We start from the raw sequence: 57,671 nt of genomic DNA on the forward strand, positions 1-57,671 counted from the left end.
AATAATAAAGTATGAATTAATTTAAAACGGTTAGCGTACGCAACTTTATGATCATCGCGGACTAAATCTGCGTAAGTACGCACTAGCGCGTACAGCACCGCACCAGGTGCACCTAAAATAACAAACCAAAATATAACAGCACAATAAAAACGAAAATTAACCCACGCTAACGTTTGGCCAAATGTTTCACCACCTTTTTCGTCTTCGGTTTTCTTTTGTCCCATTTGCAATGCGTACAAGCTTGCTGCCTGTTGATCATCACGGGTTAATGCATTCAAATACGACTTATATAAAGCACGCTGTTTTGCACAACCAAAACACACTAGCAGTACTACAATATTTATAGCTAACTGCCACAGTACAAAATCAGACAAAGTGAAAATAACGGCAATAATCAATACTGGCAAAAACAACCAAATCATAAACCCAACTGGCGAATTAAATAAACCTTGCTCGCTAAGCTGTTTATTTGAACGTGTTAAATAACCTTGAGCGTAATAGCTTATTTGCCAATAGTCTGAGCGGGCACCTAAACGCTCTAAAATAAGAGCAATAATGATAGAAATTAAGATCATACTTTTTTCATTCCAAATTGGCGCTGGTTAAAGGTAGAGCAGCAAAATAATAGTTCCAATCAAAACTGTCCCCTGGGTCAGTTTTTCGCCCTGGTGCAATATGACAATGCCCTACAATACGCGAGCGCGTGATCGCGGGGTATTTATTTATCAAAGCCTTAGTTAAGGATTGTAATGCATTATATTGATTTTGGGTATACGCCGTTGTGTCCGTGCCTTCAAGCTCAATACCAATACTAAAGTCATTACACTGGCTACGCCCTAAGAACTCAGAGCGTCCTGCATGCCAAGCTCGTTTACTAAATGGCACATATTGAACAATTTCACCCGTGCGCTTAATAAAGCAATGCGCGGATACTCGCAGCCCTTGCAAATCAGTAAAACTTGGGTGCGCTTGGCAATCTATGCAACCCATAAATAAATCATCAACAAACGGTGTGGCAAACTGCCCCGCAGGCAAAGAAATATTATGAATGACTAATAAAGAGATGTCTTCATCATTCGGGCGTTCATCAAAATGTGTACATGGCCGTTGAACCGCGGTATCAACGATTCCAAAAGAATTTATTTTCATAATGAGTCTGTAAACAAATGCATAATCAGATGCTAATAGATTTCCAAGCAGAATAACAGTAAAGCAATTAATGCACTTTTATTGTTCTGCGCCGGTAGCAGCGAGTTTACCTCGCGACTGTTCCTACATTTACATAGACAAACCAATTTCACCACCGAGAAGAGAAAGCCACGGGCTACGGGTAACGAGCTGCGGGCTGTAAGTTCACCTAGCAGCTAGTCACTTCCCTAGAACCTAGTTCCTATTTTCCTCTAAAGCGCAGCGCCTCTTATCCTCTTTGTGAATAAATTTTAATTGCGCGGGGTAAACCCGCGCCTACGCATTAGTAGCAGCGAGTTTACCTCGCGACAATGAAGTTATTTTCGCGGTGGCAAGCCACCCACCTACAAGTAAAATCTGCTGTGTTTCTGTAGGTCGTCATTTATAGCGACTAACCAATTTCACCACCGAGATCAGGAGGCGCTTCGCGCTACACAGAGAAGACAAAAGGTGAATCAATCACAGTTGCACAATAAGAAGAACAAACACCACCGGCTTAGTGCTGGGGCTTCGAAAACACCCCAACACCTAATCACTGCCTAAAACCAAGAACCTCTCGCCCTAGAACCTAATCAAACTTATACTTCCAGCCTTCTCTTTCACTTTCAAACCATGTAAAATTTTGCCAATTTCCTAATTATAATGAGCTTTATAATGTCTATCCCACACAGCCTTTTAAGCCAACTGGTAAAACTTGCCCTTGATGAAGACCTTAATTACCAAAGCGCTGAACAAGGCGACATCACAGCACAATTAATTCCAGCAGACCAACAAGCCAAGGCTAAAGTGATCACCCGTGAAGACTGCATATTTTGTGGTAAAGACATTATTTTAGAAGTGTTTAAACAAGTTGACCCGAGCGTTACTGTTAACGTACTGGTTAATGATGGTGATACAGTAAAAGCCAACGATACCCTATTCACAGCAACAGGTTCAGCACGCGCGATTTTAACTGCCGAGCGTACCGCGCTTAATTTTGTGCAAACCTTATCAGGCACAGCCACCACCACCGCACATTATGTAAAAGAACTCAGTGGCACCACAACGCAATTACTCGACACCCGTAAAACGATTCCAGGTTTACGCGCATTGCAAAAATACGCGGTAAAAAGTGGTGGCGGCGCAAACCACCGGATTGGTTTATTTGATGCATTTTTAATAAAAGAAAACCACATCGCAGCGTGTGGCGGCATTGATAAAGCGGTAGCACAAGCAAAACTTAACCACCCAAATAAAGCTGTAGAAGTCGAAGTTGAATCACTTAATGAGCTAGATCAAGCCATCACCGCAGGTGCTGATATTATAATGCTTGATAACTTTAGCGTTGAACAAATTCAACAAGCGGTAGTACTTACTGATAAACGCGCTAAGCTTGAAGTGTCTGGCAATATGACGATAGAAACGCTTAAAGCGTATTCACAAGCTGGGGTTGACTTTATTTCCAGCGGGGCACTTACAAAAAATTTACAATCAATCGATTTATCTATGCGTTTTGAGTAATTATTCTCACACCTTAGAATTTTATATTTACCTAATCCGTTGACAATTTAAACAAAAAAGCATTAAATACGCCGAAAGGCTTATTGTGTAACAAATTGTTAAATTTAGTACCTAATGGACTAATAAACAGTGTTAACATAAGCCTCTAGGATGAATTAAACACCTCTTTAACCAATCCTAAAGAACTATTTTTTAGTGTTACTTTACTAAGTATCGCTTTTTTAGCTAGCGCCTTTAGTAAAATTAACAGCAACAAACATAACTATCGAGTGCAGAAAACGCTTTAATTTCGATAAAATGCAGCTAAAGCCCCTTTCAATAAGTAGTTTTAGTGCTAAAGTAGTTCTAACAGAGTAATTTTAATTGATACTAAAACCTAGCAGCTGTTTTAGTTAGGCGCTAATCTAAATATTAGCTTAGGTATTAGTAATTTAATGATTTTAAAAAAACCGTAAGATAAAGTGATTACAGTAGCAATCGTGACAACCCACATTACTAACATAATTTCTTTAACTTACAAAAAAACACTATCCTTTAGGAGAGGAACATGGAAAAAATGACACAACAAAGTCAAAAGGGTTTTACCCTAATTGAATTAATGATTGTAGTAGCAATCATCGGTATTTTGGCAGCAATTGCGTTGCCACAATATCAAGATTATACAGCAAAATCACAAGCTGGCTCAGCCTTCGCTGAAGTATCAGCACTCAAAACCCAATTTGAAGTTGCTGTTAACGAAGGAAAAACACCATCTCTTACAAATACAGAGGCTGGTTTTATTGGTCAAACAGCTAATGGTGGAACATACTGTGATATCGCACTAACTGGGACAACCGCTATTGCGTGTACAATGAAAAACGGCAACGCTGGAAAAATAAATGGTAAAACACTGACTCTAAACCGCAGCGCAGATGGAGTTTGGTCTTGCGCAACTGGTAATGGCTTAGAAGCCAAGTTCAAGCCAGGTAATTGCAGCTAATTTGCGTTCATTCACTTACTTAAAAGGCAACTGTAAAATGTTGCCTTTATCAACCCAAGCCTTTTTAGCATCAGTATTCTTTATTTATGCCCTATTTCCATTAATCCCCAGTTTGTCATATAACTTTCACAACGGCCAACGTATTACACAAATATTTTTATTGACCTTGCTTTCTATTTACTTACTAAGAAAAAATACGTTGTATCTACCTAGAAAAGAGATTACTTACTCTGTCGCTATTTTATTATTTATCAGCTTCATTTCATCATCGATTTCTAACTTCCCATTATCAAGTCTTTTAAATACATTGCATTACGGACTACTTGCATTTATAACTTTGTTGTTCATAAACTCAGACAGAGATATAAAATTATTATTCATTGTTATATTTATAATGCATACATGCTTGATAGTGATTTGCACTCTCAATATTATTTTCATTATTTTTGATAATGGCTTTTTCCATGCTCACAACATCATCATGAAATTTGACAACGTTAGGCATTTCAACCACTTACAAATTCTAATTTTACCTTTAAGTTTCTACATTTTAAAAAGAACCAAGTTAAAAACATTAGTAGGGGCTACTATCGTTTTAAACCTTTTAATTTTAACTATGAGCAGTTCACTTGCCGCCTTAGTCTGCTACTCGTTAATACTTATCATGTATGTAACTTTTAAAATGTATGAATATTTAAAAAGTGCATTGTCACTTACTATTATTTCATTATTTCTTTTTTTAATTCTAATAGCAATTGAACCTGAGTCAGCTAATCCCCCTGCATTCCTAAGTGATTCTGGAAGAATTGAAATGTGGTTAAACTCTATTCCTGATTTTGAAAATATATTGTTTGGAATCGGTTCAGGGAACTATCAAATAAGGCTAAACTCTGTTGTTTTAAGCCACCCACATAACTTTGTTATACAAATATTCGTAGAGCAAGGTTTAATTTCGTTAATAACCTGCTTTTATTTTTTATTTATAATTACATTTGTTTTTCTTAAAAATAGACATAAAAAAACAACAAACCAAGAAAAAGTGGCATTCATAACTTTTGTAACAGCAGTTATATATTCTCTTTTCTCTGGCCTAATAGTAATGCCTATTACACAAATAATTTTTGTTCTTATATTTAGTCAGTTAATTGAATGTAATGAGACAACTAAATTTAATAGAAAGTTGAAAATCATTGTTGCAACTATAACTTCAATATATTTTACTCTTAGCATGATTTCATTCTACAAACTTGAACCAAACACCCCAAAAATGGCAGGTCCAAGCTTTTGGTCTGCTGGGGAAAAAACCTAGAAGGTTTATATAAATGAATAAAAACTCGGACCAAATGAATAAGGATACTTTTTTATGGGTCGGTGTCAGCGCTCGTGGTAAACGTTTAGAAGGTGAGATGTCTGGTGCCAGTATAGCGCTAGTAAAAGCCCAGCTTCGCAAACAAGGTATCACGCCGTCTAAAGTAAAGCGCAAAGCCAAACCGCTGTTTGGTATTCAAAACATGCAAAAAATTACGCCAAAAGATATTGCGCTCGTTACCCGGCAAATCGCCACTATGTTGATGGCGGGCGTGCCGCTGATTCAATCAATCGAAATGATTGGCACGGGAGCTACCAATAAAAGCGTTGGAAAGCTAATGGAGACCATTGGCGATGAAGTAAAAGCCGGTGGTACATTGTCAGAAGCATTACGAAAACACCCTCGCTATTTTGATGACTTATATTGTGACTTAGTCGCCTCTGGTGAGCAATCTGGTGCACTGGATAAAATATTTGACCGCGTTGCTCTTTATAAAGAAAAGTCTGAAGCGCTAAAGTCAAAAATTAAAAAAGCCATGTTCTACCCTATTGCGGTGTTAGTTGTGGCGTTAATTGTTACCTCCATCCTACTTATATTTGTGGTGCCGCAATTCCAAGATATTTTTAATGGTTTTGGTGCTGAACTCCCTGCTTTTACCTTAATGGTGATTGGTATTTCTGAGTTTATGCAGGAATATTGGTGGATGATGTTAATTGCCCTTGTTGGTTTTGGCTGGGCTTACAAAGAAGCATTGCTAAAAAGCAAGAAGCTGCGTGATGCTAACGACCGTGCTATTTTAAAGCTGCCTGTTATAGGTATGATTTTAAACAAAGCCGCAGTGGCGCGTTATGCGCGTACCCTTTCGACCACCTTTGCGGCCGGTGTACCCTTGGTTGATGCGCTGGACTCTGCAGCCGGTGCTTCTGGTAACGCGGTTTATCGCTATGCTATTTTAGATATTAAAGCTGAAGTAAGCTCAGGTAATCAAATGAACTGGGCAATGCGTAACTCAAAAATATTCCCCGATATGGTGATTCAAATGGTGGCCATTGGTGAAGAGTCAGGCTCTTTAGATGGCATGCTGGCCAAGGTCGCTAATATTTATGAACAAGAAGTTGATGATGCGGTAGATGGCTTATCAAGCCTTTTAGAGCCGCTTATTATGGCGGTACTCGGCGTGTTAGTGGGTGGTTTGATCATAGCGATGTACTTACCAATATTCCAACTTGGGTCGGTTATATAAAAGCTGTAAGCTGTAAGCTGTAAGCTGTAAGCTGTAAGCTGTAAGCTGTAAGCTGTAAGCTGTAAGCTGTAAGCAAGAATGTTCCTAATTTATATTAAGTAATGCAAGCCTTTTTATTTGAGTGATTAATTCAGAAAGAGGTTATAGGTGCTAGATGTCTTGCTTTTTGTGGGAACAGGCTTTAGCCGTAATTTTTAAGTTTGAGGTATATGTTAAGCCTCATCGGCGCTAAAGCGCTCTCCTACGATTGTAGAAGTATATAAAGTCGCGAGGTGAACTCGCTGCTACCAATGCGTAGGCACGGGTTTACCCCGCGCAATTAAAATTTATTCACAAGAGGTTAAGAGGCGCTGCGCTTTAGAGAAGTAATAAAGGTTCTAGGGAAGTGATTAAGTCCTAGGTGTATTTATTCCACGGCTCGCAGCCCGTGGTTTTTTCTCATTTACTCTCATTCACTTCTCTTTGTGAAAATGGTTTTTAACTTAATTTTTTAGGTATGTAATGCACGAATTTTTTCTCGATATAGTTACAGTCATGCAAAGCCAGTTATGGTTTTATTTACTCACTGTTGGCTTAGTAAGCTTATGTGTTGGCAGTTTTTTAAACGTTGTTATTTATCGTTTGCCACTGATGATGCAACGCGAGTGGCAAACTGAGTGCCGTGTTTTACTCGCAGACGAACTAAAAAGTAATAAATCAGCAAGTACGCCAAAGCCGTTTAATTTAGTGACACCTAACTCGACCTGTCCAAAATGCAAAACAGCCATTAAAGCATGGCAAAATATCCCAGTGATCAGTTGGTTAATACTAAAAGGCCGCTGCGCCAGCTGTAGTAACCCAATATCAGTGCGCTACCCTATTATTGAAATGCTTACGGCAGTGTTAAGCCTAATAGTGGCTTATACCTTTGGCGCGACTGAACAAGCGCTGCTGTATATTTTGATTACTTGGGTATTAGTGGCACTGACATTTATAGATATTGATCACATGTTGCTGCCCGATCAACTCACATTACCATTAGTTTGGGTGGCACTGATTGCCGCAGTAACGGGTATTACAATTTCACCTACTGATGCAATTATTGGTGCGGCATGTGGTTACCTCAGCTTATGGAGTGTTTTTTGGCTATTTAAGCTAATAACCGGTAAAGAAGGCATGGGTTATGGCGACTTTAAATTGCTTGCTGTTTTCGGCGCACTACTTGGCTGGCAATCACTACTCACCATTATTTTACTATCGAGTGTGGTGGGCGCGATTATTGGTATCGCACTATTAAGTATTCAAGGCAAAGATAAAGCCACGCCTATTCCGTTTGGGCCTTATTTAGCCATAGCTGGTTGGGTAACCTTGTTATGGGGCTCACAAATCCAAGCGTTTTACTTTAATTGGTTAGGCTATTAATATGACTTCCCCATCACGTAAATCAATTGATAACTGGGTGCTCGGTTTAACAGGTGGTATTGGCTGCGGTAAAAGTGCGGTAAGTGCAATGTTTGAAGAGCTTGGTATTGCGGTCGTGGATGCTGATATTATTGCCCGCCAAGTTGTTGCTCCTGATAGTGCCGGATTAACTGCTATTCACGAACATTTTGGTGATGCAGTATTAAACCCCGATGGTAGTTTAAATCGGGCTCAATTGCGTAAAATAATTTTTGCTGATAACGCACAAAAAACTTGGCTTAATAGCCTACTGCACCCACTTATTCGTGAAAAAACGCTTAATGATTTAAGCACCGCTAACAGCCCTTATGTTGTACTTGTTGCCCCGCTATTGTTTGAAAATGGCCTTGAACAATTCTGTGATCGCACGTTGGTAATAGATGTACCTGTAGAAATACAAATTTCACGCACTATCGCCCGCGATAACATTGACCGACAACAAGCTCTGAGTATTATCGCCGCACAAATGTCTCGCGAAGATAAATTAACACGCGCAGATGATGTGGTTGATAATAATCAATCCTTGGCTCAAGTAGCCATTGTGATACAACAATTGCATAAACAGTATTTAGCACTAGCCGAGAATAAGTAAACAGCCGCGAGCTAAACTCACTGGCCAGATATAGCCGCGGTTTTACCCCGCGCCATTAAACTAAATACCTAGATAAATAAAAACTTTTCAGCTTTTTGTTGTCAAATTACCTTAAATCGACAAGACTAATGTTATACCATTCTTTTTTCTGATAAATTGCTGGCTATGAAAGGATCTAACCAAGGTGCGCAATGAATATTAATTCACCATTACTTAGAAAGTTTATTACGCTTGGTCGTATTGACGCAGAAACAGTCAAACTAAAACAACGTGAGTATGCCTCAACAGCAGAGCTAATAGCAAAGTGCAGCGGTATTGATGGCCATGAACTTGCCGAGCAATGCATTGATTTATTCCGAGTACCTTATTTTGATTTACGTGATTTTGATGTAGAGCTGATCCCTAAAGAGTTAATTAAAGAAAAGCTGATCAAAGAACACCATATTCTGCCTTTGGTAAAAAAAGGCCGTAAGCTCTATATTGCAGCCTCTGATCCGACAGATTATGGTGCCTTTGAGAATTTTGAATTCAGTACTGGGCTCTCTTGTGAAGTTGTCGTGGTCGATTATCGTCAACTCGAAGCAAAAATAGAGCTGTTGCTTGATGCCTCAGGCAGCTTGCACTTAAGCGATGAAGAATTTAAAGAGTTTAGTGATCTCGATACTGAAAGCCCACACGAGCCGCAAAACAGCAATGAAGATGAAAAAGACGATGCACCTATTATTGTCTACATTAATAAAATTTTAATGGATGCGATAAAAAAGGGCGCCTCCGATCTACACTTTGAACCCTATGAGCATAAATACCGCGTACGTTTTCGTATTGATGGTATTTTGCATGAAATGGCCAGCCCCCCTAACAGCCTTGCTACCCGCTTGTCAGCACGTATAAAAGTTATGGCGCGTTTAGACATTGCCGAAAAACGTAAGCCGCAAGATGGGCGTATTAAATTAAAAATTACCGAACGTAAAAGCATTGATTTTCGGGTAAGCACCCTGCCTACTTTATGGGGCGAGAAAATCGTAATGCGTATTCTTGACTCATCCAGTGCAATGCTAGGCATTGACGTACTTGGCTATGAACCTGAGCAGAAAAAGCTCTATATGGATGCGCTGCAACAACCACAAGGCATGATCTTAGTTACCGGCCCTACGGGCTCTGGTAAAACGGTTTCACTTTACACGGGATTGAATATTCTTAACCAACCAGAGCGTAATATTAGTACTGCGGAAGATCCTGTTGAAATAAACCTCGAGGGGATCAACCAAGTACAAATTAACCCACGCGCCGAGATGACCTTTGCAAACGCGCTAAAAGCCTTCTTACGTCAAGATCCTGATGTGGTAATGGTCGGTGAGATCCGTGATCTTGAAACTGCTGAAATATCTATTAAAGCGGCACAAACAGGTCACTTAGTGCTATCAACACTGCATACTAACTCAGCACCTGAAACATTAACCCGTTTACTTAACATGGGGGTGCCTGCTTATAACGTGGCCAGTTCGATTAGTTTGATCATCGCGCAGCGTTTAGCACGACGTTTATGCCCTAAATGTAAAACACCTGAAACACTGCCAAGTGAAGAGCTACTGCGCCAAGGCTTCACGCCTGAGCAAATAAGCGAACTGACTTTATTTGCCCCTAAAGGTTGCGATAGCTGTACTGAAGGCTATAAAGGCCGTGTTGGTATTTATGAGGTAATGCAAATTACTCCAGAAATAGCGCAGATCATTATGCGTGGTGGCAACTCGTTAGAAATTGCAGAGGTATCGTTAAAGTCAGGTTTTAATAACTTGCGTTTATCGGGGCTTCGTAAAGCCGCAGATGGTTTAACTTCACTGGCCGAAATAAACCGCGTTACTAGTTTTTAAGAACGTAGATCCCTAAGATTTAGGCTATAGGGATCGCAAACAAATATATGAGAAAATGTTATGCCAACAGTTGTAAACTGCCCAACATGTAAAGCTCAGGTTGAGTGGTCAGAAAAAAGCCCACATCGCCCTTTTTGTTCAAAGCGCTGCCAATTAATTGATTTAGGCGAATGGTCGTTTGAAAACAACAAAATTTCCGCACCAATTACCTCCGCGGAAGATTTAAGCCAAGATATGATTGAAGATATTGAAGCCATGCTTGCTAAAAATGACGACGATTTTTTCAAGTAAGCAATTGAAAAATAGGAACTGGTTTTAGGTGTATTTATAGCCCGCAGCTCGTTACCCGTATCCTGCAGCTTTTTTCGTTTACCCTCATTTACTTCTCTTTGTGAAATAAGTTTTTGTAATTCGGGCTTTCGCCCGAAAAAAGAGTAAAACAGTCGCGAGGTAAACTCGCTGCTACATAACGTAGGCGCGGGTTTACCCCGCGCAATTAAACTAACGTTCTTTAAGTAATTTGTTCACAAAGAGGTTAACAGACGCTGCGCTTTAGAGGTAAATAGGAGCTAGGTTCTGGGGAAGTGACTAGCTGCTAAGGGGGTATTCGAAGCTCGTTACCCGTAGCCCGTGGCTTTCTCTTCTCTGTGTAGCGCATAGCGCCTCCTGCCCTCGGTGGTAAAATACTCTTGTCGCCATAAATGACGACCTACAGGGGTTATATTACTTGTAGGCGAGTGGCCTGCCACCGCGATAATCATTTCAGTGTCGTGAGGTAAACTCGCTGCTACCCGCGCAAATGGCATTTACCCAAGCTGCCAAACTAAAAACACCAACGCAAAGCCAACTAAATAAATTAATCCTAGCCAACTCAAGCTGCGTATAATTTTAGAATGTTGAATACTTGGCTCTGAACGCACTAAGCTAAAATTCAACCATGCAAAAATAGGTGTCGTTATAAACGCTAAAGTCATAGCAAAAGTGAGCATTGGGCCCAGTGCTGATTTAAAAAATAAGATCACCGCCATTCCAGCAAATGCTTGTAAAATAAGCCACGTATTTAAACTGTGTTTACTTTGCTTAAACCCAAGCAATTTATGGGATTCATTCAATGTACGAGCATAACCATCAAGTACAGTAAGCGTGGTGCCAAACATACATAAAAATGCGATTACTGACACTAACGGCCGTGCCCACTCACCTATAGTCAGGGCATACATGTCTATCAGTTGCTTAGCGAACGCAACGCCGCCAAGCTCTATTTGCGTACTTTGACCATATTGCACTAAAACACCAAGCGCAAAAAACACTAAGGCAAGCCCTGCCGTGAGCCAATAACCTAAATTAAAATCAAACAACCCTTGGACTTTAGTCACCGTTTGCTGACTTTGTTTTTCTTTTAGCCATAACGAACTAAGCGCTGATATTTCAATCGGTGCTGGCATCCAGCCCATTAACGCCACCATAAAGCCAAGCATGGCAAGTTCATAAGGCGATGGGCCAACGTAATCAACAGGCGCCATAGGGCCGTTACTAAATGCAATAGCAAGGGCAATCACCGTAGCGAGCGTTAATAGCCCCATAATCGCTTTGGCGACGTTATCCAGCGCTTTAAAATGCCCCAGTAATAAAATAACTAAGCAGAGCGCTAAAATTAGCCAACATAATAAAGTAACCGAAATACTAACTGGTAACGCGTAGTGCAGTAAGCTGGCTGTTAATAATAGAACACCTGCAGTATTAACCACCGCAGCGATAATATTCAAACCAATAAAGCTATAAAAAAACCACGGGCCTTTACTTTGATACCCCTCTACCAAACTTTTTTTAGTCGCTAATGTGTATTCAATACCAAAACGAAAAAAAGGGTATTTAAGTACATTAACCACCACGATGAGCCAAAATAGTTGCCAACCAAAAATGGCGCCAGCTTGGGTTGATGCCACTAAATGTGAACCACCTATTGCCGCCGTGGCCATTAAAATACCGGGACCTAATGCGTTTAATCGGGTTTGCCAAGTTGATACTACTGATTGCATGTGTGTGCTTACTACATTGTTTTTATTAATAAGCAAGTTACAGCGTTTTAGTGTGGATTGAAAGTGAGAAAATTAGTGGAAGAAGAAACGGTTTGCTAGATCCTAGTTACCTAGAACCTAGCGCCTTTTATTTTTTAACGTAAATCCATTTCTTGAATAATTTCATGAGCAATTTCAGGTGTCGTGCTCACTGGTTTTTGGTGTAAATTGGCTTTAATTTGGCCTTTACGATGCTTTAATGCCGCATCGAGTTTTTTAGCCGCGTTTGCAATCGCTGGGTAAAGAACTTCGTTCTCGCCTTTAACTGATAAACGCGCGCCTTCATAAATAGTACTAATTTCTGCTTGGAGCTTGTGATGCTCTTTTGAAAGAATAATATCGAGTGCGATCAGAGATGGAAAATGGCTCGCAATTTTTGAAAATTTTTCGTTGATGTGCTCTCTAATAGAGTCAGTAACGTCAACATGGTGACCAGAAAGATTAATTTTCATAGGGTATCCTTTTTTATGTTACCTCATAACTAGTATTGGGGGCTATTTAGATTAACACAAGGCAGAAAAGCATAAATATGACATTTATTTGTTATTAAAGGTAATTAGATCATTCTTTATGTATTAAATATGCAAAAGCCCGCGCATGGCGGGCTTTCAGCGTGTTACTTAATTTGTATATTAAGTATACGAACAACAATAATCAGCAAAGTCAGCAACTTTAACTTGGAAAGTCACGTTAGCATCAACGTTAAATGACTCACCCGCTGACATGATTTTCCACTCGGTCTCGCCTGGTAGTAATACTTGCCACTGACCGCCGTTGAGTTCCATTAATTCTTTTTTACTAGTGGCGAATTCAAATTCACCCGGCTGCATAAAGCCTAATGTTTTCGTGCTGCCATCGGCAAAAATTACCGTACGGCTTGAAACTTTACCATCAAAGTACACGTTTGCTGTTTTAACAACACTTACATTATCAAACTGAGACATCCTCACTCCTGTTTATATTTATAATTTAACTGCGTCCACATTGCCCTAAGCAGGCATATCATGCAAGTGTAGTGATGTGAAAAATACTCATGGGCTTCGGGCTTCGGGCTTCGGGCTTCGGGCTTCGGGCTTCGGGCTTCGGGCTTACATTGTAGGTCGTGCTTTAGCGCGTCAAGTGTTTAAGAGTTAAATAAACACTACTAACGCTCTAATCAGCCGAGCCGTTGTTTGGCATCGGCTGAATTTGCTTGTTAACCATACTAGTCTCGATTTTTACCTTCACACCCGACATATAATCTTGGCTGAACCAAAGTAACTTACCTATTGGAAAGTCACTAAAAGTTAATTCCATATCTGACGTCCATAGCACTTTTAAATTTTCAGGCTTGCCGTCCAGTCCAAAGAATCCGTTATACTCTTTGCCTGATTTCACATCAACGATGCTTACCCCTGTTTGCCAGTTAGTTGTTGCTCCACAATCAGAATAACCAAGCTTCGCAATTTTTTCACCACTTGGGGAAGCAAACTCTGCTAGGTCGGTATATGAACACAATGATGGGCCTTCAACTCCTAGAATATCCATTCCATACCCTATGACCTTAAATCCAAACCATATAAAAAATAGAAGAGCGCCAAGATCCCAGACAAATTTTTTAACCTTTGCTACAACGTTCATGCAGTTCCTTTTGTTTAGCTAACAGTTTTACAGCGCACTAATCGCGTATATTTGTGCTGATTTAACGCTCATTTTTACTTTATATACTTTTAACAAATTAGCTAAGGTATTACTATCACTAAGCATTTGTTCAGCTTAAAGCGAAAGCGAAATCAAATAAACCTACTTAAACACCATAAAATCAGGAACGAGGCTCCAATAAGATCGGGGCTGAAGCGCCCTCCTACGATTTTACTTGGCACAGCGCCTCAGCACTTTAACTGACAGCTGAAAGCTTATGGCTGACGGCTGACGGCTGACGGCTGACGGCTGAAAGCTGAAAGCTAACATCTCTATACAAAAAAGCCCGCACTGCGTTTAACACAGTGCGGGCTTTTAAATTTTAATCGTTAAAGTTAAAACAATTCGTTTGCTTTGTTTACGATATTCTCTACCGTGAAGCCAAAGTGCTCAAACAGCTCATTAGCTGGCGCTGATTCACCAAAGGTGGTCATGCCCACAACTGCGCCGTTTAGGCCAACGTATTTGTACCAGTAATCAGCAATACCTGCCTCTACTGCTACGCGGCGTGAAACTGCAGCTGGTAGTACGCTTTCTTTGTAGGCAGCGTCTTGTGCATCAAATACATCAGTTGATGGCATAGATACAACACGTACTTTTTTACCTTGCTTACGAAGTTCAGCCGCTGAATCTTGGGCTAACTGCACCTCAGAACCTGTCGCGATAAAGATAAGCTCTGGCTCACCATCACAGCTAAGTACATAACCGCCTTTTTTCACATCGCTTAATTGCTGCGCTGAGCGAGTTTGTTGCTCAAGGCCTTGACGAGTGAAGATAAGTGACGTTGGGCCATCTTTGCGTTCAATTGCTTGTTGCCATGCAATAGCAGATTCAACTTGGTCGCACGGGCGCCAGTTAACTAAGTTAGGCGTTAAACGCATGCTAGCAATTTGCTCTACTGGTTGGTGCGTTGGACCATCTTCACCTAAACCAATTGAATCGTGCGTATAAACAAAAATGCTTGGCACTTTCATCAACGCCGCCATACGTACTGCATTACGTGCGTATTCCATAAACATTAGGAACGTAGCACCGTAAGGTATAAAGCCTTTATGCAGTGCAATACCATTCATAATAGCTGACATACCAAACTCACGTACACCGTAGTAGATGTAGTTACCGCTAGCATCGTTTGCTTCAAGACCTTTAGAACCTTTCCAAATTGTTAAGTTAGAACCTGCTAAATCCGCAGAGCCACCCATAAATTCAGGTAATAAAGGACCAAATGCATTTAATGCATCTTGCGATGCTTTACGTGATGCTGGGTTTGCAGGGTTTGCATCAAGCTGTTCAATATACGCTTGTGATTTTTCAGCCCAATCAGCTGGTAACTCACCACTGGTGCGGCGTTTAAACTCGGCTGCTAATTCAGGATGTGCGGCAGCATAAGCGGCAAACTTTTCATCCCAGTTAGCTTCTAGTTGCTTACCTTTTTCTTTGCCATCCCACTGACTGTAGATATCAGCTGGGATGTCAAATGCTTCACCAGTCCAACCAAGGAACTCGCGCGCAGCTTTGATTTCGTCTTCACCTAGTGGTGCGCCGTGGCAATCATGGCTACCTGATTTGTTAGGAGAGCCATAACCAATCACTGTTTTACAACAAATTAGAGTTGGTTTATCAGTGATGCTACGTGCTTCTTCGATTGCTGCACGAATTGCATCTGAATCATGGCCATCAACGCCGCTTACCACATGCCAGCCGTAGGCTTTAAAGCGCGCTGGGGTATCGTCGCTAAACCAGCCTTCAACTTCACCATCAATTGAAATGCCGTTGTCATCCCAAAATGCCACTAATTTACCAAGGCCTAATGTGCCTGCAAGTGAACACGCTTCGTGAGAAATACCTTCCATAAGGCAACCATCACCTAAGAAAGCATACGTAAAGTGATCAACGATATCGTGACCTTCACGGTTAAACTGTGCTGCCAATGCTTTTTCAGCAATCGCCATACCTACCGCATTTGTGATCCCTTGACCAAGTGGACCCGTAGTGGTCTCAATACCTGGTGCATAACCATACTCTGGGTGACCTGGAGTTTTTGAATGCATTTGGCGGAAGTTTTTAATTTCCTCAATTGGCAAATCATAACCACTTAAGTGCAATAGAGAATAAATCAGCATTGAACCGTGGCCGTTTGAGAGTATAAATCGATCTCTGTCTACCCACTCTGGATTGGTTGGATTGTGATTTAGATAGTCGCGCCATAATACTTCTGCGATATCCGCCATGCCCATAGGGGCTCCAGGGTGGCCTGATTTGGCCTGTTGTACTGCGTCCATTGATAAGACGCGAATAGCATTTGCAAGTTCTTTGCGAGACGGCATGAATTCTCCTACCTTTAACTGTATTTGCGCTGGTTGTTGTGTGTTTTTCAAGAACACCCATTCTTACTTATTGTAGGGGCTGTGTGCAATTAAAAACCCTGATTAAATTAGCTATTATGAAAATTTTTTAAGAACAAAAAGTTATTAGTAATTTTATTTAGACGTCTAGGCGTAAAAACACTATGCAACTATCGTTGTTTTCGATAAAATACGCCCCTTAATTTTTTAGCGCTCTTACCGACGTTTGTGAAGCGCAATATTTGTGAGCAGAAAGACAATGGCAAAACATTTATTTACTTCTGAATCAGTTTCTGAAGGTCATCCGGATAAAATCGCGGATCAAATCTCTGACGCGGTACTTGATGCCATCTTAGAGCAAGATTCTCATGCACGTGTTGCGTGTGAAACTTACGTGAAGACCGGTATGGTTATGGTTGGTGGTGAAATCACTACTAGCGCCTGGGTTGATATTGAAGAAATCACCCGTAAAACGGTACGTGAAATTGGTTACACACATTCAGACATGGGTTTTGATGCTGATTCGTGTGCAATCTTAAATACAATCGGTAAGCAGTCTCCAGACATCAACCAAGGTGTTGACCGTACTAGCCCTGAAGAACAAGGCGCTGGTGACCAAGGTTTAATGTTTGGTTATGCGTGTAACGAAACTGAAGTATTAATGCCTGCACCTATCACTTACTCTCACCGTTTAGTACAACGCCAAGCGCAAGTACGTAAAAGCGGCGAGCTTGAGTGGTTACGCCCAGATGCAAAATCACAGGTTACTTTTGCATATGAAAACGGCAAACCAGTCGGCATTGATGCAGTTGTTCTTTCTACTCAACACTGTGATTCAATCTCACAAAATGATCTAGTAGAAGCAGTGATGGAAACCATCATCAAGCCTGTATTACCTGCAGAGCTAATTTCTAAAGCAACTAAGTTCTTTATTAACCCAACGGGTCGTTTTGTTATCGGTGGCCCTATGGGTGACTGTGGTCTTACTGGTCGTAAAATCATCGTTGATACCTACGGCGGTATGGCTCGTCACGGTGGCGGTGCTTTCTCTGGTAAAGATCCATCAAAAGTTGACCGCTCAGCTGCATACGCTGCGCGTTACGTTGCGAAAAACGTGGTTGCTGCTGGTCTTGCTGATAAATGTGAGCTACAAGTATCTTACGCAATTGGTGTTGCGGAGCCTACGTCAATCAGTGTTGAAACGTTTGGTACAAGTAAATTAGAAGAAGGTCGTTTAATCGAACTTATTCGTGAACACTTTGACTTACGCCCTTACGGCCTAATTCAAATGCTTGATCTTGAGCGCCCAATTTATCAACCAACCGCTGCTTACGGGCACTTTGGTCGTGATGAATTCCCATGGGAACGCACAGACAAAGCAGACGCACTTCGCGCAGCAGCTGGCCTTTAATTCCAGCCTTTGTGTGAATGTAAAAAAAGCGCCAATCGGCGCTTTTTTTTATACCTGCTGATTATACTGTTATAAACTTTAGGTTATTTGTCGCGAGGTAAACTCGCTGCTACATGGCGTAGCCGTGGGTTTATCCTGCATAACGTAGGCGCGAGTTTATCCCCGCAATTAAATTAATGTGCTTTAAGTAATTTATTCACAAAGAAATTATGAGGCGCTGTGATTTAGAGTAAAATAGGGGCTAGGTTTTAGGGAAGTGACTAGCTGCTAAGGGTGTATTCGAAGCTCGTTACCCTTAGCCCGTGGCTTTCTCTTTTCAATGCTGCGCCTCGGTGGTGAAATAGACTTGTCGCCATAAATGGCGACCTACAGAAGCACAGCTGATATTACTTGTATGCGAGTTGCTTGCCACCGCGAAGGTAAAAGTTATTGTCGCGAGGTAAACTCGCTGCTACACGCGTAGCCGTGGGTTTATCCCCACATAACGTAGGCGCGAGTTTATCCCCGCAATTAAACCTAGATGCTAGCGTGTATTCTGAACCCGTCGCCCGAAGCCCGTAGCGCTTTACCTAACGCCTAACTTATCAATGTAAGTATTTTTTCATACCCAGCTACACCCCACACTATCATCAATATCAACAGCGCTAAACTAACCGCTGCTGAAGCAATATCTTTCGCACGTCCTGAAAGCACATGGTATTCAACGCCAACGCGGTCTGTTAATGCTTCAATGGCTGAGTTGAGGAGTTCAACCACTAATAAAAATAAAAAGCTAACAACCAGCATTACCCAATGTTGCAGTGATTGCGCAAGCCAAAATGATAATGGGAGTAACACTAGCCCTAAAGCGAGCTCTGTGCGAAAAGCTGATTCTTCCTGAAAAGCCGCTTTAAACCCCTTAATTGAGCATTGAGTGGCTTTAAAAAGACGACCTAAGCCTATGCCATTTGGTTTATTAACTAGGTTAATGTTTGGTTTGTTCATGTTTAGTATCTTAACAGCTCATCAGAAATTATTTGTGCCTTGAGTTAGCAAATGCCACGCTTGCGCCATGTATTGATTATACGCATGCTCTGTTGCAGCATCGATCACTTTAAACGATTGTGTTTGCGTTGGCATTAGCTGTATTTTATCGAGCGAGTTTACAGCATAGTACTCATATAATGCATTTAAATCACCACGCCATAATTGCTTATTATTACGTACAGTTTGAAAACCAAAAACAGTCCGTTCAGCGGGCGCTGTTAATAGTGACTGTCCGACACTATAAAATTCCGTACTAGCTGGTGCTATTAAATTCAACAAGGTTGGCGCGATATCCATATGACTAGCTATTTGTTGAGAGTTCACCATATTTGAGTTCACTCCGTTGCCATAAATAATTAAAGGCACATGAGTCAATTCGTATAAATTAGGCCGAGGATGTAAATAGCGCCGGCTGTAATGGTCACCCGTAATAATAAATAACGCATCGGGGTAGCGTTGTTGCATATTACGTACAAATGCGCCTAACATTTTATCGCTATACCATAAGTGCCCAAGCACATAAGGATCAAGTACTTGTGTTTCTAATTCTTGAATTTCTGCAGGGTAATCAGCGGCAGTTTTAAACGGGTAATCATACTGATTTAGATCTAAGTTAAAAGGTCCATGATAACTGCCACTCATGATCACATTAAAGCTTTTTGGCTGTGTTTTCGCAGCAACCAAATCAAATAACTGAGCATCATCAATCCCCCAAACCCCGGCACTCCCCTTACCGCCAGCATCTGTAGCAGAGTACACCTTATCGGCACCTTGAGAGAGGACATATTGGCCAACATTCTGCCATGACAATAAACCGCCATAAAAAAATTGACTGGTATAACCTAACTGTTCCAACTGATTGAATAATGACAATTTACTAGCTGGTTGCTGTGGCCCTATAAGGCTCATATTGACCCCTGCATAAGGGATCCCAGATAAAATACTCGATAACGAGTTCATAGTGCTACTGGCTGCTGGTAACACGTTATCTAAATAAATCCCCTTGCTAGCGAGGTTTTTTAGCTCGTTGGTTAAGTTAAGTGAAGCATATTTTTGTTGTAACGGCCATGAATCGTAACTTTCCATCACAATAAAAAATATTTGTGACGGGGCTGCCAACAGCGGCTCACTGCTGTGTTGCTTTAACTCTACTAACCCGTCTGGAGCAATTGTGGTATTACTTTTTAAGTATGGATTTTCACCGTCTAAGCCATGACTTTGTAGCTCATTATAATCCTTAATAGCATACACAAAACTGCGAAATGGATTTATAACTAAATTATTTACAAACGGATCAAGGGTAACGGCAGACCACTTTCGCGAAGCTGGGCGTGACTCGAACGAACCGCGAATAGCACAGACAAATAACACTATGATCAAAACAATTAAAAATGTTCGTTTCCACTTACAATCAGTAAAAATACGCTCTAAAAAACCATAAGGTTGCCGATCAATTAACTGGCATAACTTAAATGCAACCACTAACAATACTAATAAACTCAGGACACTGCCCCATGGCTGATATTGCTTTATTGCAGTTAAAGCAATTGCTTGCTGATCGTCATGTAGCCCTTCAAACATAAAGTAATTGAATTGACTGCCGTATTCAGCAATATATGTGATGCTGGTTATACAAAGTAAAATAGCAACCACAAAGAAAAGCTTGGCGGTCAATACACGCACCGCTCTGACCCAATGCCACAGTCGCAGTGGTTGTAAAATACAATTGAGTAGAAAAGGAATACTAAAGCAGACGCCACTGGCGGCGGAGTCAAATGCAAACCCCGTTTTTAAGGTATTTAAAATTGTATCAACATCTAATGGGGCAGTGATCCGGTTATGAAAATAAACCAAAAAGAACACCCGAAAGCTCATAAATAGCAAAACACCCATAAACCAAAGTGTCGCTATGCGCCAGCTTTCGTTAACAAATGCAAACCATCTGCTTGATTTAAATACCGATGATACCAACACCTTTGCTGTCCTTAAAATAGAATATTCCCAAAAAGGGAATGTTACCTATTTTAGTTACGCAAACAATGCTGACTTTGTAATATTTTGTAAAAAAGTTCAAATAAAACACTTAAATTACATGACGTTAACAAATCAACGCGATTCCTATTTTTACGTGTTGTTGGGTTATTTCTATTACTGCTGATGAGTACAGTCGCCAAGCTGTGTTATTTGCTCATTTGGTTGGAAAGTTTTATCAAGTAAACGTTGCTTTAACGCAAGTAAAGTGTGTAATGCACTTTTGAGCCCAATTTTATTACTGAGCCAATGAGGAAGCGCCCCGCCTGGGTCCGCGTATACAACATGACGAATAGTCAATTGCGTCAGCCCTTGATTACGAACTTCAGTTAATAACCAACTTGCCTTAAGGTCAGTGATGCGGATCACTTCCTCGCGCTTATCAAGGAAATCTGGAAAAGCAGCAATCGTTAACTCAGTTTGTGTGTCACTAACACGTCGGTAGCATGAGTAGCTCACCATATCGCGATCTGTAACCGGCCATGGTGAATCAAATTGGGTATAAACGATGTTTTCTGAGGGACTTAAACGCTTTAATACTTGTACATTAGCTACATTTTCAATCCATAAGGGAGCACTTTCGGTATCGCTTAGCAACGCCATAAAATCACTCGCTGTGACCCCTTCGATAGTAATCTCAGCCTGTACTTCAAAAATACCATTTGCATGTTTTTTATAGTGCACGCTCGCCCCATCATACTGCTTCCAAAGCTGCCACTGGGCAGGCTGTGCCCCAAGCTGGACGCTAAAAAGCAGCGCTAATAATAGCATTTGCTGTCGCATACATACTCCCTTATGCGCTGAACAATCCTTATTGCCAATAAGGCGGTATTTTATATGACGCTAAACGACTTTGCTCCATTGCATTAACCAAGAACTCTGATTTTTTTTCTAGCCAGCTTTGGATTTTTGCAAGCTCTTCATCATCCTGCCCAGCGCATAGCTGTTTTAGGTACTCTAGTGTACTCAGCTCATACATACCGTGTGAAATATCTAACCACGGGATGCGAAACTCACTACGTTCATCTTTTTCAAATAACGCCCCTAAACAGTTACCACTGAGTAAGCTATTTTCAAGACGGGTACGTAAATCCAAATAATCTTTTGATGTTAATGTTTTTTGCTCTGGCAGCAATTGGTGAAGGTCTTGCCAGTCTTTTTCAAAGAGACGATTGGCGATCTCTGCAACCGGTTGCTCGGCAGCTTGAAATTGCACTTGCCCCCAACTTTTACGCCATTGCTTGTCCACCAGCCAAGTAGTTAAAGACAGTAGTAAACGGTTATAACGAGCACTATGGAACAAACTATTAATATCATCAATGCTCGGTTGTAGTTCTTTTAAGTCATTGATAACTTGAGTTAACTCTGGCGCACTATTTATTTTCTTATAGTAAGCATGGCGCTTAGAAGTGTAAGTTTTAAGTTGAATCGCATTTTCAACCCAGGCTAACTCACTGAGTAACCACTTAAGCTCTGTACGTAATGCCTCCGTGGTGCTTTTATCAACAATGTCATCAAACAACCAAAATGTATGGCGAATCAAACTAATGCCATCAGTTACACGTTTGAGGGTTTTTAAACTAGGTTTGTCAAAGTAGCATTGCTCGTGCTTTTGTACAAAACGAATACCAAAGTCAATGGCAGCTATGAGCGCTTGCTCCTGCGTCGCATTTTTAGGCAATGAAACAAAGCCTATTGATTTACTTGGCTTGAGCGGTTTATTGTCTGCTAAGCGATAGCCACGAGCCGCCTTAGAGTATAGACCTAATCGAATATTACTTTGGCTAACCAGTTTATCCGCTAAAGAAAACAATTCATCGCGGCTGCCTTCTATAAGTTCTATTTCTAGTTCACAGATAGGTTCCATCAAACCTGATGCTGAGACTTCACCTTTATCTTGTACAACTTCAATTTTGGCACCATTTTCTGTTTCAATCAGCCAAGTACGACGGATAAAGTTTGTACTAAAAATAGGATAAAGATTCGCAGCAATCGCGCTCACTTGCATACCATGAGGCCAGATACTAGCATCAAATGCGGTTATATTTGGTCGGCTACTCTCAAGCGGTAAATTATATTCAGGTCGTTGATGTAACCCCCCTACAACGTCTCCTGCAAGCTTAATTGTCTGCTCGCATTGGTTATCCGCACAACGGGTTCGAAAACCAATATCAAGCGCTCTTAATTCACGACTTGGCGTGTCAAAGTACGCATTTTGCAAACTACGAGAAGGCTTGTTGGTAACGGTTTTTGCAAATTGAGTTATTAATGCGGGGATCAGTGGAATTACGGCGTCTGACACCAAAAACTTCAGTTCTATCTCAGTATCCATTAGGCTTGAGGATTACCTTTAAAATAAATGAGAGCTCAAAATAAACAAAGCTGCCCGACATTGCAAATTTTTTAGCTGATTTGAATCTATAAACAGTAGCAGTGATTACAATATCAACCTTGCTATTGGCGCGTTAAATCCATACTATCTCAAGACTTAACTATGAATAATACGATTGCTGTCCCACAGACGGTTACATTAACAGGGTAGATTGATGTTAAAACATTCTTTATTAACTTTGCTATTTGCAGCGGCCACATTTTTAAGCCATGCTGAAGAAACTAATTCAGCTAGCGATGCAAACACCGCATATATAGTCGATAACCTATATACATTTATGCATTCAGGTGCGAGTAAAAATTACCGTATTATTGGCTCTGTTGATGCTGGCACTAAGTTGACGCAATTATCAGCTGAAGAAAATGGCTTTATCAAAGTGCTTGATGACAAAGAACGTGAAGGTTGGGTTGAGGCTAAATTTGTAACTAAATCTGCAGGTATTCATCAACAGTATCGTACTCTAAGTGCTGAGATGACATCTATGCAAGAGCAACTGCGCCAAGCACAAATTGAATTACCGCAACTACAAGAGCAAAACCAGACATTAACTGATCAAAATACCGCGTTGTCGGAACAAATTACTAAATTAAAAAATACCTTAGACGCAGAGCGTACACAAAAACAACAAGCAGGCGCTAAAGAAAAACGTCAACTATTAACTTATGGTGGCGCGATTGCATTTATTGGTTTGTTCTTAGGTATTATTTTGACCATCGTATTATCACGTCGTAAACGCTACGACGGCTGGGCGTAATAAATAATCACGATATTTGATACACAAAAAGCACCTTTTGGTGCTTTTTTGTGCGCGGGGTAAATCACGCCCCTGTAGGTCGTCATTTATGGCGACAATAGCTATTTTACCACTGAAGGCGCGCTGCACAGAGGAACTCAACTAAAAGCATCACTACCTCTTATTTCTTCTCGGTCTTCTCGGTGGTGAATAAATCATGCGCGGGGTAAACCCGCGCCTACTTTTGGTTGCTGCGAAGTTAAGTATCCAGCCTCAAGCCTGTATCTTGTTTGATCTTTTCTATCACCATATAAGTATGGTGTGTACCAACTCCTGGTATATCAACTAAATCCCCTAGCACTTGGCGATATTCGTCCATGTCGCAAACACGAATTTTTAATAAATAATCATAACCACCTGCGACCATGTCACATTCAACCACTTGTTTAATTCTTAAAATATGTTCACGGAATACTTTAAACACAGCAGTATTTGAAGTCACTAGTGACACTTGTACGTGCGCGACTAAGCTCTGATTAAGCTTGGCTTCGCTAAGCTTAGCAAAGTAGCCTTCAATATAGCCTTCTTGCTCAAGTCGTTTTACTCGGTCAAGACAAGGGCTGGGGCTTAAATTAACCTGCTTTGCGAGGTTAACATTAGAAATTCTGCCGTTTTTTTGCAGAACGTCTAAAATAGCTAAATCAATGCGATCTAGCAGGCGTAATCTATTGGAACTTGTCATAACAGAATTTTATGCGGATAAGTTTAAGGTATGCCCTGTAAATTATCGTAAAACGCCAAATTTAACCAGCATATTCTGCTGGATTTTAATTAGAATGCACGCATTACAGACATGATAATCGAGTAGCTACTTTAGTTTAGCTACAAGACTCCACACATCAGAGGTTACTTATGTTATTCAACGGCGATTTGACAACAACGTGTCCAATTCGACAAAAAATCCGTGACTTTTACCGCATTGATGAGAATGCCGTAATTGATCATATTTTACCACTGGCCGAAGTAGGCGTTAAAGCCCGTAGCCGTGCATGGGAACGTGCGCGTCAAATAGTTCATAACATTCGTCGTGATCAAGATGGTCAAAGCGGTGTTGATGCACTACTCAATGAGTTTTCACTCTCTAGTGAAGAAGGTGTGGTACTAATGTGTTTGGCTGAAGCCCTACTACGTGTGCCAGATAAAGCCACTCAAGATACCCTCATTCGCGATAAGCTTGCTAAAGGCGATTGGAGCTCTCACTTAGGTAGCAGTGACTCTTTATTTGTAAACGCTTCTTCTTGGGGCTTATTAGTAACCGGTAAAATGGTTAACTACACAGACAAAACCAAAGAGCAGCAATTTGGTGTCTTGAAAAAGACCATTGGTCGTTTAGGTGAGCCGGTAATTCGTAAGTCAGTAAACTTTGCTATGAAGATCATGGGTAAACAGTTTGTAATGGGTCGCACCATTGACGAAGCGATTGAACGCGCTGCTGAAAAAGAGCAAAAAGGTTATGTATATTCATACGATATGCTAGGCGAAGGCGCTCGCACCATGAAAGATGCCGAGCGTTACTTCAATAGCTATATGAATGCGATTCATGCAATTGGCAAAGCAGCTAATGGCCGTGGTCCAATTAAAAGCCCTGGTATTTCAGTTAAACTCTCTGCTATTCACCCGCGTTACGAATTCACTCATCGTGAACGCGTCATGGCTGAAATTGTGCCTAAGCTAAAAGAGCTGGCATTAGTTGCAAAAAGCTATGACATCGGCTTTACCGTTGATGCCGAAGAAGCTGACCGTTTAGATATCTCACTTGATGTAATTGAAGCGGTATTTAGCGATGATGACCTAGCAGGTTGGAATGGCTTTGGTTTAGCCGTTCAAGCCTATCAAAAACGTGCTATTTTCGTTATTGAGTGGTTAACTAACCTTGCTAGCCGTGTTGATCGCAAACTCATGGTGCGCCTAGTAAAAGGTGCGTACTGGGATACAGAAATCAAAACCACACAACAAGATGGCTTAGATCACTACCCAGTATTTACCCGTAAAGCCACAACGGATGTATCTTACAAAGCGTGTGCAATCAAATTACTTGAAGCGCGCGATGTACTATACCCACAATTTGCCACGCACAATGCTTACACTGCGGCCACTATTTTAGAAGTCGCAAAAGGTGACAATCAAGGGTTTGAATTCCAACGTCTACACGGTATGGGTGAATCATTATTCGACCAAATAGTCACTGAAGAAAAAATTCAGTGCCGTGTATATGCACCAGTAGGCCAACACGAAGACTTACTTGCATACTTAGTGCGTCGTTTACTTGAGAACGGTGCAAACTCATCGTTTGTAAATGCGATTGTTGATACCACTAAGCCGGTAGAATCATTATTACCTGATCCGGTAGAAACACTGCAAGGCTTACGTAATAAGTACAATACCCAAATCAAGATGCCTATTGATCTATACGGCGCAGAACGTGCTAATTCAAAAGGTATGGATTTAACTGATATCAATGCTATAACGCCGTTTAAGGAAAACCTTGATAACTGGTTTGCTGAGCATCGCATTAGCGAAAACGATGTTCCTGAAGGTTCAATTGCAGTAAAAAACCCTGCAAACCATAAAGAAATCATCGGCCATGTTAAATTACAAAACAGTGACGACATGCTAGCGCTATTAGCAAATGCTGAAGCAGCTTTTGAGTCTTGGTCACAAACGCCAGTGAAAGAACGTGCTAACTTACTTCGCCGCATTGCTGACATTTTAGAGCGTCATCACGATGAGCTTGTCGCAATCTGTATCAAAGAAGCTGGTAAAGTAGCCCAAGACGGTATTGACGAAGTACGTGAAGCCGTTGATTTTTGTCGTTACTACGCAGCTCGTGCCGAAGAACTAAGTGAAGATGAGCGCTTTGAAGCCCGTGGTGTGATCTTATGTATCAGCCCGTGGAACTTCCCACTAGCTATCTTCTTAGGTCAAGTGGCTGCTGCAATCGTCACCGGTAATACGGTTATCGCTAAACCTGCCGAGCAAACCAGCTATATTGCACTTCGCACTATTGAGCTAATGTTATCAGTAGGTTTGCCTGAACATGTGGTACAGCCTGTTATCGCTCGTGGTAGTGAAGTGGGTAAAACCATCGTTCCTGATGAGCGTATTCAAGCTGTGATGTTCACCGGTTCAACAGAAACGGGCACATTAATTTCACAAACTTTAGCTGCTCGTAACGATATCCAAGTACCATTGATCGCCGAAACCGGTGGTCAAAACTGTATGATCGTCGATTCAACTGCGCTCCCTGAGCAAGTTGTTGACGACGTAATTAGTTCAGGTTTCCAAAGTGCCGGTCAACGTTGTTCTGCGCTTCGCGTATTATTTTTACAAGAAGACATTGCTGATGGCGTGATTGATATGATCAAAGGCGCGCTAAAAGAGTTACACGTTGGCGATCCATCATTACTATCTACTGATATTGGTCCGGTGATCGATGAAAAAGCCCTGAAGAACTTAAACGAACACGTTGAGTACTTAAAAGGCAACGCAACGCTGCATTATGAGTGTGATATTCCTGATAACAGTGAAAATGGTGCGTACTTCTTTGCGCCACGCTTATATGAAATCAAAGACTTGTCAGTGCTTAAGCGCGAAGTATTTGGCCCATGCGTACACATTATTCGTTTTAAAGGCTCAGAACTTGATAGCGTAATTGACCAAGTTAACAATACTGGCTTTGGTTTAACTATGGGTATCCACTCTCGCATCGAAGAGCGTTGTGAATACCTAGCGAAAATGTCTCGTGCTGGTAACGTCTACGTTAACCGCAATATGATTGGTGCAATCGTTGGTGTGCAACCATTTGGTGGCCGTGGCCTATCAGGCACAGGTCCTAAAGCCGGTGGCCCTAATTATTTAACTCGTTTAGTTAAAGAAAAAGCATCGCCAGAAAACGTGCAAATGACTAACTTAACCCCAGACGAACTCGACACTCACCACTATTCAGGTGCTGCCGAGCAAGTTGAAAAGTTAATGACTAACTCAATGCGCGACGAAAAGATCTGGCGTGCAACACCACTGAATGACCGTGTGTCTGCAGTACGTCAGTTGCTTGCTAAAGTAGCTACGGTTGATATTATCGATGAGCTAGCTGACGATTTAGCGTTAACGCTTGCTGATGCACGCGCACAGCTTAACCGTCTTGAAAAACACATGCGTAAATTTACTACGCTGCCGGGGCCTACGGGTGAATCAAACACTCTACACCTTGAAGCGCGTGGTTGTGTGGTATGTTACGCCGATAAGAGCACCTCGTTTAACTTCTGGGCTATTTCGATCATCACCGCACTTGCTGCGGGTAATACCGTGATCACTGTAGCATCAGAGTTGTTCTATGACGAAGCTGTCGCGTTTAAAGATAAATTTATCTCAACGGGTATTGCTGAAGGTGTATTCCAAGTAGCTAAACCAAATCAGTTACAAGCTATTTTGGCGCACCCTCATTTAGCAGGAGCCGTGGTTGCCGCTCGTTCTTCTCGCTTAGGCTACTTCAGCCAACAGCTAGCACAACGTAAAGGCGCTATCTTGCCAGTGATCAGTTCTGAGTACTACGACACCTTAATTAAGCGTCTAGTAACAGAAAAGACGATTAGTATCGATACCACCGCATCTGGTGGTAACACATCACTAATGACACTCGTTGAAGACGACGAATAAAGAGTCTTAAACAACAAAAGGGCGCTATTTAGCGCCCTTTTTGCTACTTATCTATCAAAAAATTTGCTAGTTTTATAACTCTGTAATTTTTTATTGAAGTAGATACATTGAAAATAATCCCAATCAATCAACTTGTGCCTGGTATGTTTGTACACAGCGTAACGAAACAAACGGGTAAAATAAAAATTAAAAAGCAAGGTTGGGTCAAAACACCAATTGGCGTGCAGCAACTAATCAAAGCCGGTATTCTAGAAATAGAAATTGATCCTGATAAAACCATCATTTCACAAAGTGCACCGGTTACCACTGATGATGTAAAAGTTGAACCAATAAAACCACGTGATCCATGGCAAACAACACACAGTGTTGAGCAAGAAATGGATAAAGCTTTAAAACTCTACACCGAAGCTAAGCAATTACAGAGTAAGGCATTTACCGAGATAAAATCAGGTAACAGTATAGATATTGCACCATTTAAAGAGCTTGCCAGTGGCTTTATTGATTCTGTATTTCGCAATCAAGACGCCCTAGCCTGCATAACCCGAATGCGCGAAAAAGACACCTATTTGCTTGAGCACTCAATTAATGTATCTATTCTGATCAGTATTTTTGCCAAACACTTAGGCTTTGACAAAGCGTTGATCGAAGAACTTGCCACCGGCGCGCTATTACATGATATTGGTAAAATTCAAATCCCTGACAACATTCTTAATAAGCCAGGCAAGCTCACCGAAGATGAATATAAAATCATTCAAGATCATGCACTGTTTAGTAAACAAATTTTAGAACAATCAGGTCTCAAAGGTATTGCCGTCGATATCGCAGGCTATCATCATGAGCGATTAGACGGCACAGGTTATCCATTTGGCAAACAAGCAAGTGAGATTAGCCAATATGTTCGTATGGCTTCCATTGTTGATGTGTATGACGCACTTACTGCAGAACGTGTTTATAAAGCAGGTATGGAACCAATAAAAGCCTTTAAAATACTCAAAGACGGATGTCCCGATAGTTTTGATGGCGAGTTATTAACTAAGTTTATTCAATGCATTGGTATCCATCCGGTAGGAACGTTAGTTAAGCTCTCCAGTCAAAAGGTCGGCTTAGTGAGTAAAAGTAACCCTAGCAGCCCACTCAAACCCGTTGTAAAAACCTTTTATAACGCAAAACACGCCCGCTACACTGAGGTAGCTGATATTGATTTAGCGCATAATCGCACGCAAGATAGTTTAGAAGCGGCGGTAAAACCTGCAGATTTTAATATTGATTTAATTAAATTTTTTAAACATTCAATCTTACCGTAAAGAGTTTTTATAAAAAACTATTCCCAAATATCACCCTTCGTTCGTTTATAGATTTACAAAGCCAATAATCCATAACAACAACGAAGGGAATACGATGAACAACAACAGAACTTATAATAAACACCTCATTGCGTTGGCAGTAAGCAGTGCATTATTCAGTATTAATACCGTTGCAGTAGAACAAAGTGCTGAGCAAAACTCTCAACAGAGCGCTGAACAAAATGCTAAACAGAAAAAACTACTCGATCTTGAGCGCATAGTCGTTACAGGCAGTGGTGGCCGCGGACAAACAAAATTAGAATCATCAGTCTCAATCACCACCTTAGATGCAGAGCAACTAGCTCGAGAAGCCCCGCTTGGTACTGCTGATTTACTTGAAGCCGTGCCGGGTTTTTGGGTTGAAGACTCAGGTGGTGAAACCAATAACAATGTAGCGCCGCGCGGCCTTAGAGGCGGCGAAGGGTTTCGTTATATTGGCGTTGAAGAAGACGGCTTACCTGTGGTGTACGATGGCGTGTGGGTAGATTTTTATCAACGCCAAGATATTACTATCGAACATATGGAAGCCGTACGCGGTGGCACATCAGGTTTACTGACCACTAACGGCCCTGCGGCACTGGTTAACTTTATTACTCGCAAACCTGATGACGTTGAAGAAGCCACTATAAAGCTCACAACTGCCGATTATGGTATGTACCGCAGCGAATTTTTTTACGGCACACCAATTAGTGATAATTGGAAAATGTCGGTAGGTGGTTTTTACCGCCGTTCAGACGGAGTAAGAGACACCGAATTTACAGCCGATCACGGTGGTCAGCTTAGGCTCAATTTAGTACGCGAGTTTGATAAAGGGCAACTCACTTTATCTGCTAAGCACTTAAACGATCACACCACCTTCTTTGTGCCAATTCCATTGCAAGATCAAAACAATCCAAAAGGCATTCCGGGGGTTGATCCGCAACATGGTACGTTAATTGGTAATGGTCAGCGCTTACTTAACTATTTACAAGAAGATGGCAGTTACCAAACGCGCGACCTTAAAGACGGCCAACACACTAAATTTAGTACCTTAAGCTACAACCTTGATTGGGAACTAAATGATCGCTGGTTACTTAATACCGCGGGGCGTTACTCAAAGTTTGAAAACGACATGTATATTTTGCTTAACTTTGACAACTCAACTTTAGTTAATGCCAATGACCGGCTTGGCCAACAAGATGTACTGGCAATGCTTGACCAGTTTGCTGATGATGGCGCTGTAGCGGCGCAGTATCGTTATGTAAATAGCGGCGAAATGCTCAATGATGTAAGTAATTTAAATGGTAATGGCTTAGTCACTACCAGCTATCCGCTGTATTCTCGCTACGATGCCGAGCAATTCGTTAATAAGCTTAATTTTACCTACGAAGGCGATAAACATACTTTCACTATGGGTTGGTTATTTGCTTATGTCGATGCTGATTCATTACCTGTTGATAAATGGGAATCGCAATTTTTAACCGAAGTTAAAGATAACGCGCGCTTACTCGATATTGTTGCCGTAGATGATAACCAACAAGTGGTTGGTCAGCTCACCGACAACGGTTCAACCGGCTATGCACCGGGCTGGGGGCAAGCGACAGCATTTGGTACTAGCACCTCAAATTCATTATTTATTAATGAGCAATATCAAGCAACTGACAACTTACGACTGGATGGCGGTATTCGCGTTGAATGGCTAGAGCTTGATAGCACAGCATCTGGCACTGAGTTTGCAAAACCTGTTGATGGCGCGTTTGATGCCAATGGCAATGATGTAGATAACAACCTAGCGAATAACTACGTTGATACCACCTCAACAAAATACTTATCAAAAAAACGTGATGAAACAGAAACCGCTTGGACAGTGGGCTTTAATTACACCTTCAGTGACGATGTTTCCATGTTTGGTCGCTACGCAGACGCATTCGAAATGCCGCGTTTAATGAGTTACGGGCAAAACATTCATGCCGGAATTGATGCCGATTTTAATGACAGTGTAAACCTAACTTTTAGCGAACTCGGCGCCCGTTATTCTGGCGATACCTTAGGCGCGTCGGTCACCTTGTTTCGAACTAAATTTAACGACTTAGTAGAGCGTAATTTTACTGGCAGTAATGGTGAAGTCGCCAACCAAACCATTGACACTATCACCGACGGGGTCGAATTTGAGACCGTTTGGCAAGCACTTGATTCATTACAACTTGAATTAACCGGTGTGGTACAAGACCCGAAAATGGAAGGTTTTACCGGTGTGTTCTCACACTGGAACGGCAAGCAAGTTAAACGCACGCCAAAAGTGCAATTACGCCTTACTCCCACTTACTATTTTGACGATGGCGATGTGTATTTAACTGTGCATCATTTAGGTGAGCGCTACTCTGATGGCGAAAATAAATTTGAACTACCCGCTTACACCACCGTTGATATGGGTATCAATTATCGCTTCAATGACAGCGTTGCCTTACATGTTAAAGCCACTAATCTCAGTGATGAGCTTGGTTTAACTGAGGGGAATCCGCGAGCAATTAACGATGTTCAAGCAGGCTACGATTATTACTACGCCAGACCCATTTTGGGGCGCACGATCAGCGCATCTTTAACCCTTAATTTTTAAAGTCCCCTTGCTAATTTGCGCTATGCCCAGTGCTGATTAGTTTAACCAAGCCCGCAATTGCGGGCTTTTCTCAGGAAGTTACAATGCCTCAACGCTATTTTGGTATATACCTACAAAGCAGCCTACTCTCACTGCTATTACTTATTACTCCCTACTTTGCTGTTGCAAAAATAACCCCAAAACCAACCAGCAGCCACTATAGCCAAGGCCATTTTGCTTTGTCTTACGATACTGAAATTCATTATAACCACAATGAAGCCAAAGCGGTCGCGCAGCAGTTTGCTGATTTTCTGCGCCCACCAACAGGCTACCAATTACCCGTAACGCAAGCGAATAACACCGTTAAAAATAGCGTGTTCTTTAAGCTTGTTGAGCACCCAGTTAGCGCTGAAGGCTACCAATTGATTGTCGAAAAAGAATTTATTGAAGTCAAAGCAAGTACTGCACAAGGGCTATTTTGGGCGATGCAGTCGCTACGCCAGCTATTGCCCGCAGCAATAGAATCACGAATGCCAATCAATCGCCAAAGCTGGCTTATTCCACAAGTTAAAATTGACGATGAACCACGCTTTAGCTATCGCGGCATGCATTTAGATGTGAGCCGACACTTCTTTGATGTGGCCTTTATTAAACGTTACATTGACTGGCTAGCTATGCATAAACTTAATGTTTTTCAGTGGCATTTAACCGACGATCAAGGCTGGCGCATTGCAATAGATGCCTATCCAAAACTTACCGCTATCGGCGCTACTCGCCCGTATACTGTAGTAGGCCATACTTATGATTATAAACCGCTATTTGATAACCAAGCAGTAGCTGGTTTTTATACTAAAGCCCAAGTTAAAGAAGTGCTTGAATATGCCAAAGCACGTCATATTGAAGTCATTCCAGAGATTGATATTCCAGGCCATAGCACCGCTATTCTTGCCGCTTACCCTGAACTTTCATGTCACCAACAACCCGTTAATGTACAAGCCCAATTTGGTATTTTTGAAGATGTGCTATGCCCACGAGAGGATGTTTTTGAGTTTCTCGCGGTGGTTTATCAAGAGGTAGCTGAGCTATTCCCGAGCCAATATATTCATATCGGCGGCGATGAAGTGATTAAAAAGCAGTGGCTGGCAAGTGCTGAGGTGAAAAAGTTAATGCAGCAGCATAACCTTAAAACCCCCGAGCAAGTACAAAGCTACTTTATTAAACGGGTCGCGAAAATAGTGCAAGCGCTTGATAAAAAAGTAATCGGCTGGGATGAAATTCTTGAGGGCGGTGTTGCAGATGATGCCTTGATCATGTCATGGCGTGGCACTGAAGGGGGTATTCAAGCTGCAAAAATGGGCCATCAAGTGATCATGAGTCCGTATCAATATATTTATTTTGATGCCTATCAATCACGCAATCTCGACGAACCTAAAGCGATTCATGGCTTGACGGGGTTACAAGATGTCTATCAGTATGACCCTCAACCGAATGATTTAAGCGCTGAGCAACAAGCTTACATTATTGGCGCACAAGGCGCTTTATGGACTGAGTACATTAAAACCCCTCGTCACGCCGAGTATATGCTGTTTCCTCGTTTGAGTGCGCTGGCCGAAACCCTCTGGTCTAGTAAAGACAATAAGTCCTGGCCTGACTATAGCCAAAACCGCTTGCCAAAATTATTTAAGCGTTATCAGCAAATGCATATCAACACTGCGAATAGCGCCTATAAACCGACTATAAGCAGCACCATTGATGATACTGGTTTACATGCAGCAGTCACCACAGAGATTGCCGATATACCCATTTATTACACCTTAGATGGCACAGAGCCGACTCTCGCATCAATACGCTATAACAAGCCAATATTGATAACAAAAGAGACACAACTGCGCGCTAAAAGCTATGCAGCGGCAATTGGTCAATTAGTTGGCGATGCGTGCCTCACTCTTAGCCCGCACTTAGCGCTAACTAAAAAAATCACTCTCAGTCACCCGGCGGCTGAAAGCTCTGCCGCCAAATTACAAGATGGCCAGTTTGCCTATGACCAATTTTACAGCAGTGACGATTATGCGATTTTTTACGACACTGATTTAGAGGCGATAATCGACTTGGCAGAGCCCACGTTGGTGACCCAAGTTAAACTGGGTTACAACAGTGGACGCCATCGCCAGCTTCATCCACCCGTAAAAATTCAGGTTCTGGGCTCAAATGATCAATACACTTGGCAGAGCTTAGCCGAAGACACTAACCCGCAAGGGCCTGTCTCTGCCTTGTCATTTACTAAAGTGAAAGTGCGTTACTTAAAAGTCATTGCGATAAATAGTAAGCAATCTGATGACCCACAAATCCCTAAGCTGCCGCTTTACATTGATGAAATTGCCGTAAACTAAAACCGCCCAAAGTTCTAGGGCGTGTTTATCTTTCGAGGTTGAATTTGCAGCAGTATGTTTGGTTTTTAGGCAAGGCAGAGCCTATGTAGTGTGGTTGTTCCCCATAAATAGGCGATAACGCAGCATAAATGCCAAACATGCACTGCCCGAAGGGTTCTGCCTAGGGGCGATTAACTCTTTGTTACTCGGTTTTTACTTAGCCCACTAGGTTACAAACCTCGCGCCGCGATTAAATCGCACCTAGGTTGAACAAATTTTAATCCTGAAAGGTCAACACGCCCTAATACTAAATACGTATTTAGGGCTTTTTTTTAATAGCGTATTCTCAAACAAGCTCTTTAGTTCGTTTAGGTAAAAGGAATTAAATTCAGCAAGGATTTATAATGAGTGGTTTGTTACCTCTTTGGAAAAATAAAAAGAATGATGGAAAACAAGTTGAGCGCCGTAAGCAGGTTGAACAGTTGTTTTTACAACAACAGCAAAAGTTGGTGCGTCATATCATGGCCAAAGGGCTGGATCAGCGCGAAGCTGAAGACATAGCGCAAGAGGCATTCGTAAAGCTATTGGGTTTAGAAGATACTCAAGTGAGTAATTATATTGCGGCTTATTTATATAAAATAGCGACCAACTTAACTATTGATAAACTACGTAGAAAAGCCCGCAGTCCATTTGCAGATCACACTCACGATAACGAACAAATGCCACAGCCTGGCGACAGTGCCAATCCTGAGAAAAATCATCATAACCAAGAATTACTTAAAGAAATGGAAAAATCACTCGCAAGTTTACCAGACAAATGCAGACTGGCTTTTTTACTGTATAAAATTCGTGGTCAAAGTTATGAAGAAATCGCTTTGACCTTACAAATATCTCCCAGTATGGTACGAAAATATGTATTACGTGCAGTTCGTCATTGCTATCAACAGTTACAACATGAGCTTTGATCATGAGTTTTAAGGATATTAGCATGAACCCATCACCTGACGATTTAGCTATTATTGAAGAGCAAGCCGCTGACTGGTTGCTGTTATTAGAAGAGCAACAGTTATCCGTAAGCAACTGTCAACACTACCCCATTGAGTTGCAAGATTGGCTAGCGCAAAGCGATTTGCATCGTGAGATTTTTCAAAAAATGCAGCAACTATGGCAAGTCTCCACACAATTAGATAGCGATTACGTAGCGCAGCAACTTGGCCAATTACCAGCAACAAACGATATCAATAAACGTGCTGAAAAACGCTCTCGACTCGGCTACTTTGCACTTGCTGCGGCGTTTTTCTTATTAAGTTTTACCGTGTTCATTAATGTTGAACAACCCAGTAATAAAGCGGTTACGGTCGCCAATAACAGCGCTGCAATGACCAACGTTCAGAATCAGTTTTTTCGCACCACAATTAACGAACATCGTACTATCACCCTAGCCGATAACAGCCGAGTAGATTTAGGGGCAAATAGTCAATTAGCGGTGCGTTATAGCAATAGTTCGCGAGAATTAACCTTGTATCAAGGAGAGGCACTATTTTCAGTCGCCAAAGACAAGCAACGGCCCTTTATTGTGCGCCACCAGCAAAGCCAAGTAGAAGCATTAGGCACGGTGTTTAATGTGCGTGCAAACCCTGATTCTATCCGCGTTGATGTACTTGAGGGCATAGTATCGCTCGCGCAGCAACAGGTTATAAAGTTAAGCCAAGGACAAGCCGCGCAAGTAACTCAATCCGGCACTATTACCCGCAGCAAAGCACAAGGAGAAAACCTTATTATGGATTGGCAGCAAGGTCGGTTAGTGTATCAAAATGCCCGCTTAGGGGATGTACTCAATGATGTTGCTCGTTATAGTGAAATAAAAATAACTCTTCGTAGTCAGCAGCTTAGTCAATATACCTACAATGGTAGTTTGTTCACTTCTGAAATAGACTCCTGGCTGCATAGCCTTGATAAAATTTACCCAATTACTGTGACTAAACAAGGTAAAGAATATACGTTAACAGTTAACTAAATAACCTGAACTCTGGTTAAGAGATGTACTAATGTATTGATATTAAATCACAAATATATTTATTAGTCTCCAATCGGAGACTTTTAGCGATAACAAGGCGAATTTACGCGTCAATAGCTGGCCTATTGCAAGTAAATTCAACGCAGTTAGCGTTGAAAGTAGCCGCTAGAGATAGATTTATTATCCAGAGTTCAGGTTAAATAGTAAGTTAGCTAAAAGTGGCATGGTATACGCGATCTAAAAATGGTACAAAGTTTGGACAATAATAAAAATATTGAATCAAACCATGTTATTAAGCTTATTAACCAAGCAATTACCTTGGTTAATATTATTTAGTAGCTATGTACATGCTACCAACAACTATCACTTTAATTTACCTGAAGCCACTTTGCAGCAGCGTATCCTCGATGTTGCTGCGCAAAGTGGTTGGCAACTCAGCGCCGCTGAATTAGCAGAACAAACACTTATTCCTCCATTACAAGGACGCTTTACGCTTGAGCAATTACTGGCTAAAACCTTTGCCAATAGCCAATATCAATTTAGCTTAGACCCCAGTCAACAGCGTATCTTTGTAACTCCAATAGCAGCTAACAAACAGCAAGATTTTGAGCGCATCATAGTCACTGGCGTTAGCGGTAAAACCCGAAATATTTTAAACTCCTCCATTTCAGTTACCCAATTGTCAACACAGCAACTGGAACAACATACTCCATACTCCACCGCTGAAATTCTTAAAAATGTCACGGGCTTTTGGGTAGAAGATTCCGGTGGTGAAACCAACAACAATGTATCGCCACGTGGTCTTAGAGGCGGTGAAGGGTTTCGTTTTATTAGTTTAATGGAAGATGGACTACCAATAACCTACGACGGTGTTTGGAGTGACTTTTTTTACGCCCCGATTTAACCCAGCAAACCATTGAAGCGGTAAGAGGCGGTAGTAGTGGTATATTCACCCTCAATGGCCCCGCAGCTATGGTGAACTATATTGGCCGTCGCGGCTCAGAGACACCATTTAACTTAGTAAAACTTAGCCAAGCGGTAAATTATAACTACACACGCCTTGATGGCGTCTTTAGTGGCCCCATTAATGATCAGCTATTTTATACCTTAGGGGGCTTTTATAGAAGCTCAAATGGCATTCGAGAACCTGGCTTTAACAGTGACTTAGGCGGCCAATTCAGCGCCCGACTAAGTTGGTTAACTGATGAGCTTGAACTGGATTTTAGCTATAAACATTTAAACGATAAAACCAGCTTTTATGCCCCAATAGTGATGCAAAATCAAGGTACTATCAAGCAGCTGAAGAGCCTACCCTATGACTTTGGCACGTTACTTAGCGATGATCTAAAGTTATTAAATTTTCACACCCCAGAAGGCACACGCCAGCACGATTTGGAAGATGCTCAGCAGAGCTTAATGAACAGCTACACAATACAATTTAAAGGGGGGTTGTCAGAACAATTACAACTTAATAATATTGCCCGCTACGCGAATTTGAGTAATCGCCTTTATACGTTAATGAACCTAGGCAACGAGAGCATCATTGATGCCAATAGCCGCTTACAATTTGATGATATAACAAAATTTAAAAATCATTTTTCAAATGTCGCATTGCCAGAAGAGTTGCAAGCTAAGTACCAACGCAGTACAGATAAAACGTTAATTAACGACCCTAGCCTACTCAATGGCAATGGGCTGATCACTTCAAGCTACCCGTTATATTCAAGTTATAAACAACAACAGTTTATAAATCATCTCAGCGTAAATTACCTAACAGAGCAGTGGTCAATCAGCTTAGGCCATATTTACGCATACAGTGATTTTAGCTCCCTGCCGTTGGACCAATGGCTTGGACAATTACTTACCGATGTTAAACACCAACCTGAACGGCTTGATATTGTGCTGGTGGATCAGCAAGATAAGGTTGTCGCTAATTTCACTGAACAGGGCTTTTTAGCATACGCAGGGCCGGTGTATTTAACAGGCCAGGGACAATCGCGATCGCACTCAGTTTACGCCAGTTTAGACTGGCAAGTAACCGATAAATTAAGATTTGATTTTGCCCTGCGTAATGAGCAGCTCACGTTAAGTAGTCGCAGCCAACAAGGGCTGCTATCAACTACGCACAATACAAAAAACTATTACTCACATTACACGCCTGCCAACTCACTAACGGACTCATTTAATGATAATGCGCTCAGTATCGGCGCCAACTATCAACTTAGTGAGCAACTCGCGGTGTTTACACGTTATGCCGATGCCTTTGAAATGCCGCGGCTTATCAATTATGGCAATGCTCGTGGCTGGGCTAAAAACGCTGAGCAACGCGCGCAACAAAACTTTGGCCAGCCAATCAGTTTAACTCTGAGTGAGGTTGGTTTGCGCTATCAAGCGCCACACTGGCAATTTAGCGGCACTGTATTTGATACCAACTTTGATCCTCTACCTTTTACCGTATATCGAGGCGCTGCAAGCACTCAGCAAGCGATATCAATTAATACCCAAACCCAAGGGTTAGAATTCGAATATAGCTATCAATTTAATCAGGCTTGGCAGTTTGCTGCGATAGGGGTGTGGCAAGATGCGGGGTTTTATGGCATTCCAAAACAGTTACCACAAAGCGAATTTAATGGAAATCAAATAACGCGAACTCCAGAATTACAACTACGTGTAACTCCACAATACCAAGCCGGTGCGGTAACAGCAGCTGTGACCTGGTCTTATGTTGGAGAGCGTTATTCTGATATTGCCAACCAATTTGCATTACCAGCTTATCAAACTTGGGACTTTTTTGCAGAATACGTGCTGACACAGCAACTCAGTGCACAACTTGAAGTGAAAAACCTAACCAATACACTAGGTTTAACTGAAGGGAATCCAAGGGATGACTTAAGCCACCAAGAACCATTATTTTATGGCCGACCTATTTTTGGTCGTACCATAAAAGTGGCTCTCAGTTATCAGTTTTAGCTACTGCGGCCAATCTTGCAGTGCTTTTAAACTAAATTCGTAATCATCAAAACTAAGTACAGTTTGCTCTGGGGTGATCTCCAACACTCTTAATTCACCAATACTATCACCTTCATATAGCTCGCGGTTATTGAGCTTCACCCAACGTTTATCTGGCGACGATGAATAAATATGAGCTTGGTATTTAATATCTGGGATTATGGCAAGTAACGCATCCGGCAACAACTCAATTGGCTCAGCGTAAGATGAGTTTTTAGTGCCTTGAGTGATTTGGTGCGGCCTTGTATCTTGAGTGTCTTCAATGGCACGAGCAAAGGCATCTTTTAATGCTGTTGGTACGGTTTCTAATTCTTCATCATTTGCAGCAGGTTTTGCCTGCTCGCGAGCAGGCTCCCCCATAGGTTTACCTAATACCTTGTATTTACTCATGTCGATATTGCTAGCGCTATTATTAATAGTCGGCTGCATTTGCATGGTATTCGGATTGTATTGCGGCGGCGCTGCATATACTTGCTGATAGCCATTAGGCGTTTGCACTAACATAGGCTGACCTTGCGGATACGTAGGCATATTATTTACTGGCACTTGCACCCACTGATATTGCCCTGCAGCTTGTTGATATTGCTGCGGCTGAACAAACTGCTGCTGCGGTACAGGCTGTGTGCTGGCCACTGGCGCTGGATTAGTTTGCGTTGGATTAGCTACTACTTGTGCTACTTGCTCAAGCTCCTTTTTAGCTGGTGTAGCGGCTTGTTCATCCGCAGGCAGCGTAGATTGCGGCTCAACAGAGCTGGTTACTTGCTCTGGCGTAGTTAAATGATTTGTTTGCAGCCATTTACCAATTGAAAACCCCGCCATCAAGGTCAGTAAAAAAGCAACCAACAAACCAAGAGAAATAGCAATAAAACGATAACGTTGTAACTCTTGTTGCTGTTTTAACTGCTCAGCATTTCTGTCATGTGCTGACGATTCGTCATGCTGTTCTGATTGTTTTAAGGCATCTAATAAGTACGACATATACGACCATTAATTAAAGAATAAACGACAAACCAATACCCATCGAGAGCACGGCTAAAAAAGCCAACGGATAAAGCCAGTTAAACGACGACTGCGGCTTTATGCTAACCGCGCTTAACGCACTTGGCGGTAATGCTTCTTGTGCTGAGCGCATCACTATATCACTATCAATCATAGTTAGCTGCTGAGAAAAAGCGCCCATTAAACAGCGTTCACATAATAAATTAACTAAACGTGGTATACCTGCCGTAACTAAATGAATTGTTTTTAACGCATCATTAGAAAACAATCCTCGATCACACCCTGCAACATATAAACGGTGTTTAACGTAGGCAAAGGTTTGCCCTTCAGTCAACGGCAATAAATGATAACGCGCGGTGATCCGCTGCGCGAGCTGACGTAACTCATTGCGTTTCAGTAAGGCTTGCAATTCAGGCTGACCCACTAACACGATTTGTAGCAACTTTTTATGATTGGTTTCAATGTTAGTTAATAACCGCAGCTGTTCGAGCACATCGGGAGCCAGTAACTGAGCTTCGTCGATAATTAAAATAGTATGGCCACCGGCTTGGTGATTCGCTTCTAGGTGCTTTTTTATAGCATCCGTTAACGTTTTTAAAGTGGCGTTTTGCTCATCATAAGCGATGTTAAATTCATCGCAAATACTCGCTAGCAACTCCAGCTGTGACAAGGCTGGATTATGGATCAAAGCCACTTGAGTATTTTCTGGCAATTGTTCTTGCAAGCTACGAGTAAGCGTTGTTTTCCCTGTGCCTACTTCACCTGTAAGCAATACAAAGCCGCCCGCTTCACCCAATCCATAAGTTAGGTGTGCCAAAGCTTCTTTATGACGCTCACTTAAAAATAAATACTGTGGGTTTGGCGCGATTGAAAATGGTTTTTCCGACAAGCCGAAGTAGCTTAAATACACCCTAAATTTCCTTACTGATTAAATCACCGCCTATAATGGCAAAAAAACAGCGCAAGTGAAAACCTTGTTAGCGTTTTATTAGTTAAATAACGTAAAATAGTTTGCACAGTTAATATTCAGGGTGAGTTATGCAAGTTTATTTGGTTGGTGGCGCGGTTCGTGATGAATTGCTTGGACGAGTAATAAAAGAGCGTGACTACGTAGTGGTTGGTGCAACACCCGAACAAATGCTAAAGCAAGGCTATCAACAAGTTGGTAAAGACTTTCCGGTATTTCTGCACCCCAAAAGCAAAGAAGAGTACGCCCTCGCCCGCACTGAACGCAAACAAGGACAGGGTTATACCGGTTTTGTCTGTGAGTTCTCAGCAGATGTCACGCTCGAAGAAGACTTACGCCGCCGCGATTTAACGGTCAATGCCATCGCTAAAGCCGACGATGGTAGTTTGATCGATCCCTACGGAGGTAAGCAAGATTTAGACAAGCGTATTCTACGCCATGTATCAGACGCTTTTAGTGAAGATCCGCTGCGTATCTTACGTGTTGCGCGATTTGCCGCCCGCTATCATTATTTAGGCTTTATTATAGCCGATGAAACTCAACAATTATTAACGCAAATGATCAACCGTGGCGAGCTTAAGACACTCACCGCAGAACGTATTTGGTTAGAGTGTGAAAAGTCACTCGCTGATGGAGCATTTGCAGAGTTTTTAAATATTTTAGCGCAGCTGGGGGCTCTCAGTGCGATCAGCCCAGCTTTGGCTAATAACTGGAACGACGAGTTATATCAACAACTAACAATTCGTTACGCCTATGCCCAAAATCACCATATCACAGATCAGGCATTATTGTTCGCACAAGCCACCAGCTCGTTAACCGCCGATGACATCAAAGCCATGGGTCAAACTATTCGCCTTCCTAATGATGTACGCGATTTGGCATTACAACTCAATGCTCACCAAGCAACTTTAACAAGCTCTACAATTACCGCAGAGCAATTACTTGCTTGTTGTAATCAACTCGATTTGTGGCGTCGTCCAGAGCGGTTTGATGCCGTGCTCAGCGCCATTACAATTAACCAAGCTGCACCACTTACCAATCAACAACAGTTATTGGCAGCAACCAAGGAAGCTAGGGCAATCAATCCACAACAATTTATTGCTCAAGGGATAAAAGGCGCGCAAATAAAAACCGCGCTAGAACAAGCGCGGTTAGAAGTGTTTCAGCAGTATTTAGCTTAAACAAAATTACTTTTCATAACGGACTAAACGCAAATAAATGAATGCTTCTTTATCGTGCAAGCTGTTTAGTCCTCTGTCAAAGGTATATACCCAAGCCGCTGTTTTATCTGCTATAGCCGAAGTACTGGTCCAATAGTTTTCACTTAAACTGCCCAAGAACACTTCTTCATTAATACTCGGTGTCACGCAGCTGTGCTCTAAAATACTGGCAAGCTCCTTATTATTAGGTACTTGCCAATCTTTATAAGCGCCAGTGCGATCATTTACCGCCGCTCTTAATGCTTCTTGCCAATTAACTTTCACAACACTGTTTAAACAACTATCAGTTGTAACATCATAGCTTTGTCCATAGCTACAAGTTTGCCACATGAGTCCGGTAACGCTATCGCTCACGGTGCCATCAGTGTGTTGTGTAAACCGCGTGGTAGGCGTCGTATCGGCTATGCTTTCGTAGCACGTTTGCCCCGTCACGGCCATAGGACTCAATAATAATAACCCCGCTATTAATTGATGTTTCATTGCGATGCTCCTGCGGTTCTAACTAGACGGACAAAGGCTGTATTACTTTTAGGATAAGCTAGATCATTACCATCACTCATATCAAACACATACGCTTGCGATAAGCTTGTACCATCAACGGCAGTTTGCGATGTCCAATAAATGAGCCCATCCGCAAGTAAGTTGCTATTTGGAGTATTAGGGAAATAGTTCTCATCAAGCAATATTGATTGTCCATGCTTTCCATAGTTAAGTAACGTTAATAGCTCTGTGTAAGTAGGCACGCGCCAGTTAGTACCGCCACAGTAATCAAGAGCATTCACTTCATTAACGTACACTTGTAAATTACAGTTGCTATTACTTGGGCAGGTGCTGTTTGGCGTGCCAAGACTACTGCCTGATTGCACTCCCTCTTCATTGGTTAAGTACCAAGTATAGTGATTTTGCCCTTCGCGCAGTTGCGTGTTAGGTAACACGTTTGTGTTAGGGCTTTTTACTTCCCAAATCAACCCTGTAACATTATCGCGAATACAGCTGAAATTAGAGGCATTATCTAATAACTCATCAGCAAACTGGTTAAGTTTTGTAAAGTCAAAAGCTTGTTCACCTTTACCCACTTTTTCAATATGTGTACCAACCCCACTATCGCGGCCTACATAAGCATCTTGGCGCGGAAAGTCAGGACTTGTGCAGGCTATTTCTTGGGTATTGTTATAGCACTTGGTCATCCCAGTATCATTGATCAGCCCCAGAGGCTTAGAGTTAACCACAATATCAACACTATCTTTTTCAGTTCGCCCTTTGTAGTCAGTTACGGTTACTTCAAAAGTATGGGTGTTCACCGCTTCAGTTGCTGGTGCGATGAAAGAAGTGACACATTGCTGTTGGTTATCAAGCACCGCACTACCTGCTGTTTGCTGCCAATAACATTTATATGTGTTAGTCACAGTTTGCGAATCGGTGGCATCCAATGTCACCTTCTCCAGTTCAATCACACTCTGATCACTGCCCGCGTTAGCAATAATTACTTCTGTGGTTTTGTTTAAAGTATGAGAATATTCGGTGCTTGATTCTCCTCCTTCATCGTCTACCACAGTAATTAACCATGTGATCAAGGTATTCGTATCGAGTAAAGGATGCGAAAAACTAATTGTCGCATTGCTATTGCTATCCACTGCAAGTGCTGGCCCTGCAATTTGTTGCCAGTTGTAACTATTAATTTGGCCATTCTCATCAGGGTCTATCGAACCTGCTGCACTCAGGGTGATCGTATCTTGATAATCAGAAGGGAGTGTTGCTGGCGCTGTTTGCGTAACAATGACTTGCGGTATTTGATTATTCGATTCTATTGCAATAAGTAAGTCATCACTGACTAACTGACCATCGGTAGTCTGATAGCTAACTCGCAATACAAGTTCGCTATCCGCTTTAATATCAGGAGCGGTAATCGTTTGCAGTGCACCATCAAGCGGGAAATCTTCTATAATAGGACCACTGATCCTTTGCCAAGTAAATGTACCGTCGGCTGGCGATCCTTTAGCTTCTATTGTAAATTCACTTTTTTCAATAATTTGCTGGTCATTTCCTGCAAATACTGATGCGGCGACAACGGGATTGTCGTTCCCCCCTCCACCGCCACCACATGCGGCTAATAAAGTGAAAAGTGGAGCAACTATTAAGGGAGATTTCATGCACTGCTTCCTCATTAAAATCGAAATTACATAGCGCTAAAGACTATGCCAATTTATTTATGAAGCAATTACAGTGCCAGTAGAGAAGAAGAAAACTATAAATAACTATCTTGATGAATACGAACAAATAACTTTGTCCCTACTTTACTGTAATCAATCTTATATTCACGGCCATCCAGCGCCTGAATAAACAGTAAACGCTTTTCTTCACCAAAAATATCAACACTCGTGATATACACCACTTCTAAATAACGTTCTTTAGCTTCACGACGGTTTTTTGGCAGCTCTTCTTTAAATGGCTCTAAACCATGTTGAGTGACTTTAATTTTGGGGTGAATTTCAGAATTCACGATCACTAAATCGAGTTTTTTATCTTTGTGGATAATGGTATTTCTGCCACTTTTAATAAAAGATCTATCTTGGCTCATCGCTTCATCCTACTTACTAACGTTTATTGTCAAACGTCTTTCTCTCTAATTGAGATTGTATAAATACTACTGGATTACTCCGCCATGCATTTAAACTACGGCTAAAGTCCCAAATACTGCTATCTAATGCACTTGCAGGTAACAACAAATCATATCCGGTTAATTGTTGCAAATGTCGCATTCGGTTAGCAAACATGGCAATCAAGCCATCAAAGCTACACCCATGCACTGAAGTGTAATGATTATCTTCAATTAGCCATTCTGATGGGCAATTGCCATTTTTGCAATGTTTTTGAACTACTTGCATAAATAAGTGCCTTTGCTCAATCAATAATTTACCCGCGATCCTTGGTGCTAATTGTGATAAAAACTCATCGGTATTGTAAAGTTTAATACCTACCGCATTTAACTCAAGTTGTTCAAACTCTTGTTCGACTTTAGGGATCCCACTGTGTTGGAAGTTTTTTTGCTTAACACTCCAATAACCATATTTATGCTGATATATAAGCTCTTGTTCTGTAATAACTAAACTATAAAATGGCTCTTGAGTTTTTAAAAAGCCAACAAAAATTGCCGCCAAGCATAAACTCACCAAAAAAATTTCCAAAAAACTAATTTCACCAGGGCGTAGTAAATTAACCAGCATTATAAATATAAGCCCGATAGCCCCAACGGTTAAAATTTCTATACCGTTACGTGCACCTTGCGCGCGCAACTTCAACACACTCTGTTTGCATTTAACCATAACGATAAAAAACAATATAAAAAACGTACATAATTATAGCCCAAATAATCAATTTACGTATTTTCAAACAACGTGAACATGTGTTCGTCAACTTCATAACTCTCTCATTTATAATTACAAAACAGGAACAAATTGATAAATAATTTAACTTTTACGCCTAACCGACAAATTTATGAGATACGCGACAGCTATTTCACGCTGTTATTTTGTACACTAGAGGCAATTAATTTTCCGGTACTCTTAAAATGTATTCAAAGCAATCTGGCAAAGCGCTATTTCCATTTATCATTACCCTGCTTTTAGGGCTATGTGTTTACCTTTACTTGCCAAGTAGTCAAGGTGAACAATCAGACTTTACTGCAAGTGCAACTCAAGTAACGGCTCATACGGTGGCAAGCGAAGAAAATGCTGTCCTCATTGAGGCTATCGGCAGCGCGCGTGCGAATCAAGCAATTTATATTAAAAGCGCACAAAATGACTATGTTACTGATATCTATTTTAAAGATGGCGACTTAGTCAGTAAAGGCCAAAAGCTAGTGCAGTTACAATCACTGCAAGAAGAATTAACCGTAAAAGAATTGGCTATCAACTTGCGTGAAGAAAAACGTCAACTGGAACGTTTAACAGAGCTTTCTCGCTCACAGGCAACCGCAAAGTCACTGTTAGAAGAACAACTTTCTCGTGTTGATGCAACCGAAGCACAACTTGAGAATGCCAAAACAAAACTAACTGAAATGACGATTACAGCCCCTTTTTCAGGTATTTTAGGTAAGCGTCAAATTTCAATTGGTGCTTATGTAAATAATAGCACCATAATTACTAGCCTAGATGATATCAGCATAATCAAAGTCGACTTTAAAGTACCGGAGAAATACTTAGCGCAATTAAACGTGGGCATGAAAGTTATGACCCAAAATGACGCTTATCCAGAAAAAACGTTTACCGGTAAAGTCACCCATGTAAGCGCACGTATTGATGCGATTACTCGTAGTGTTGAAGTAACCGCGAGTTTTGCTAATAAAAGCGGCTTATTACGCCCGGGTATGCTGCTGAACACCGCTTTACAACTAAGCTCAAACCAAGCCATGATGGTGCCAGAAAAAGCGGTTATACCACAGCAGGATAAACATTATGTGTTCCAAATTGAAGATGGTATAGCCACCAAAGTAGAAGTTCATGTTGCAGGTCGCCATAACGGTTGGGTAGCTATTGACTCAGGAATTAGTAATGGTCAGCTCGTTGTTACAGAAGGAATTATTAAAATTCGTTCTGGTAGCAAAGTTACTGTAAAGGGGTAGACCGTGAAAATTACTGATACAAGTGTTAAACGCCCGGTTTTTGCGATCGTAATAAACTTATTGCTGCTAACCTTTGGTTTAGTCGCATTTTCCATGTTACCGCTGCGTGAATATCCTGATATTGAATCACCCATTGTCAGTGTGAGCACTGAATACACAGGTGCGTCAGCCGAGATAATTGAAACTAAAATAACCCAAGTACTTGAAAACCGTATATCAGGTATTGAGGGCATTAAGAGTATTAATTCATCAAGTCGTAATGGCCGCTCTAATATCACGATTGAGTTTAATATAAACCGTGATATTGATGCTGCATCAAACGATGTACGCGAACGTGTCGCCCGTGCTCTTGACAGCTTACCTGAACAAGTACGCCCACCCGAAGTGTCAAAATCAAACAGCGATGAAAGCCCTATAGCATGGTTTTTACTCAACAGTGACACCATGAACTCGCTACAGCTTTCTGATTATGCACAGCGCTTTATTGTAGACCGCTTAGCTGTTGTTGATGGTGTATCGAATGTTCGTGTTGGTGGTGAACGCAAGTACGCGATGAAAATCTGGCTCAACCGCCAAGCGATGGCGGCGCGTGGCATTACCAGTAGCGATATCGAAAACACCCTGCGTACAGAAAACGTAGAATTACCAGCGGGTGAAATTGAGTCTATCGACCGTGATTTTACTGTGCGAACTGCCCGTAGCTATAAAGAGCAACGTGACTTTCAAAACCTTGTCATTAAACGTGGCGACGATGGTTATTTGGTACGCCTTGGTGAAGTAGCCGACGTACACCTTGAAGCCGCTGATGATGAAAGCTTATTCCGTGGTAATGGCCGTAACATGGTAGGCCTAGGTATTGTAAAACAAGCAAAAGCTAATACGTTAACCGTGGTTGATAACGCCCGCGCTGAACTTGAAAAAATCAAACGTAACTTGCCAGAAGGCACGAGCATTCAAGACAGCTATGATTCATCAATCTTTATTAAAGAATCAATAAACGAAGTGTACAGTACACTGGCGATTTCTATGGCCTTAGTGGTGCTAATTATTTTCTTATTTTTAGGAAATATTCGCGCAACGTTGATCCCCGCAGTAACAGTACCTGTTGCGCTAGTGGGCAGCTTTATGTTCTTACTGGCAATGGGCTATTCAATTAACTTATTAACCTTACTTGCCTTAGTATTAGCGATTGGTTTAGTGGTTGATGATGCGATTGTAATGCTAGAGAACATCCACCGCCGCATTGAGTTAGGCGAGCCTGCATTATTGGCAGCGTATCGCGGTGCTCGAGAAGTTGGTTTTGCGATTGTTGCCACGACGCTTGTATTGATCTCAGTATTTGTACCCTTAGTATTTATGGATGGTCGTATTGGTGCTTTATTTACTGAGTTTGCTATGGCCGTAAGTGCGGCAGTATTTTTCTCAAGTATTACCGCATTAACACTGTCTCCTGCGCTGTGTTCATTAGTCCTTAAACCCTCTTCAAAAGAAGGCAAGTTCAGTCAATGGATGGACCGTACTTTTGACAAGATTGAACAAAGCTATAAGAACGCATTACGCTCAAATATGACTCGCTCAGGTGGCTTAGCAATTACCTTACTACTGGCGGGTTTTGTTAGTTATGCATTATTTCAGCAAACACCTTCAGAGCTGACCCCTAAAGAAGATCGCGGAACCTTCTTCCTAATGATGAGTGGCCCAGAAGGTGCTAGTTACGAAAATAACGCCGCAAATATGGCTAAAATAGAAGAACGCTTAATGCCCTACTCTGAGTCTGGCGAGCTAAGCCGCGTATTAGTGCGTGTGCCTGGCTGGGGCGGCACAGGCGGTGTTGCTATTGTAGGCATGGCCGACTGGGATGAACGTAAACGCTCAACCTGGCAAGTCATGGATGAGATCAGTGGCAAAATGGCCGAAGTTACCGATGTACGCACATTCGCTATTATGCGCAGCGGTATTGGCGGTGGTGGTTCTTCTCGCCCTATCGAGTTTGTTCTACAAGGTAACGATTATGACCAACTTGCCGATTGGCGCGACCGTATCATTAAACGCGCAGAGGAAAACCCAGGTCTGGTGCGAATCGATCATGATTACAAAGAAACTTTCCCACAATTTTTGATCAGTATAGATAAAAATAAAGCGGCTGATTTAGGTGTATCAGTCTCTGATGTAGGCCGCACCCTTGAAACAATGCTGGGTCAGCGCCGAGTAACCACGTTTATCGACCGCGGTGAAGAATACGATGTGATCTTAAAAGGCACTAAAGCTGACTTTGCAGATCCAACCGATATTTCAAATATCTACTTAAAATCACGCAGTGGTGAACTAGTGCCATTAGATAGTTTGATCAGCCTAAAAGAAGAAGCCACTGCATCACGTTTGAACCGTTATAACCGTATGCGCGCGATTACACTCAGTGCCAACCTTGCTGATGGTTATACACTCGAAGAAGCACTTAACTTTTTAAATGAGGTAGCCGCTCAAGAGAATGATATCGATGGTGCGGTTGATTACAAAGGTGAGTCACAATTATTCTACGAAGGTGCTTCAGCAATGACCTACGTATTTGTTTTAGCTCTTACTGTTACCTTCTTAGTATTAGCTGCGCAGTTTGAGAGCTTTGTACACCCATTTGTTATTATGTTAACAGTACCTCTGGGGTTAATGGGGGCGATGTTTGGATTGTGGTCTACAGGGCTTACTTTAAACATTTACAGCCAAATTGGTATTGTCATGTTAATTGGCCTCAGCGCTAAAAATGGTATTTTGATTGTTGAATTTACTAATCAGCTGCGAGACCAAGGTGTTGAGTTTAGTGAAGCAATACTACAAGCGGCAACAATGCGACTGCGCCCTATTATTATGACTTCATTAACCACGGTAATGAGCGCCGTGCCGCTAGTATTAGCATCAGGCCCTGGTGCTGAAAGCCGAATGGTAATCGGTGTAGTTGTATTTACCGGCGTGATTGTTGCGACCATACTCACACTATTTGTGGTGCCTGCCGCCTACTATGCGCTCGCTCGCAACACCCAATCACCTGAGTTTTTACAACAAAAACTTAATCAGCAAGAAGCTGAAAAACCACTTAAAGAGCTTTAAGCAACTTTTAGCGTTGCTGCACTATGCAGCAACGCTTTTCCCTTTCCTCATTCTGATCCGTGAAATAAAACACCGTCTTAGCCGTTCTTCTGCTAGGCTAGAACATCTGCGTAATTTAACGTTTTTAGGAGTACATATATGAGCAAAGCAATTGAAACTGCTACCTTTGGTGGCGGCTGTTTTTGGTGTATTGATGCCGCATTTAGACGGGTAAAAGGCGTTACCCATGTAAGCTCTGGTTACACCGGTGGCGAAACAACAGATCCAACCTATAAACAAATATGTACAGGGCTTACTGGCCATGCCGAAGTAGTTAATATCGAGTTTGATAGCAGCCAGATAAGCTTTGAGACCTTGCTCGCAATGTTTTTTACACTACACGATGCCACACAGCTTAATCGCCAAGGCAACGACGTGGGGACGCAATACCGCAGCGTAGTTTATTACCACAATACTGAGCAACAAACGCAAACAACTGACTACATTGCTAAATTACAAAGCCAAATACGCGAAAAAATCGTCACAGAAGTGAGCCCTGCAACCACCTATTACCCGGCAGAGCAATACCATCAAGACTATTACAACGAAAATCCAGAGCAGCGTTATTGCAGTTTATTGATTGCACCTAAGCTGCAGAAATTTGCTAAAGACTACAAAGCGTTTTTAATAAGTTAAGTAAAACTCAGCCCACATAATATTTTTATATCAATACGAAAAAAGCCCGACACACAAAAGGTGTCGGGCTTTTTTATTTAGGTTGAAACGCGATTAAAACTGGTAACTGGCGCCAACAAAGAACTGTCTACCAGCTGCATTGTAACCAAGTAAGTCACCGTTAGCGGCAAACCCAGTACCTGCCGTAAAGTATTCTTTATCTGTAATATTCTCAATTCGAGCCTGAAATGATAACTCATCCAGTAATTGATAATTTGCGGCTATATTGAACACTGTATAAGCAGCCAACTCAGTATCATAATAAGCGATTGATGGACGTGAAGAGCGATATTGCATTGCGATATTAGCGTCAAAATCACCCCAGCTTTTGCCAAGGGTGTAATTAAATGTTTCAGATGGTCTGCGCGGTAAATCTGTATTGGTTGTTTCATCTTTAGCGTCTAAGAAGCTAAGGTTGATGTTATGTTGAAATCCCAAACCTTCAAAATCAGCAGATAACTCAACACCTTGCATAGAGACTTTATCAATATTTGTTGCTACATACTTACCAATTTCAGCATCATATTTATTATCAATTAAGTTATCAATGTTGTTGTCGAAAATAGCGATATCGTAACGCCCCCACTTTGTATCTAAAGTAACACCAAACTCATTATTAACTGACTCTTCAGGTTTAATATCACTATTAGGGGCATACCAAAGACTATCCGTGACAAAGGCATTGATCAGCGATGGTGCTCTAAATGCGGTTCCGTGACTAAGGCGTACACTAAGATATTGATTTGCCTTATAGCCTACACCTGTTGTGTAAGTATTTGCGCGGCCATGAAATTCGTAATCATCAGTTCTAACAACTGCGTTACCAAGCCAAGTTTCATCATCATAAAATACACCAACGAACACTGCATTATTATCGCGCTCTTCTTCAGATGAAGAAGCTGATGATGCAGATAAATCTTCATTTAAGTAATTAAATCCACCAGTAAGATCTAACGATTTTGTTACTGTATAAAGTCCACTGTATTCAAACTCAACACGCTCTGTGCTATAAATTTGTTGATCATCAGTCCCTGTTTGAATATTTTCTTCTTGGGATACACTCACTGATGCGCTTTGCGTATATACGTCCGAGCTTTTTTTCCAGCCAAGTTTTGCAATATAGTTTTCAAAATCGTACGCGTCATTACCCCATGCATTATCATACTCACCTTGGCCTTCGCTATACTGGCTAAGTAAGCTAAATTCACCTGCATTCAATGTTCTATATGCCAAGTTAAAGCCAATGTTTTTATTAGTGTAACCGTCATCATCATGATCTTTTGTTACTGCTAATGATGGATCTTTACCTGTTACATCATAACCATCAGTATCTTCATAACCTAAGTTATAATTAAAAGTGATAGCATCTTTTACAAGCCCGCCAGCTATTTGGTAGTTAGAATAATTATCACTACCTAATGTGGCTGACACAGTATTTTTACTTGCTTGGCGGGTAATTATATTGATAACCCCTGCCACTGCATCTGAACCATAAATTGCCGCTCTTGCGCCTTTGACAATTTCAACGCGTTCAATACTATTAACTGGAATATTGGTTAATGATACACTACCGGAACTTGCATCACTTACACGTACGCCATCAACTAACACTAGTGTATGTTTTGCACTGGCCCCACGAACAAATACATCAGCTTTTTGACCAAAGCCACCATTGCGAACAACATCGACACCAGCAATAGTGTTTAGAAGCGATGGTAAATCCCGATAATTATTCTTTTCGATTTCTATACGATCAATAATATCAACAGTCGCTAGCGTATCAGTAATTGATTGCTCAAATTTGTTAGCTGTTACCGTAAGACGCTCAATTGATTGCTCTGCAGACACAGAAAAAGATAACGCGGCAGCGATTGCTACGCCTAAAGTAGATTTGTTTAACATGATATCCCCTGACCCGCGCCCACCGCACAAGTGATAGTAAATTGACTTCAAGGCCGGTCTCCGGACTTAACAAATATACGTGTATATATTATGTATCACCGTTGCGGGGGCAGTGTTGGACTGTATTTGTATCCTACAAATATCACCAACTTCCCGATTATCTTGCTGTACCTATCAACAACCTTGAAAAGTAACTACAAGCACCTTAAAAATAGGTGGTTATTGTGATTATTTTAGGGATAAAAGTCAATGGACGGCTATACATCTAAATATTCGAACTTCGAGCAAGCATAAGTGCCAAAATACAAAAGCCAAACAACAAAAAGTCATTTGGCTTCAATAATATCTTCAAAAATAAAGAGTGCAGCTGGATAAACTCGGGGCTCGCAGTTCGTTACTCGCAGCTTAGTTTTTAATCGCGGAAGTTTTTGAACTGAAATGGCTGGCCAAGGTCAGCATTACGCACAACTTGCATTGCTTCTTGTAAGTCATCACGCTTTTTACCTGTCACGCGTACTTCTTCACCTTGAATTGCTGCCTGTACTTTTACTTTAGAGTCTTTAATGGCTTTAACTACTTTTTTCGCTACGTCTTTTTCGATACCTTGCTTTAATGCAACATTACGAAATACATTTTTACCTGCACGAGAAATATCTTGTAGCTCTAAGCTAGCTACATCCATACCGCGTTTTGATATTTTACTTGCTAAAATATCAAACAACTGCATAACCTGTGAATCAGCTTCTGCCTTTAATTTAATCGTTTTGTCGTTAAGTTCAATCGATGCATCTACACCTCTAAAGTCAAAACGGGTTTCTAATTCACGGTTAGCATTATCTACCGCATTCTTTGCTTCGTTCATTTCCACTTCTGAAACAATATCAAATGAAGGCATGGGTCTCTCCTAACAAGATTTTTTAAAATTAATATGAGGGAGATTATAACGCCTATTTTAAAAATCTTTACATTTTTATGCACTTTGTTCAGGTGCGATACGAAATTTGTTTGATATACTGCGGCTCTGTTTTTAAACGATTTTAGGATTTATCGTGACTCGGCGTGTTTACCAAGCACTATTTTTAGTGAGTATAGTGGCGTTTACTTTTTTGTTTGCCAAGGAAATTAAAGGTGCTGCAAACTTATTTCCGCATGTTGATAAAGTAGCACATTTTGGCATTTTCTTTATTCTTGCCGTGGTGATGGATAAAGCATTCAAAATCCCGCTACTTATGCAAATTTTGTTGCTAGCAAGCTATGGCGCTGCAATTGAAATAATGCAAGATATGCTACCGTATCGCCAAGCATCCGTTGCCGACTTTATTGCTGATTTTGCCGGTGCTGCGAGCTACTTTGCCATTAAGTTAATGTTCCATATTGGTACAAAACCAAATCATGGCTAATATTGTTATTGTTGGTGATGGGGCAATTGGCCTACTATATAGCCACTTTTTAAGTACAGGCAATCAACTTACTATTGTCACTAGACGTGGCTGCCGCCAAAACAAATATTATTACCAACAAAATCAGCAACAACACCGTATAACAGCAAAGGTATTAACCACTCAACAATTACCTGAATTAGCTCATCAACCGATTGATATGGTGATTTTTGCAGTTAAAGCCTACCAAGTAAGCGATGCTTTTAAGCAGCTGAAACCTTACTTTTCTGCGCAGTGTAGTATTGTATTATCTCATAATGGCTTGAGTAACCTTGCACCACTACAACGCCAATTACAAAGCCAGCAAGCCCTGTTTTTTTTAACAACTCGATTAGCTGGCTTTAAAATCACACCGACTACCGTCACTCATACCGGCAACGGCGAAAGTGTCTTGGGCAGTTGTAATGCAGTAGCTGCTGCTCGCTACCAAGATGTAATGCAACAACTACAAGGTTTACCCAATATCAGCTTTAGTGAGCACATTACTCTATTACGCTGGCAGAAGCTGTTAGTGAACATTGCAATCAACCCACTTACAGCTTTACATAATGTAAAAAATGGCGCACTTACAGCACCACAATTTAGTGGAAAAATTGTAAATGTCTTGAATGAAGCCTGTCATGTAGCCAACTTATTAGGGATCAATGTGCAGCTAGCCGATGCATTAGCAAACGCCTACCAAGTAATGAGTGACACCAAAGACAATTATTCATCTATGCACCAAGATATCGCTCATAGCCGTATGACTGAAATTGATGCTATGTGTGGTTATATTTGTCAACAAGGCCAGCAACTCGGTATCAGTACACCTCATAATCAATCGCTTGTTGATGCGATCAGGCATAAAAAAAGCGCGATTTAACTCGCGCTTTCCAATAATCCTATCAACTAATTTATGGGCGATATACTTTTACATTGGCAAAGCCATTTTCATGTAAAATAAGCGCCTGTAGCTGACTCATGACCCCTTTAGCACAATATAAGTAGTAATCCTTATCCTGCGGCAAATCACCAAACTTTGTGGCAAGGCGGAAAAACGGTAAATGTACAACTTCAATCCCGTCAATTTCAAGGGGGCTGGCGTCTTCTTCTTCTGGGGAGCGAATATCAACAACCACCGCATCAGCTGGTAAATCTGAAACCGATTCAGCTTCTTTAAGCTCTTGTTTTGCTTCAACATCAATGTCACGTACATCCATAATACGCGCATTTTCAACTACCGTATCCAGCACATCAAAATCAAATTTTTGTTCTTCAGCTTCTACTACCGCAACTTTCGCTTTAACAGTAGGCTTTTTAGAGATCACACCACAATACTCAGGCATGGTTTCAGCCATTTCTGCCGTGCCAATTCTGCGGGCAATATCGATAATCTCTTGCTTATCATGCTGAATGAGCGGGCGTAATATCAGTGTTTCAGTAACACGGTCAATCACGCTTAAGTTGGCTAATGTTTGGCTTGATACCTGACCAAGACTCTCACCGGTAACCAAGGCTTGGATCCCCATTTTTTCAGCAATTTTGCTACCAGCACGCATCATCATACGTTTTAAGATCACGCCCATTTGGCTGTTTTCAACATTCTCTAGGATTTCGGCAACAACGGGTTCAAAGTCAACACTGATAAATTTAACTTTGTGCGTTGAGCTAAACTGCTTCCAAATATAATAGCTGGCTTGTTTAACACCGATTTCGTGCGCCGCACCACCGAGGTTAAAAAACAAAAAGTGAGTACGTGCGCCTTTGCGGATCATTTGATAGCTGGCAACGCCTGAGTCAAAGCCACCTGACATTAACGAAAGTACATCTTCTTGAGTAGGTAATGGGAACCCCGCCATACCAAGATGAGTATGCGTGACGATATACGCTTTATCATCTTTTATTTCAAGACGAATAACGACTTCAGGATTTTTTAATCTGACGCTTGCACCTTCTACATGCTGATTCAAACCGCCGCCAACATAGCGCTCAACATCGGTAGAAGTAAAATCATGATTACCTTGGCGCTTACAACGCACACAAAATGTTTTCCCCACTACAGTGTGACCAATCATATCGAGCGCTTTTTCGTAAATATCATGCAGGTTTTCGTAACGAGTTTCGGTCACCTCAATAAATTGCACTATACCGGGGATGCGTTGCAGGCCATTAATAAAATCAAGGCGCGTTTGTGCGTCATCAGATTTAGTTACAACCGATATATTGTCCCAGTTGTTCTGTACTTGTACTTTTTCGTCAATCTTACGTAATACAATTTTAATGTTATTTTCTAACAACTTAGTAAAACGTTTACGCACAGAGCGGCTTTTAATGGCTATTTCAGGATGGAGTTTGACGATAAATTTAAGCATAGTTTACTCGTTAGACAATATTTAAGGATTCACGCACCCACGTGTTGGGCGCGCGATTATAGCAAAAAATCTAACGTCTAGGAAATAAACAAAAGCCAATGCTTAGCTGGCAGGCTCTGTCTGCGCAGCGAGCGCGCTATATTTCTCACGTAATAGGTTAATTTGTGGGATGCTTTGCTCTGTGCCAAACGCTTTAAAAAGTGCTAATACTTTCAAAATACCGTTATAAATATCTTGCTGCATGAGCTCACCGCTTAAGCGTCTCGCTTTAATATAAGGTGTCCAAAAGCTTACCGTGATTTTTAACATGTGAGCAAGTTCAATGGCATCCTCATCATCAATCGTGATCATGCCACCTTCACGTAAACCAATCACAATTTCACGAACTTGGCTTAGCAAAGCCGCTTGAAATTCAATGTAGTCTTTTTTCAGTACTTCATCACGAGATAAAATATCTCCCAAGTTGTCATAGAAAAAATGAAAACGCCACATCAATTCAAATAAGGCAT

The 57,671-nt window shown here is 41.4% G+C and carries 47 protein-coding genes and 1 riboswitch (2 of these 48 only partly in view); of the genes, 24 read left to right on the plus strand and 23 right to left on the minus strand.

From position 1 onward, the window contains the following. Positions 1 to 575, minus strand: partial view of a beta-lactamase regulator AmpE gene (ampE, locus tag KAN5_RS11310; protein WP_016708269.1) — the 5' portion only. Its footprint begins 277 nt before the window's first position; the window shows 575 of its 852 coding nt (coding positions 1-575); its start codon is at positions 573 to 575; its stop codon lies beyond the left edge, outside the window. Between the two features lie 7 nt (positions 576 to 582). After that, entirely contained in the window at positions 583 to 1,149 is a 567-nt protein-coding gene (ampD, locus tag KAN5_RS11315; protein ID WP_138553799.1) for a 1,6-anhydro-N-acetylmuramyl-L-alanine amidase AmpD, read from the minus strand. A 693-nt stretch (positions 1,150 to 1,842) separates the two neighbouring features. On the opposite strand from ampD, the gene nadC reads away from it, so the two are divergent. From nadC to yacG, 8 genes are all read left to right on the plus strand, one after another. Further along, positions 1,843 to 2,688 (plus strand): carboxylating nicotinate-nucleotide diphosphorylase, encoded by an 846-nt coding sequence (nadC, locus tag KAN5_RS11320; protein WP_244389725.1) that lies wholly within the window; start codon positions 1,843 to 1,845, stop codon positions 2,686 to 2,688. 547 nt (positions 2,689 to 3,235) lie between these two features. After that, positions 3,236 to 3,667, plus strand: coding sequence for a pilin (locus tag KAN5_RS11325; protein WP_279612611.1), 432 nt, complete (start codon positions 3,236 to 3,238; stop codon positions 3,665 to 3,667). Between the two features lie 37 nt (positions 3,668 to 3,704). Further along, the gene (locus KAN5_RS11330; RefSeq protein ID WP_244389726.1) at positions 3,705 to 4,976 is read left to right on the plus strand and encodes an O-antigen ligase family protein; all 1,272 of its coding nucleotides are present in this window, start codon (positions 3,705 to 3,707) and stop codon (positions 4,974 to 4,976) included. Between the two features lie 13 nt (positions 4,977 to 4,989). Continuing rightward, positions 4,990 to 6,219, plus strand: coding sequence for a type II secretion system F family protein (locus tag KAN5_RS11335; protein WP_244389727.1), 1,230 nt, complete (start codon positions 4,990 to 4,992; stop codon positions 6,217 to 6,219). Positions 6,220 to 6,720: 501 nt separating this feature from the next. Further along, entirely contained in the window at positions 6,721 to 7,620 is a 900-nt protein-coding gene (locus KAN5_RS11340) for an A24 family peptidase (protein WP_279612612.1), read from the plus strand. A 1-nt stretch (position 7,621) separates the two neighbouring features. Then, a complete protein-coding gene (coaE, locus tag KAN5_RS11345; RefSeq protein WP_244389728.1) occupies positions 7,622 to 8,251 on the plus strand; it encodes a dephospho-CoA kinase in 630 nt (209 codons plus the stop codon). A gap of 191 nt (positions 8,252 to 8,442) precedes the next feature. Beyond that, positions 8,443 to 10,122 (plus strand): type IV-A pilus assembly ATPase PilB, encoded by a 1,680-nt coding sequence (gene pilB / locus KAN5_RS11350; protein WP_244389729.1) that lies wholly within the window; start codon positions 8,443 to 8,445, stop codon positions 10,120 to 10,122. Between the two features lie 60 nt (positions 10,123 to 10,182). Next, positions 10,183 to 10,413, plus strand: coding sequence for a DNA gyrase inhibitor YacG (gene yacG, locus KAN5_RS11355; RefSeq protein WP_016708280.1), 231 nt, complete (start codon positions 10,183 to 10,185; stop codon positions 10,411 to 10,413). 326 nt (positions 10,414 to 10,739) lie between these two features. Here the strand turns inward: yacG and KAN5_RS11360 are convergent, their stop codons facing one another. From KAN5_RS11360 to tkt, 6 genes are all read right to left on the minus strand, one after another. Next, positions 10,740 to 10,928, minus strand: coding sequence for a hypothetical protein (locus tag KAN5_RS11360; RefSeq protein ID WP_138553807.1), 189 nt, complete (start codon positions 10,926 to 10,928; stop codon positions 10,740 to 10,742). Continuing rightward, positions 10,929 to 12,161 (minus strand): divalent metal cation transporter, encoded by a 1,233-nt coding sequence (locus tag KAN5_RS11365; RefSeq protein ID WP_244389730.1) that lies wholly within the window; start codon positions 12,159 to 12,161, stop codon positions 10,929 to 10,931. A 134-nt stretch (positions 12,162 to 12,295) separates the two neighbouring features. Next, positions 12,296 to 12,652 (minus strand): ribosome-associated translation inhibitor RaiA, encoded by a 357-nt coding sequence (raiA, locus tag KAN5_RS11370; RefSeq protein WP_016708282.1) that lies wholly within the window; start codon positions 12,650 to 12,652, stop codon positions 12,296 to 12,298. 180 nt (positions 12,653 to 12,832) lie between these two features. Then, the gene (locus KAN5_RS11375) at positions 12,833 to 13,144 is read right to left on the minus strand and encodes a pyrimidine/purine nucleoside phosphorylase (protein WP_244389731.1); all 312 of its coding nucleotides are present in this window, start codon (positions 13,142 to 13,144) and stop codon (positions 12,833 to 12,835) included. A gap of 208 nt (positions 13,145 to 13,352) precedes the next feature. Continuing rightward, positions 13,353 to 13,820, minus strand: a complete 468-nt coding sequence (locus tag KAN5_RS11380; protein ID WP_244389732.1) for a hypothetical protein — start codon at positions 13,818 to 13,820, stop codon at positions 13,353 to 13,355. Positions 13,821 to 14,215: 395 nt separating this feature from the next. Then, positions 14,216 to 16,207 (minus strand): transketolase, encoded by a 1,992-nt coding sequence (gene tkt, locus KAN5_RS11385; RefSeq protein ID WP_244389733.1) that lies wholly within the window; start codon positions 16,205 to 16,207, stop codon positions 14,216 to 14,218. 277 nt (positions 16,208 to 16,484) lie between these two features. On the opposite strand from tkt, the gene metK reads away from it, so the two are divergent. Further along, the gene (metK, locus tag KAN5_RS11390) at positions 16,485 to 17,636 is read left to right on the plus strand and encodes a methionine adenosyltransferase (protein ID WP_138553812.1); all 1,152 of its coding nucleotides are present in this window, start codon (positions 16,485 to 16,487) and stop codon (positions 17,634 to 17,636) included. 576 nt (positions 17,637 to 18,212) lie between these two features. Here metK and KAN5_RS11395 read toward each other — a convergent pair. The 4 genes from KAN5_RS11395 to KAN5_RS11410 all read right to left on the minus strand — a co-directional run bounded on the left by KAN5_RS11395 (position 18,213) and on the right by KAN5_RS11410 (position 23,025). Further along, entirely contained in the window at positions 18,213 to 18,605 is a 393-nt protein-coding gene (locus KAN5_RS11395) for a diacylglycerol kinase (protein ID WP_029216107.1), read from the minus strand. Between the two features lie 36 nt (positions 18,606 to 18,641). Further along, positions 18,642 to 20,636: an alkaline phosphatase family protein gene (locus KAN5_RS11400; RefSeq protein ID WP_244389734.1), complete on the minus strand. Its 1,995-nt coding sequence runs from the start codon at positions 20,634 to 20,636 to the stop codon at positions 18,642 to 18,644. Between the two features lie 174 nt (positions 20,637 to 20,810). Further along, positions 20,811 to 21,476: an START domain-containing protein gene (locus tag KAN5_RS11405; protein ID WP_244389735.1), complete on the minus strand. Its 666-nt coding sequence runs from the start codon at positions 21,474 to 21,476 to the stop codon at positions 20,811 to 20,813. 28 nt (positions 21,477 to 21,504) lie between these two features. Further along, positions 21,505 to 23,025 carry a CYTH and CHAD domain-containing protein gene (locus KAN5_RS11410; RefSeq protein WP_138553814.1) on the minus strand — a complete coding sequence of 507 codons (1,521 nt, stop codon included), beginning with the start codon at positions 23,023 to 23,025 and terminating at the stop codon, positions 21,505 to 21,507. A gap of 214 nt (positions 23,026 to 23,239) precedes the next feature. On the opposite strand from KAN5_RS11410, the gene KAN5_RS11415 reads away from it, so the two are divergent. Then, positions 23,240 to 23,839: a TIGR04211 family SH3 domain-containing protein gene (locus tag KAN5_RS11415; RefSeq protein ID WP_016708292.1), complete on the plus strand. Its 600-nt coding sequence runs from the start codon at positions 23,240 to 23,242 to the stop codon at positions 23,837 to 23,839. Positions 23,840 to 24,077: 238 nt separating this feature from the next. Here the strand turns inward: KAN5_RS11415 and KAN5_RS11420 are convergent, their stop codons facing one another. Beyond that, the gene (locus KAN5_RS11420; RefSeq protein ID WP_016708293.1) at positions 24,078 to 24,560 is read right to left on the minus strand and encodes a winged helix-turn-helix transcriptional regulator; all 483 of its coding nucleotides are present in this window, start codon (positions 24,558 to 24,560) and stop codon (positions 24,078 to 24,080) included. Between the two features lie 170 nt (positions 24,561 to 24,730). Between KAN5_RS11420 and putA the strand changes: the two genes are divergently transcribed. From putA to KAN5_RS11460, 8 genes are all read left to right on the plus strand, one after another. Beyond that, a complete protein-coding gene (gene putA, locus KAN5_RS11425) occupies positions 24,731 to 28,534 on the plus strand; it encodes a bifunctional proline dehydrogenase/L-glutamate gamma-semialdehyde dehydrogenase PutA (RefSeq protein WP_138553815.1) in 3,804 nt (1,267 codons plus the stop codon). Between the two features lie 107 nt (positions 28,535 to 28,641). Beyond that, positions 28,642 to 29,838 carry an HD-GYP domain-containing protein gene (locus KAN5_RS11430; protein WP_016708295.1) on the plus strand — a complete coding sequence of 399 codons (1,197 nt, stop codon included), beginning with the start codon at positions 28,642 to 28,644 and terminating at the stop codon, positions 29,836 to 29,838. Positions 29,839 to 29,932: 94 nt separating this feature from the next. Beyond that, positions 29,933 to 32,473: a TonB-dependent receptor gene (locus tag KAN5_RS11435; RefSeq protein ID WP_244389736.1), complete on the plus strand. Its 2,541-nt coding sequence runs from the start codon at positions 29,933 to 29,935 to the stop codon at positions 32,471 to 32,473. A gap of 83 nt (positions 32,474 to 32,556) precedes the next feature. Beyond that, the gene (locus KAN5_RS11440; protein WP_244389737.1) at positions 32,557 to 34,842 is read left to right on the plus strand and encodes a family 20 glycosylhydrolase; all 2,286 of its coding nucleotides are present in this window, start codon (positions 32,557 to 32,559) and stop codon (positions 34,840 to 34,842) included. Between the two features lie 383 nt (positions 34,843 to 35,225). Further along, the gene (locus KAN5_RS11445) at positions 35,226 to 35,786 is read left to right on the plus strand and encodes an RNA polymerase sigma factor (protein WP_244389738.1); all 561 of its coding nucleotides are present in this window, start codon (positions 35,226 to 35,228) and stop codon (positions 35,784 to 35,786) included. A 23-nt stretch (positions 35,787 to 35,809) separates the two neighbouring features. Next, positions 35,810 to 36,838 (plus strand): FecR domain-containing protein, encoded by a 1,029-nt coding sequence (locus tag KAN5_RS11450; protein ID WP_244389739.1) that lies wholly within the window; start codon positions 35,810 to 35,812, stop codon positions 36,836 to 36,838. 286 nt (positions 36,839 to 37,124) lie between these two features. Next, positions 37,125 to 37,742: a Plug domain-containing protein gene (locus KAN5_RS11455; RefSeq protein ID WP_244389740.1), complete on the plus strand. Its 618-nt coding sequence runs from the start codon at positions 37,125 to 37,127 to the stop codon at positions 37,740 to 37,742. Positions 37,743 to 37,810: 68 nt separating this feature from the next. After that, on the plus strand, positions 37,811 to 39,808 hold the full coding sequence (locus tag KAN5_RS11460; protein ID WP_244389741.1) for a TonB-dependent receptor: 1,998 nt from the start codon (positions 37,811 to 37,813) through the stop codon (positions 39,806 to 39,808). Here the strand turns inward: KAN5_RS11460 and KAN5_RS11465 are convergent, their stop codons facing one another. After that, positions 39,809 to 40,825, minus strand: a complete 1,017-nt coding sequence (locus KAN5_RS11465; protein WP_244389742.1) for a general secretion pathway protein GspB — start codon at positions 40,823 to 40,825, stop codon at positions 39,809 to 39,811. Positions 40,826 to 40,838: 13 nt separating this feature from the next. Continuing rightward, complete coding sequence (locus KAN5_RS11470; protein ID WP_016708303.1) at positions 40,839 to 41,756, minus strand: AAA family ATPase; 918 nt, start codon at positions 41,754 to 41,756, stop codon at positions 40,839 to 40,841. Between the two features lie 128 nt (positions 41,757 to 41,884). Here KAN5_RS11470 and KAN5_RS11475 point away from each other — a divergent pair, with 128 nt between their 5' ends. Beyond that, positions 41,885 to 42,994 (plus strand): tRNA nucleotidyltransferase, encoded by a 1,110-nt coding sequence (locus KAN5_RS11475; RefSeq protein WP_016708304.1) that lies wholly within the window; start codon positions 41,885 to 41,887, stop codon positions 42,992 to 42,994. A 6-nt stretch (positions 42,995 to 43,000) separates the two neighbouring features. On the opposite strand, the gene KAN5_RS11480 is transcribed toward KAN5_RS11475, so the two are convergent. The 4 genes from KAN5_RS11480 to KAN5_RS11495 form a co-directional block, all read right to left on the minus strand. After that, on the minus strand, positions 43,001 to 43,513 hold the full coding sequence (locus KAN5_RS11480; RefSeq protein WP_244389743.1) for a DUF1566 domain-containing protein: 513 nt from the start codon (positions 43,511 to 43,513) through the stop codon (positions 43,001 to 43,003). Further along, positions 43,510 to 45,183 carry a DUF1566 domain-containing protein gene (locus tag KAN5_RS11485; RefSeq protein ID WP_244389744.1) on the minus strand — a complete coding sequence of 558 codons (1,674 nt, stop codon included), beginning with the start codon at positions 45,181 to 45,183 and terminating at the stop codon, positions 43,510 to 43,512. Before KAN5_RS11485 ends, KAN5_RS11480 begins: the two co-directional genes overlap by 4 nt. Positions 45,184 to 45,278: 95 nt before the next feature. Beyond that, a complete protein-coding gene (locus tag KAN5_RS11490) occupies positions 45,279 to 45,611 on the minus strand; it encodes a hypothetical protein (RefSeq protein WP_138553824.1) in 333 nt (110 codons plus the stop codon). Positions 45,612 to 45,627: 16 nt separating this feature from the next. Next, the gene (locus tag KAN5_RS11495) at positions 45,628 to 46,356 is read right to left on the minus strand and encodes a DUF2982 domain-containing protein (protein WP_244389745.1); all 729 of its coding nucleotides are present in this window, start codon (positions 46,354 to 46,356) and stop codon (positions 45,628 to 45,630) included. Between the two features lie 245 nt (positions 46,357 to 46,601). Here KAN5_RS11495 and KAN5_RS11500 point away from each other — a divergent pair, with 245 nt between their 5' ends. The 3 genes from KAN5_RS11500 (at position 46,602) to msrA (ending at position 51,431) form a co-directional block, all read left to right on the plus strand. Next, the gene (locus KAN5_RS11500) at positions 46,602 to 47,654 is read left to right on the plus strand and encodes an efflux RND transporter periplasmic adaptor subunit (RefSeq protein WP_016708309.1); all 1,053 of its coding nucleotides are present in this window, start codon (positions 46,602 to 46,604) and stop codon (positions 47,652 to 47,654) included. 3 nt (positions 47,655 to 47,657) lie between these two features. Next, positions 47,658 to 50,756 carry an efflux RND transporter permease subunit gene (locus KAN5_RS11505; protein WP_244389746.1) on the plus strand — a complete coding sequence of 1,033 codons (3,099 nt, stop codon included), beginning with the start codon at positions 47,658 to 47,660 and terminating at the stop codon, positions 50,754 to 50,756. 138 nt (positions 50,757 to 50,894) lie between these two features. Beyond that, the gene (gene msrA / locus KAN5_RS11510; protein ID WP_016708311.1) at positions 50,895 to 51,431 is read left to right on the plus strand and encodes a peptide-methionine (S)-S-oxide reductase MsrA; all 537 of its coding nucleotides are present in this window, start codon (positions 50,895 to 50,897) and stop codon (positions 51,429 to 51,431) included. Positions 51,432 to 51,524: 93 nt separating this feature from the next. Here the strand turns inward: msrA and KAN5_RS11515 are convergent, their stop codons facing one another. Both KAN5_RS11515 and KAN5_RS11520 read right to left on the minus strand, forming a co-directional pair. Then, positions 51,525 to 53,372, minus strand: coding sequence for a TonB-dependent receptor (locus tag KAN5_RS11515; protein WP_244389747.1), 1,848 nt, complete (start codon positions 53,370 to 53,372; stop codon positions 51,525 to 51,527). 33 nt (positions 53,373 to 53,405) lie between these two features. Continuing rightward, positions 53,406 to 53,573: riboswitch (cobalamin riboswitch) on the minus strand. A 211-nt stretch (positions 53,574 to 53,784) separates the two neighbouring features. Then, complete coding sequence (locus tag KAN5_RS11520) at positions 53,785 to 54,267, minus strand: YajQ family cyclic di-GMP-binding protein (protein ID WP_016708313.1); 483 nt, start codon at positions 54,265 to 54,267, stop codon at positions 53,785 to 53,787. 154 nt (positions 54,268 to 54,421) lie between these two features. Here KAN5_RS11520 and KAN5_RS11525 point away from each other — a divergent pair, with 154 nt between their 5' ends. Next, on the plus strand, positions 54,422 to 54,772 hold the full coding sequence (locus KAN5_RS11525; protein ID WP_016708314.1) for a VanZ family protein: 351 nt from the start codon (positions 54,422 to 54,424) through the stop codon (positions 54,770 to 54,772). Then, positions 54,765 to 55,673, plus strand: a complete 909-nt coding sequence (locus KAN5_RS11530; RefSeq protein ID WP_244389748.1) for a 2-dehydropantoate 2-reductase — start codon at positions 54,765 to 54,767, stop codon at positions 55,671 to 55,673. Before KAN5_RS11525 ends, KAN5_RS11530 begins: the two co-directional genes overlap by 8 nt. A 31-nt stretch (positions 55,674 to 55,704) precedes the next feature. Here KAN5_RS11530 and thiI read toward each other — a convergent pair whose 3' ends face one another. Then, entirely contained in the window at positions 55,705 to 57,162 is a 1,458-nt protein-coding gene (gene thiI, locus KAN5_RS11535) for a tRNA uracil 4-sulfurtransferase ThiI (RefSeq protein ID WP_016708316.1), read from the minus strand. 102 nt (positions 57,163 to 57,264) lie between these two features. After that, positions 57,265 to 57,671, minus strand: the 3' portion of a protein-coding gene (locus tag KAN5_RS11540) for a TetR/AcrR family transcriptional regulator (RefSeq protein ID WP_016708317.1). The gene runs 247 nt beyond the window's last position; the window shows 407 of its 654 coding nt (coding positions 248-654); the start codon falls outside the window, past its right edge; its stop codon occupies positions 57,265 to 57,267.

This window comes from Pseudoalteromonas sp. KAN5 (assembly GCF_022846535.1).
GTDB classification, from domain to species: domain Bacteria; phylum Pseudomonadota; class Gammaproteobacteria; order Enterobacterales; family Alteromonadaceae; genus Pseudoalteromonas; species Pseudoalteromonas haloplanktis.

Excerpts from the sequence above, each read along its gene's own strand:
- KAN5_RS11490 (WP_138553824.1), bottom strand. The coding sequence starts at position 45,611 with ATGAGCCAAGATAGATCTTTTATTAAAAGTGGCAGAAATACCATTATC.
- KAN5_RS11365 (WP_244389730.1), bottom strand. The coding sequence starts at position 12,161 with ATGCAATCAGTAGTATCAACTTGGCAAACCCGATTAAACGCATTAGGT.
- KAN5_RS11460 (WP_244389741.1), top strand. The coding sequence starts at position 37,811 with ATGGTGAACTATATTGGCCGTCGCGGCTCAGAGACACCATTTAACTTA.
- KAN5_RS11495 (WP_244389745.1), bottom strand. The coding sequence starts at position 46,356 with ATGGTTAAATGCAAACAGAGTGTGTTGAAGTTGCGCGCGCAAGGTGCA.
- KAN5_RS11360 (WP_138553807.1), bottom strand. The coding sequence starts at position 10,928 with ATGCCATTTGCGCGGGTAGCAGCGAGTTTACCTCACGACACTGAAATG.
- KAN5_RS11435 (WP_244389736.1), top strand. The coding sequence starts at position 29,933 with ATGAACAACAACAGAACTTATAATAAACACCTCATTGCGTTGGCAGTA.
- KAN5_RS11465 (WP_244389742.1), bottom strand. The coding sequence starts at position 40,825 with ATGTCGTACTTATTAGATGCCTTAAAACAATCAGAACAGCATGACGAA.
- putA (WP_138553815.1), top strand. The coding sequence starts at position 24,731 with ATGTTATTCAACGGCGATTTGACAACAACGTGTCCAATTCGACAAAAA.
- metK (WP_138553812.1), top strand. The coding sequence starts at position 16,485 with ATGGCAAAACATTTATTTACTTCTGAATCAGTTTCTGAAGGTCATCCG.
- KAN5_RS11415 (WP_016708292.1), top strand. The coding sequence starts at position 23,240 with ATGTTAAAACATTCTTTATTAACTTTGCTATTTGCAGCGGCCACATTT.
- coaE (WP_244389728.1), top strand. The coding sequence starts at position 7,622 with ATGACTTCCCCATCACGTAAATCAATTGATAACTGGGTGCTCGGTTTA.
- KAN5_RS11405 (WP_244389735.1), bottom strand. The coding sequence starts at position 21,476 with ATGCGACAGCAAATGCTATTATTAGCGCTGCTTTTTAGCGTCCAGCTT.
- KAN5_RS11325 (WP_279612611.1), top strand. The coding sequence starts at position 3,236 with ATGGAAAAAATGACACAACAAAGTCAAAAGGGTTTTACCCTAATTGAA.
- KAN5_RS11330 (WP_244389726.1), top strand. The coding sequence starts at position 3,705 with ATGTTGCCTTTATCAACCCAAGCCTTTTTAGCATCAGTATTCTTTATT.
- pilB (WP_244389729.1), top strand. The coding sequence starts at position 8,443 with ATGAATATTAATTCACCATTACTTAGAAAGTTTATTACGCTTGGTCGT.
- KAN5_RS11485 (WP_244389744.1), bottom strand. The coding sequence starts at position 45,183 with ATGAAATCTCCCTTAATAGTTGCTCCACTTTTCACTTTATTAGCCGCA.
- KAN5_RS11375 (WP_244389731.1), bottom strand. The coding sequence starts at position 13,144 with ATGTCTCAGTTTGATAATGTAAGTGTTGTTAAAACAGCAAACGTGTAC.
- raiA (WP_016708282.1), bottom strand. The coding sequence starts at position 12,652 with ATGAAAATTAATCTTTCTGGTCACCATGTTGACGTTACTGACTCTATT.
- KAN5_RS11445 (WP_244389738.1), top strand. The coding sequence starts at position 35,226 with ATGAGTGGTTTGTTACCTCTTTGGAAAAATAAAAAGAATGATGGAAAA.
- KAN5_RS11475 (WP_016708304.1), top strand. The coding sequence starts at position 41,885 with ATGCAAGTTTATTTGGTTGGTGGCGCGGTTCGTGATGAATTGCTTGGA.
- KAN5_RS11450 (WP_244389739.1), top strand. The coding sequence starts at position 35,810 with ATGAACCCATCACCTGACGATTTAGCTATTATTGAAGAGCAAGCCGCT.
- KAN5_RS11380 (WP_244389732.1), bottom strand. The coding sequence starts at position 13,820 with ATGAACGTTGTAGCAAAGGTTAAAAAATTTGTCTGGGATCTTGGCGCT.
- nadC (WP_244389725.1), top strand. The coding sequence starts at position 1,843 with ATGTCTATCCCACACAGCCTTTTAAGCCAACTGGTAAAACTTGCCCTT.
- KAN5_RS11520 (WP_016708313.1), bottom strand. The coding sequence starts at position 54,267 with ATGCCTTCATTTGATATTGTTTCAGAAGTGGAAATGAACGAAGCAAAG.
- KAN5_RS11335 (WP_244389727.1), top strand. The coding sequence starts at position 4,990 with ATGAATAAAAACTCGGACCAAATGAATAAGGATACTTTTTTATGGGTC.
- yacG (WP_016708280.1), top strand. The coding sequence starts at position 10,183 with ATGCCAACAGTTGTAAACTGCCCAACATGTAAAGCTCAGGTTGAGTGG.
- KAN5_RS11455 (WP_244389740.1), top strand. The coding sequence starts at position 37,125 with ATGTTATTAAGCTTATTAACCAAGCAATTACCTTGGTTAATATTATTT.
- ampD (WP_138553799.1), bottom strand. The coding sequence starts at position 1,149 with ATGAAAATAAATTCTTTTGGAATCGTTGATACCGCGGTTCAACGGCCA.
- msrA (WP_016708311.1), top strand. The coding sequence starts at position 50,895 with ATGAGCAAAGCAATTGAAACTGCTACCTTTGGTGGCGGCTGTTTTTGG.
- KAN5_RS11420 (WP_016708293.1), bottom strand. The coding sequence starts at position 24,560 with ATGACAAGTTCCAATAGATTACGCCTGCTAGATCGCATTGATTTAGCT.
- KAN5_RS11530 (WP_244389748.1), top strand. The coding sequence starts at position 54,765 with ATGGCTAATATTGTTATTGTTGGTGATGGGGCAATTGGCCTACTATAT.
- KAN5_RS11340 (WP_279612612.1), top strand. The coding sequence starts at position 6,721 with ATGCACGAATTTTTTCTCGATATAGTTACAGTCATGCAAAGCCAGTTA.
- KAN5_RS11500 (WP_016708309.1), top strand. The coding sequence starts at position 46,602 with ATGTATTCAAAGCAATCTGGCAAAGCGCTATTTCCATTTATCATTACC.
- thiI (WP_016708316.1), bottom strand. The coding sequence starts at position 57,162 with ATGCTTAAATTTATCGTCAAACTCCATCCTGAAATAGCCATTAAAAGC.
- KAN5_RS11515 (WP_244389747.1), bottom strand. The coding sequence starts at position 53,372 with ATGTTAAACAAATCTACTTTAGGCGTAGCAATCGCTGCCGCGTTATCT.
- KAN5_RS11480 (WP_244389743.1), bottom strand. The coding sequence starts at position 43,513 with ATGAAACATCAATTAATAGCGGGGTTATTATTATTGAGTCCTATGGCC.
- tkt (WP_244389733.1), bottom strand. The coding sequence starts at position 16,207 with ATGCCGTCTCGCAAAGAACTTGCAAATGCTATTCGCGTCTTATCAATG.
- KAN5_RS11440 (WP_244389737.1), top strand. The coding sequence starts at position 32,557 with ATGCCTCAACGCTATTTTGGTATATACCTACAAAGCAGCCTACTCTCA.
- KAN5_RS11410 (WP_138553814.1), bottom strand. The coding sequence starts at position 23,025 with ATGGATACTGAGATAGAACTGAAGTTTTTGGTGTCAGACGCCGTAATT.